This window comes from Bradyrhizobium sp. 139 (assembly GCF_023074175.1).
In the GTDB taxonomy this organism is placed as follows: Bacteria; Pseudomonadota; Alphaproteobacteria; order Rhizobiales; family Xanthobacteraceae; genus Bradyrhizobium.
In genome coordinates this window covers 109,961-150,772 of record NZ_JADPKS010000104.1, presented here as the reverse complement: position 1 = coordinate 150,772, position 40,812 = coordinate 109,961, and the positions used below count along the sequence as shown (strand labels likewise).

Here is a 40,812-nt window from a genome sequence, read left to right as displayed (position 1 = left end):
TGGCGACGCTGCGCTAGCGCAGCGCCGCAGCCGACCAAACCATGAACCAATGTCACCCATCCATCCGGTCTGTTCTGTTACCCATCCATCCGCTGGACAGCGAAGCGCCGGATGAGGGGTCTCTGTCCGCGAACTCAAACTCGCGGAGAGAGACCCCTCACCCGGATCGCATCTCCGACGCGATCCGACCTCTCCCACAAGGGGAGAGGTGCACCGACTGCGTGGCCGCACGCTCACCCGTTCTCCACCAAAAATTCCACCCGCTCCGCCGCAAAGCGCGAGTGCTTGGTCACCAGCGGCTTGCCCGCGAGATCATGGTCGGTCGCGTCGACCACCAGGATCGGACGTCCCAGCGGCAGATCGAGTCGCGCGGCGTCGGTCGCGTCCACGATGCCGGCGGTGATCCGGGTGGCGCCGCGGCTGTAGTCGCGGACGCCGTAATGCTCGAGCAGTTTCGTCATCGAGCGCGTCGCGGCGAACACGTTGCCCGCGCCCGGAAACAACTCCGCCGACAGCCAGGTGGTGGAGACGCAGATCGGCGTGCGGTCGGCGAGGCGTATCGTCTCGATCCGCACCAGCGGTGCGCCGGCCTTCAATCCCAGTTCGCGCGCCAATTCGCGGGTCGCGACGTCGTCGGACGCCTCGATCAGCCGGCCATGCGGCTCGCGGCCGTCTGCGCCGACGATTTCGGAGAAGCGCGTGCGCGAGCGCAGCGGATAAGCGAGGCGCTGCGCTTCGACATAGGTTCCGCTGCCGCGCTCGGCGCGCACGAGGCCGCGCTCGGCAAGCGCGGCAAGCGCGCGCCGCACGGTGTGGCGATTGACGCGATAGGTTTCGGCGATCTCCATCTCGCCCGGCAGCTTGTCGCCGGCCGCAAAGCGGCCGTCAGCGATGCCGCGCTCGATGCCGTCAGCAACGAGGCGCCACAGCGCGACGCCCGAAGAGGCTGTGTCCTGCATGCTCATGTTGCCCAGAAGCCTACTTCAGAAATCACACGTTTGTCACGAAACAGACATGGCGCTTCGGTATCAAGTTGTCTAGTATCATAGACAACTTGGATTCGGCAAGTTTGGTGGATTCGTGACTGAGAACAACAATCAGCAAGCCCAGCGCAAGGCCGCGATGGCCGTGCTGGCGCACGCGGAGGCGGACGAGATCGCCGCTCGCCTCCGCACAATCGCCTTACCCGGCCATCAGGATCTGCGCGCGCCCGAAAACGGCCTCGTCATGCTGCGCGGCCGAGTCGGCGGCGATGGCGCGCCATTCAATCTCGGCGAAGCGACGGTGTCGCGCGCCGCGGTCCGGCTTGCGAGCGGCGAGGTCGGCTTCGGCTACACGCTGGGGCGAGACGGCGAGAAGGCGCGACTGATCGCGCTGTGCGATGCGCTGGTGCAGTCGCGGGATTTTGGCGCGGCCGTCGAGCGGGACGTTATCGCGCCGTTGCGCGAGCAGCTTATGGTGAGGCGCAAGCAGGCGGCGGCCGAGACCGCCGCGACGAAGGTTGATTTCTACACCATGGTGCGCGGTGAGGGGTGAGGCCATGACCACGATTGCGGAATTGCCGCCGGGTTTCGTCGACAAGGTGTTGTCGGCACAATCGACCTTTCGCTCGGTCATGGACGCGATGGCACGGCCGGGCGCGGTCCAGCGCATCGTGCCGATGGCGGGAGCGCCTGATACGATGATGCGCGGCACCGCCGCGATCGCGCTGACGCTGTTCGATCACGATACGCCGCTCTGGCTCGATGCGCGGATGACGGATAGCTCCGACATCGTGAAATGGCTGAAGTTCCACACCGGCGCGCCGGCCGTGCAGGACTGTTCGATTGCGAGTTTCGCGCTGATCGCCGATGGCACCGCGCTGCCGTCGCTCGATCGCTTCGCACTGGGCACGAGCGAATATCCGGATCGTTCGACCACATTGATCATTCAGGTCGAGAGCCTGGACTCGGGGCGCAGCTTCGAACTGCGTGGCCCCGGCATCGATGGCGTCGCGACGCTTCGGGCGTCGATCAAGCCTTTCGACCTGTTCGAACGGCTGCGTGTCAACGAGGCACTGTTTCCGCGCGGCACCGATGTGGTGCTGGTCGCCGATGACTCCGTGGTTGCGATCCCGCGCACCACGCGTGTCGTGAACAAGGGAAGCTAGTCGCATGTATGTCGCAGTCAAAGGGGGCGAGCGTGCCATCGAGAACGCCCACCGCTTGCTCGCACATGCGCGGCGCGGCGACCAGAACGTTCCGGAACTCACGCTCGACCAGATTTCGGAGCAGCTTGGCCTCGCCGTGGACCGCGTCATGAGCGAGGGTTCGCTCTATGATCGCGAGCTTGCGGCGCTTGCGATCAAGCAGGCGCGCGGTGATCTGATCGAGGCGATCTTCCTGGTCCGCGCCTTCCGCGCCACCCTGCCGCGCTTCGGCGCGAGCGAGCCGGTCGACACCGGCACGATGCGCGTGCAGCGGCGGGTGTCCTCGACCTTCAAGGACATTCCCGGCGGCCAGATCCTCGGGCCGACCTTCGACTATACGCATCGCCTGCTCGATCCCACGCTCGCCGAGGGCTCTGCGCCCGAGGCGCCGGCGATGGCCGAGGCCTCGACGGCGCCGACGCCGCGTGTGACGGACATTCTGGGCCGCGACGGCCTGATCGAATCCTCGCCGCAGGCCGAGGACGGCGCCAGCGTCGGCGATCTCACCCGCGAGCCGCTCAACTTCCCGGCGGATCGTGACCTGCGCCTGCAAAATCTCGCGCGCGGCGACGAAGGGTTTCTGTTGGCCATGGGCTATTCCACCCAGCGTGGCTATGGCCGCAATCATCCCTTCGCCGGCGAAATCCGCTTCGGCGAGGTTGAGGTCGAAGTTTTCGCTGAAGACGTCGGCTTCGCCGTGCCGCTCGGCTCCATCGCGCTCACCGAGTGCCAGATGGTCAACCAGTTCAAGGGTTCTGCCACGGAAGCACCGTGCTTCACCCGCGGCTACGGTCTCGCCTTCGGCCAGAGCGAGCGCAAGACCATGTCGATGGCACTGGTCGATCGCGCGCTCCGTGCCCGCGAACTCGGCGAAGAAGCCGCCGCCCCCGCGCAAGATGAAGAATTCGTGATGTCGCATTCGGACAACGTCCAGGCCACCGGCTTCGTCGAGCATCTTAAGCTGCCGCATTATGTCGACTTCCAGTCCGAGCTCGGCCTGTTGCGCAAGCTGCGTCAGGAATTCGCTGATGCCCATGCGCCTGATGCCATGAAGGAGGCCGCGGAATGAACGCGCCCGCCTACAATTTCGCCTATCTCGACGAGCAGACCAAGCGGATGATCCGCCGCGCGATCCTTAAGGCCATCGCGATTCCCGGCTATCAGGTGCCGTTCGCCAGCCGCGAAATGCCGATGCCCTATGGCTGGGGCACCGGCGGCGTGCAGGTGACCGCTGCGATCCTTGGGCCCGATGACGTACTGAAGGTGATCGACCAGGGCTCCGACGACACCACCAACGCGATCTCGATCCGCAAATTCTTCGCCAAGACTGCGGGCGTGGCGACGACGACGGCGACGGACGAGGCGACCGTGATCCAGACCCGCCACCGCATCCCGGAGACGTCGCTGCACGAGAATCAGGTGCTGGTCTATCAGGTGCCGATTCCGGAGCCCTTACGTTTCCTCGAGCCGCGCGAGACCGAGACGCGGCGCATGCACGCGCTGGCCGAATACGGCTTGATGCATGTGAAGCTCTACGAGGACATCGCTCGCTTCGGCCACATCGCGACGGCTTACGCCTATCCCGTGAAGGTCAACGCGCGCTACGTGATGGACCCGTCGCCGACGCCGAAATTCGACAATCCCAAGATGGACAATTGCCCGGCGCTGCAACTGTTCGGCGCCGGCCGCGAGAAGCGCATCTATGCGATCCCGCCCTATACGCAGGTCGTGTCGCTTGACTTCGAAGACCATCCCTTCGAGCCGTATCGCTTCAACGCGCCCTGTGCGCTATGCGCGGCGGAAAATTCCTATCTCGACGAGATCGTGACCGACGACAACGGCGGGCGCATGTTCGTCTGCTCCGACACCGACTATTGCGAGGGCCGACAGGCCGCGGGCCACCACGGCAGCCTGAGCGCCGCGCCGTACAAGGAGAAGGCGGGCTCACATGGCTGATCAAGACTCGGCTGATCTCGACATGCTCGAAAACGACCAGCCCCTGCTCCTCGCCGAGTCACTCAGCAAATCCTATGGCCGCATCGCCGCGTGCCGCGATGTGTCGTTCTCGCTCTATCCCGGCGAAGTGCTGGCGATCGTCGGCGAATCCGGCTCGGGCAAGTCGACGCTGCTCCAGCTCCTGTCGGGTCAGCTCGCGGCCAGTGGCGGCCAGGTGTCCTATCGGATGCGTGACGGGGTCACCCGCGATCTTGCCACGCTGGGCGAGGCCGAGCGGCGCCTCCTGTTCCGCACCGATTGGGGTTTTGTGCACCAGGATCCCGCGCAGGGGCTGCGCATGGCGGTCTCGGCCGGCGCCAATGTCGGCGAGCGGCTGATGGCAGTGGGGTGGAATCACTACAGCCGCATCCGTGATACCGCGTCGGACTGGCTGACCCGCGTCGAGATCGACATCGCGCGCATCGACGATGCGCCGCGCACCTATTCCGGCGGCATGCGCCAGCGCCTCCAGATCGCGCGCAACCTCGTCACCGAGCCGCGGCTGGTGTTCATGGACGAGCCGACCGGCGGTCTTGACGTCTCCGTGCAGGCCCGCCTGCTCGACCTCCTGCGCAGCCTCGTCGCCGAGCTGCACCTCGCGGTCATCATCGTCACCCACGATCTTGCGGTCGCACGGCTATTGTCGCATCGCGTGATGGTGATGAAGGGCGGCCGTGTCATCGAGACCGGTCTCACTGACCAGGTGCTCGACGACCCTCGAGAGCCTTATACCCAACTCCTCGTCTCCTCGATTCTGCCGCCATGAGCCTTCCAATATGAGTCCTCCGATGACCGCCATGATCGACATCGCCGCCGCGAAAAAGACCTTTACGATGCACCTGCAAGGCGGCATCGAATTGCCGGTCGTCAGCGGCGTGACCTTTCACGTCAACGCGAGCGAATGCGTCGTGCTGTCGGGGCCATCAGGCGCCGGCAAGTCGTCGATCCTGAAGATGATCTTCGGCAATTATCGCTGCGACTCCGGCCGCGTCGGCATCCGCCATCGCGGCACGCTGATCGATCTTGCCGCCGCCGAGCCGCGGCAAGTCCTCAACGTCCGCCGCGCGACAATCGGCTATGTCAGCCAGTTCCTCCGCGCGGTGCCGCGGGTTGCGACCGTCGACGTCGTTGCCGAGCCCTTGATCGTGAATGGCCTGGCACGCGCCGAGGCGCAGCAGCGCGCCGGCGAGTTGCTGCACCTTCTCAACATTCCGGAGCGGCTCTGGCAGCTGCCGCCGGCAACCTTCTCTGGCGGCGAGCAGCAGCGCGTCAACATCGCCCGCGGCTTCATCTCAGATATGCCGATCCTGCTGCTCGATGAACCGACCGCTTCGCTCGATGCGGCTAACCGCGCCGTCGTGGTCGAGCTCGTTGCCGAAAAGAAGCGCCAGGGCGTCGCCATGGTCGCCATTGTCCATGACGACGAAATCCGTCATCTAATCGCCGACCGCATCGTCGACGTCACCAGCTTCGCCGCCGCGGCCTGAAGGAAGTGGACATGAACGCCAAGCCGAAGGACACCGTGATCGCCCACGCCAGGATCGTGCTGGCCGATCGGGTGATAGAGCAGGGCTGGCTCGCTGTTGCGGACGGACGCATCGCCGAGATCGGCGAGGGCAGGGCCCCCACGGGTGCGGAGGATGCCGGCGGCGACCTCATCATGCCTGGCTTGATCGAGCTCCACACCGACCATCTCGAAGCGCATTACGTGCCGCGGCCAAAAGTGTTCTGGAATCCGGTCGCGGCCGTCGTCTCCTACGACGCCCAGCTCGCGACGTCAGGCATCACCACGGTGTTCGACTCGCTCCGGGTCTGGCGCGAGGACGGCGCCGAGGAAGTCGATGGCCGCGCCGGCGTGCTCGCCGCCGCGATCACCACCGCGCGCGACGCCGAGTTGCTGCGTGCCGACCACTTCCTGCATCTGCGCTGCGAAATCCCGATGCCGAGCGTGGTGGAGGAGGCCAAGGAGCTGATCGACCGTCCCGATGTCCGCTTGATGTCGCTGATGGACCATACCCCCGGCCAGCGCCAGTTCCGCGACAAGGTCAAGCTGCGCGACTATTACCGCGGCAAAGGCGGCGGCAAGACCGATGCCGAGCTCGACGAGCTGTTCGCGAAGCGCTTCGAATATCAGAAGGCCTATGCCGCGACCAATATGCGCGAGATCGTGGCGTTGGCGCACAAATACAACATTCCGCTCGCGAGCCATGACGACACCACCGAGGAGAACGTTCTGGACGCCGTGCGCGATCGCGTTTCGGTGGCGGAATTCCCGACCACGCTGGAGGCCGCGCGCGGCCTGCATCTGGCCGGCATCGACATCCTGATGGGCGCGCCGAACGTCGTGCGCGGCGGCTCGCACTCCGGCAACATCGCGGCGGTCGACCTCGCCCGCGAAGGCTTGCTCGATATCCTGTCGTCGGACTACATTCCCTCGAGCCTCCTGATGGCTGCGCTGCATTTGCCGCAGCACGTGCCCGCCATCAGTCTTCCGGCGGCGATCCGCACGGTGACGAAGGCGCCCGCCGAGGCGGTCGGCCTGTCCGATCGTGGCGAGGTCGCGATCGGCAAGCGCGCCGACCTGATCCGCGTGCACGTCGCCGGCAATGTTCCCGTCGTCCGCAGCGTCTGGCGCGAAGGAAGCCGCGTCGCATGAGCGAGACCGAGGCCATGGCGCAGGACGCGGCCGGCGGGTCCGGACCCGGACGGCTCGTGCTCGTGGTCGGTCCGAGCGGCGCCGGCAAGGACACGCTGCTGCGGCTCGCGCAGGCTGCCTGCATTGACGATCAGAACGTCGTCTTTGCGCGCCGTGTCGTCACGCGTGAATCCTCCGAAGCCGAAGACAATATGGCGATGAGCCAAGGCGAATTCCGCCGCGCGCGCGAGCACGGCGATTTCGCCGTGCACTGGGAGGCGCACGGGCATCTCTACGCTCTCCCGCTCGAAATCAACGATGACATCCGTGCTGGCCGGACCGTCGTCGCCAATGTTTCGCGCACGGTGATCGGCGCGCTGCACCAGGCGTACGCCAATGTCGTGGTGGTCGCGATCACGGCGCCGCCAGACGTTCTGGCGCAGCGGCTTGCCGCGCGGGCGCGTCACAGCGACGGCAATATCGCGGAACGGTTGTCGCGCAGCGTCGACGATGCGTCGGCGCATGCCGACGTCACCATCCTCAATGCCGGCAGCGCGGAATATCACAGCCGCCAGCTGGTGCGCGTGATCAGGAACGAATGCTGGCACGACTAGCGGTCGGCGGAACAAGGAGAGTGGAAGAATGTCGGTGATCGAAACGGTCGAACAGTTAGAGGCCATCTACGGCGTCACCAATGACGCCTCGACCGTGAAAGTCGCCGACCACGTCACCCCGCTCTATCGCATCTTCATCGAGAAGGCGCCGTTCGCCGCGCTCGCCACCATCGGGCCCGAGGGCATCGACTGCTCGCCGCGCGGCGACCTGCCCGGCTTCGTCCGCATTCACGATCCCCGAACGCTGATGCTGCCGGATCGCCGCGGCAACAACCGGGTTGATTCCTTGCGCAACATCGTGCGCGATCCGCGTGTGTCGCTGATGTTCCTGATCCCCGGCTCCGGCAACGCGGTGCGGGCCAACGGCCGCGCCCGTCTCTCCGTCGATCCCGAGCTGTTGGCGTCCTTCAAGGTCGAGGGCAAAGCGCCGCGCAGTGTCATGGTGATGAACGTGGAAGAAATCTATTTCCAGTGCGCCCGTGCCATCGTCCGCTCCGACCTCTGGAATCCCGACAAGCGGATCGATCCGAAGACGCTGCCGACGCCCGGCCAGATTCTCGCCGAAATGAACCAGAACAGGGTGGGTGGTGCGGAGTACGATCGCATCTGGCCGGAGCGCGCGGCCGCGACGATGTGGTGAGCTTTGTTTCCCTCTCCCCTTGTGGGCTAAGGCGTGCACACATCTTTCGGTCGTTGGTCAGCACCCATAGAAAGCGCGAGTCTTTTCAATGATAGCTGACCGACCGCTCTTTGGGCGGTTCCGAAATCCGGGGTCATCTAAGTCCCTGTATTAGATTCCATTTTTGAGATGTGTGCATGCCTTAGCCCACAAGGGGAGAAGGGAAGCGCAGTCATGATCATCTCGCACTAATTAAACGCCATCCCGCCGCTCAGCGCGACCGTCTGCCCCGTCATGTAGGCATTCCCGACCAGCAGCATCACGGCTTTCGCCACCTCCTCCGCCGTGCCGAAGCGGCCGAGCGGGATGCGGCTGACGAGCTGGGGCTGGCCGCTCATCATGTCGGTCTCGATCAGCGACGGAGCTACCGCGTTGACGGTGATGCCTTCCTTCACCAGCCGCGCCGCATAGCCGCGCGTCAGTCCCTCCATGCCGGCTTTGGATGCATTGTAGTGCGGGCCGATCGAGCCGGCGCCGCGCGCGGCACCGGAAGAGATGTTCACGATGCGGCCCCATTTGTTCGCGCGCATCGGCGGCAGCACTGCCTGTGTGCACAGGAAGACGGATTTCAGGTTGACCATGATGGTGCGGTCGAAATCGTCTTCCGTGAGATCGTCGACGCCGCGCGTGATCGCGATGCCGGCATTGTTGACGAGGATGTCGATGGGGCCGAGCTTTGCTGCGAGGCGCTCGACCATTCCGACGACCGCTTCGGCTTGGGAGACGTCAGCGGCGATTGCGACGGCCCGTCCACCGCTCTTGTTGATCTCGTCCGCCAGCTGCTCGGCCTGCCCGATCCGCTCGCGGCAGTTGATCGCCACCGCCGCGCCGGCCTCGGCCAGCAGGCGGCAGACCGCCGCGCCAATGCCGCGCGAGCCGCCAGTGACCAGCGCTATGTGCCCCTTGAGACTGTCTGGCATGGGAGGTTCCGTTCCATCCGGTGATGACCGGATCGTCAGTCAGCAACCGCGGGCGTTCAACTCACAAGATCGCTACAGGACCTCAACCGCGGCGGCGCGCCCTGGTGCGCGCCGCCTTCTTTGCGGCGGCGGAGCGGGTCTTGGCGCCCTTGGTCTGACTCGCCTTGCGCGCGGCGGCCGAACGTGATGCGGCAGTACGCCGGCTCGCGGCGGCCTTGCTCTGCTTCGACAGTGCACTTCGCGATGCGGTCGAGCGCGGCTCCTTCTTCAGGACACCCTCGACCGCCCGCGACACGCGCGGCCTGCGCTTCGGGGTGCGTTTGCCCTGTCCCGCCTCATAGGCATATTCGGCACTGCGGCGCGTCGCCTTCTTGGCGCGTCCTTTTCGCGGCGGGGGCAGATCGACACCGGCGCGACGCGCCTCGGACAGCCCGATGGCGATGGCCTGCTTCGTCGAGCGCGCGCCGTGCTTGCCTTTTCTGATCTTGTCGATCTCGTCCTTGACGAATTCTCCGGCCTGCGTGCTTGCCGATTTACCGGCACGCTTGTCTTGTCGGGCTTTGCGAACGACTTCTTTTCTTGGCATAAGTCAGTTCCCTCTGAAATTCACAGGGATGTCTGACTGCAACGCGCAAGATGGACAATTGATCCTGTCAGTTCCTTAGCGCCACCAGCAGTTCATCCGGGCGCTCGGCCATGATCATGTGGCCGGCGCCCGGCACGACGACGGTCCTCGCGTGGGGGATCGCCGCGGCAAGCGCCTTGCCCGCCTTGGCCGGGGTCATCATATCGCGCTCGCCGAGGATAAGCGTCGTCGGCACCTTCACGCTCGCGGCGGCGGCAAGCGCATTCGCGTAAGCATTGCAGGCCGACAAATCCCTGAACAGCACGCCCGGCTCGCAATGTTTCAGCACGGCTTGCGCGCCGCCATGCATCCACAGGCCCGGTGCAAGGCTGCCGCCGAGCTCGGCGTTGAAGCCGAGACCCCAGATCGAAACCATGTCGTTTGCATCCTGATCGTTGGCTTCGGCGGCCTTCAGGAGATCCGGACCGACCGTCATGGTCGCGGCCGTGCCGATCAGGCTCAGTGCAGAGACTTTGCCAGGATGCCGCGCCGCTGTTTCCAGCGAGATCAGCGATCCCATGGAATGGCCGATCAGATGCGCCTTCGTGGCTCCTGCCGCATCGAGCAGCGCCGCAATCCAGTCGGCCATCTTCGCGATGCTCGACAGTGACGGTCCGGCCGAGCGGCCGTGGCCGGGCATATCAGGCGCCAGCACGCCATAGCCGTGATGGGCGAACCAGCGCGTGTGCAGCGCCCAGGTCGAACGATCGAAGCCGGCGCCATGGATGAAGACGACCGCAGGCAGGGACTTGTCGAAGTCGCGGCCGCCGGTTGCGACAAACACCTCGGCGCCGTTGACGGAGAGCTTCATGGTATCAGACCTTTTGCGAGATGCGCAGCGCTTGGGTGAGATCGTCGATGATGTCCGAGGCGGTCTCGATGCCGACCGACAGCCGCACCAGCTCTTCGCCGATGCCGGCGGCCTTGAGCTGCCCGGCGTCCATCTGCTGATGCGTGGTCGAGGCGGGATGGATCACCAGCGTCTTGGCGTCGCCGACATTGGCGAGATGGCTGATCATGCGCAGCGATTCGATGAACTTGCGGCCCGCGGGCCGCCCGCCCGTGATGCCGAAGGAGACGATCGAGCCCGCGCCGCGCGGCAGCAGCTGTTTTCCCAGCTGATAGTCGGGATGGGTCTCCAGCGAGGGATGCAGCACCCAATCCACCGCCTTGTTGGCTTTCAATGCCTCCAGCACAGAGTACGTATTCTGCATGTGGCGATCCATGCGCACGCCGAGCGTCTCGACGCCCTGCAAGAGCTGGAACGCGTTGGTCGGCGACAGGCAGGCGCCGAAATCGCGAAGGCCTTCGGTGCGTGCGCGCATGATGAAGGCGGCGGTGCCGAACTGCTCGTCGAAGACGATGCCGTGATAGCCGCCATAGGGTTCGGTCAGCACGCCGAATTTACCGGAGCCGCGCCAGTCGAAGCGGCCGCCGTCGACGATGGCGCCGCCGATCGCGATGCCGTGGCCGCCGATCCATTTGGTCGCCGAATGCATGACGATATCGGCGCCAAGCTCGATCGGCCGGCTGAGATAGGGCGTGGCAAAGGTGTTGTCGATCAGGAGCGGAATCTTCGCGTCATGGGCGAGTGCTGCGACCTTCGGAATGTCCAGCACCTCGAGCCCGGGATTGCCGATGGTTTCGCCGATTACGAGCTTTGTGTTCGGCCTGATCGCCGCGCGGAACGCATCGAGATCGCGCGGCCTGACGAAGCTGGTGGTGATGCCGAAGCGCGGCAGCGTGTGCGCCAGGAGGTTGATGGTGCCGCCATAGAGCGAGCTCGATGCGACGATATGGTCGCCGGCGTTCAACAATGTGGCGATGGCGAGATGCAGCGCGGCCATGCCGCTCGCGGTGCAGATCGCGCCGACGCCGCCTTCGAGCGCGGCAAGCCGCTCCTCCAGCACGCCGGTGGTCGGATTGGAGATGCGCGTATAGATGTGGCCGGCGCGCTCCAGATTGAACAGGGCGGCGGCGTGATCGGAATCCTGGAACACGTAGGACGTGGTCTGGTAGATCGGCACCGCGCGGGCGCCGGTCGCGGGATCCGGATGCTGGCCCGCATGCAGGCTCAGGGTCTCGAAGGCAGGCGGTTTCGGCGCGGGCATGCGTGGCCTCGTTGGTCGATCGGCGGAGGCGGCCCTTGTGCCACAAAATGGTGCGCGAAGTCAGCCCATTGACAGCGCCGGTGTACTCCCTCTCCCCGCAAGCGTCTGTGCCTTAACCCCGGATCGCCTGCTCGATGATCCGCGCCTCCCGCAGCAAAATCTCCACGACCTCCTGCTCGCGGCGCGGGCCGAGCCTCGTTCGAACGGCGGAGACGGTGATCGCAGCAGCGGGGCGGCCGTCCGGCGTCTTGATCCAGGTCGAGATCGATTTCGTGCCCTGCACCAGGCCGATCTCCCGCATGTTGTATCCCCGCCGTCTCGCGGCGGTGACCTGGCCGAGCACCGTCATGACGTCGGTCTGGTAGGCCCCGAACCTCGTCTCGTTCGCTGCGACGATTTTTCGCGCATCCTGCGCCGGCATCGCGGCGAGGATGGCGACGCCGGCGCTAGAGACGCCGAGCGGCCGGCGCGCGCCAACCTCGATCGACAGCACCTGAATCGGATAGACGCCGATCCTGCGATCGACGCAGAGCGTGTCGTTGCCGGTCCGCACCGTCAGGAACAGCGTGTCGCCGATCTCGGTCGAGGCACGCCGCAGCGACGGATTTGCGGCGACCAGCAGCCGCGAAGGCCGCGCCCGTGCGAGCGCCAATTCGGGCACCTGATTGCCGATGGCGTAGCGGCCGCTTTTGCCGTGCCGTTCGACGATGCCCTCCTCGATCAGCGCGTGCACGATGCGATATACGGTCGGACGGGTCAGGCCGGTCGCCCGCACCACCTCGGCCAGCGGCACGCCGTCTTCGCGGCCAGCGGCAAGAATGCGCAGCACCGCGAGCGCGCGCCGGATCGCCTGCGCGCCCTGTCGCGGCTCTGCCGTTCCGTGGGCGGACCTTGAGGAATTTGTTCTGTCCATCATATGGACAAGAACGCCATAATTCACTCGACAGGTAAAGCGCTCATCGGGAGATTGCGCCGCGATCGAGCGCCATGCGACGTCAGGCATTCGATGTGGAATTGGAAGCGCCGCCGGGAGGTTAACATGAGATTAATCTGGATTGCCATAGCAGCCGCGATGCTGGCGGGACCTGCGTCGGGCCAGCAATGGCCGGCGCGCACCGTCAAGCTGATCGTGCCCTATCCGGCCGGCGGCAATGTCGACAGCGCCGCGCGCATCGTCGCGGACAAGCTGCAGGAACGCCTCGGCCAGCCCTTCATCATCGAGAACAAGGCGGGCGCCGGCGGCATGATCGCGGGCGAAGCCTTCGCGAAATCGGCGCCCGACGGCTACACGCTGTTCGTCGGCGCCAACGGCCCCGTGCTGTTCGCGACCGAAATCAACAAGCGCGACGCCTATAGCTGGAAGAAGGACTTCCTGCCGATCTCGACGATCTCGATGACACCGCTGGTGCTCGAGGTCCATCCGTCGGTGCAGGCGGCGAATTTCAAGGAATTCATCGATCTCGCCAAGCGCGAGCCCGGAAAGCTGACCATGGCCTCGCCCGGTCCCGGCACCACCAACCATCTGCTCAGCGAGCTGATGCAGTCGAGCCTCGACCTGCAATGGGTCACCGCGCACTACCGTGGCAACGCGCCGGCGATCAACGATCTGCTGGGCGGCCAGGTGCAATTCGCATTCGACCAGCTCACGGTCAGCCTCCAGCACATCAAGGCCGGCCTGTTCCGGGCGCTGGCTGTGACCAGCCCGCATCGCCTGAAGTCGCTGCCTGACGTGCCGACCTTCGCCGAGCTCGGCTACAAGGATTTCGACGGCCAGACCTTCACAGGCCTGTTCGCGCCCGCAGGTACGCCGGCGCCTGTTATCGACAAGCTGCACGAGACGCTGGCCGCGATCCTGAAAGACCCCGCCGTGGTCGACAAGTTCGAGAAGCTCGGCGGGGAGGCAGTTCCGATGACGCCGGACGAGTTCAGGGCCTATCTCGAGCGCGAGGATGCCAAATGGATTCCGGTCGTGCGCAAGGCCAACATCAAGGCTGACTGATCGATGCGGATCGACCCTACCGAGCTCGGCGCGGAGCGCATCTACCGGCTGATGACCGGCATCGTGGTGCCGCGTCCGATTGCCTGGGTGACGAGCCTGTCGCGCTCGGGCGTGCTCAACCTCGCCCCCTTCAGCGCCTTCACCTTCGTCTCGCAGAAGCCGCCGATGCTCGCCATCAGCGTCGGCCGCAAGGGCGCGGACTACAAGGACACCGCGCACAACATCCTCGATACCGAGGAATACGTCATCCACATCGCCGATACGCCGCTGATGCAGGCCGTGCACGACAGCTCGATCGAGCATCCGCCTGAGATCAGCGAGGTCGCCGAGCTTGGCCTCGAGACGCTTAGCTGCGAGCGCATCAAGGTGCCACGCCTTGCGGCCGCGCCGGTGGCGATGGAATGCCGCTTCCGGCAGTGCCTCGAATTCGGCGACGCGCGCAGCCGCCTCATCGTCGGCGAGGTCGTGATGTTCCACATTCGCGACGGCCTCGTGACCGACGGCAAGGTCGAGACCTCGGCGCTCGACCCGATCGCGCGCATCGGCGGGCCGCGCTACGCCGGTCTCGGCGAGATCGTGACGCTGCGCGGCGTGTTCCAGACCCCTAAATCGACCGAGTAAGCGCGCAGCCTTGGATCGCGCCTGAACGCCATTGGAGAACGACAATGCGACTGGTGAGCTATCTCTTGGACGGAGAGCCGCGCTATGGCGCAGCCGTTGAAGGCGGCGTGATCGATCTGACCAGGCGGATCGGCCGCGACTTTTCCGACGTCAAGGCGCTGATTGCGGCCAACGCGCTGGGTGACGCGCAGGAAGCGATCGCCGGACAAGAGCCGGACCACGCACTCGACGATCTCGTCCTGCTGCCGCCTGTGCTCGCGCCCGAAAAGCTCTGGTGCATCGGCGTCAATTACGCCGAGCGCAACGCCGAATACAAGGACAGTTCGGACCTGCCCAAATATCCCAGCCTGTTCGTGCGCAGCATGTCCTCAATGACCGGTTCCGGCCAGCCGCTCGAGAAACCCAGAGTTTCGGACCAGCTGGACTATGAAGGCGAGCTCGTCATCGTGATCGGGCAGGGCGGCCGTCACATTCCGCGCGAAAAGGCTTGGGCGCACATCTTCGGCATGACTCTGTGCAACGAAGGCACGATCCGCGACTGGCTGCGGCACGGCAAGTTCAACGTCACGCAGGGCAAGAACTTCGACCGCTCCGGCAGCATCGGCCCGTGGATCGTCACTGCGGACGAGCTCGACCCGCGCGGACCTCATGACATCATCACGCGCGTCAACGGCGAGGTGCGGCAGCAGGACACCACCGTGCGGCTGATGTTCCCGTTCGATGCCCTGATCTCCTATCTCTCGACCTTCGCGACCCTGAAGCCCGGCGACATGATCGTGACGGGGACGCCGACCGGAGCCGGCGCGCGCTTTGATCCGCCGCGCTGGCTCAAGGTCGGCGACGTCGTCGAGGTGGAGTCGAGTCGCATCGGCGTGCTGCGCAACACCGTAGCTGCGGAGCAATAGGTCATGCTGGACGCCGCCACGATCGAACGCCTCGCCGCCCGCCTCGATGAGGCCGAGCGCACCAAGGCGTTGATCCCGATGTTCTCGAAAGAATATCCCGGCTTCACCATCGAGGATGCCTATGCGGTCCAGCGCGCCTGGACCAAGCTCCAGCTCGGGCGCGGCCGCATCATCAAGGGCCACAAGATCGGCCTGACCTCGAAGGCGATGCAGAACGCGGTCGGCATCTCCGAGCCCGATTACGGCGTTCTGTTCGCCGATATGTTCTATGCCGACGCCACGCCCATCCCGTTCGACCGCTTTCACGCGCCAAAAATCGAGGTCGAGCTCGCCTTCATGCTGAAGGCGCCGCTGCGCGGGCCGGATTGCAGCATCTTCGACGTCCTCAACGCCACCGATTACGTGACGCCCGCGCTCGAGATCCTGGAGACGCGCATGCACCGCGTCGATCCCGAGACCGGCAAAACGCGAAAAGTCATGGACACGATCTCGGACAACGCGGCGAACGCCGCGCTGGTGCTCGGCGGCCGCCCGTTCCGCCCCCTGGATGCAGATCTGCGCTGGATCGGCGCGCTGCTGTTCCGCAACGGCGAGGTCGAGGAGACCGGCCTTGCCGCCGGCGTGCTGAATCATCCCGCCAATGGCATTGCCTGGCTCGCCAACCGTCTCGCGCCGCATGACGAACACCTCGCGGCCGGCGAAATCGTGCTGGCGGGATCGTTCACGCGTCCCGTGGACATCCGCCGCGGCGACACTTTTCATGCCGATTACGGCACCTTCGGCTCGGTGTCGTGCCAGTTCGTCTGACCCAACAACAAAGAGGAAGCGAGCCATGACGGGTGACACGCGACGCAAGAGCATCCATATCGGCGGCTTCAAGCACGCCAATCCGATTCCGAACGCCTGCCGCATCGGCAATCTCGTGATGTCCGGCGTCATCCTCGGCCGCGATCCCGCGACCGGCGTCATGCCCGAGAGCCTGGACGCCCAATGCGCCAACATGTTCGCGCATATGAAGGCGACGGTGGAGGCCGCCGGCGGCACCACCGACGACATCATCAAGATGACGGTGTGGCTGAAGGACCGCACGCAGCGCGGCCCGGTCAATGTCGAGTGGCTGAAAATGTTTCCGGACGAGCATTCGCGCCCGGCGCGCCATGCGCTGCCGATGGACAACATGGACGGCGGCGCGCTGGTGCAGTGCGACTTCACCGCAATGATCGACTGAAGGAGCATTTTGCATGCCGACCTATCTGCCGTTCGACCCGAGCCCGCGCCGCCCGGTCAAGGCACCGCCGCCGAAGACCGTCGACAGCCAGTTTCACGTGCTCGGTCCCGTGGACAAATATCCGGAGCGTCCCGGCGCGGCCTATCGGATGCCGACCGCGACCTGGGAAGCGGCGCTGCGCGTCCACAAGGCGCTCGGCATCGAGCGCGGCATCATCGTGCAGACCACCACTTACGGTGCCGACCATGCGGTCGTGCTCGACGGTCTCGCCGCGATGGGCCCAAACTATCGCGGCTGCGCCAATGCGCTGGTGTTCGCGGAAGCGAACGACGCTTATCTTGCCAAGCTGCACGACGCCGGCGTGCGCGGTGCGCGCTTCAGCTTCCGCCAGGAGCTCGGCGCCGTGCTGTCGGATGCCGATTTCGCCCGCGCCATCGCGCGGATTCGCGAGCTCGGCTGGTATGTCAAGATCCAGCCCGAGAAGGACGGCATCGTCTCCAGCGTCGCCAAATACGAGAATCTCGACGTACCCGTGCTGATCGACCACATGGCGCGGCCCGATCCGGAAGCCGGCAAGAACGATCCGAATTTGCGCAAGATGCTCGAGCTGCTCGCCAAGGGCAATTTCTGGGTGATGCTGTCGCTCGGCGAGAAGACCTCCAAGGCCGGCCCGCCCTACGACGACGTGATCCCGATCGCGCGCGCCTATATCGAGGCAGCACCCGACCGCTGCGTCTGGGCCAGCGACTGGCCGCACCCGGTGTCGGTGAAGCAGCCGCCCAACGACGCCGACCTGCTCGAATTGATGTACCGCTACGCGCCTGATCAGGCGGAGCTGGAACAGATTTTGGTGCACAATCCGGCGAAGCTGTTCGGCTATCCGGACTGAAGCGTCTCGAAGGATCGGCCGCAGGGAGACCCGCTTGACGCTCACCCCGCCAGCCGGTCCCGCACCTCGGCTGCGATCTCGAACGAGCGCAGCCGTGCGGCGTGGTCGTAGATCTGGCCCGTCGTCATCAGTTCGTCGGCGCCGGTCTCGGCGATCAGCGCCTTCAACTTCTGCTCGACGACGTCAGGCGAGCCGACCGCCGAGCAGGACAGCGACTGGCCAACCATCGCCTTTTCCGCCGGCGACCACAGCGCGTCCATGTCGCCAGTCGGCGGCGGCAGCGGGCCGGGCGTGCCGCGGCGCAGATTGATGAACTGCTGTTGCAGCGATGAGAACATCCGCTGCGCCTCCGCGTCGCTGTCCGCGGCGAACACGTTGACGCCGACCATCGCGTAGGGCTTGTCGAGCTGCGCCGAGGGCTCAAAGCGGGCGCGATATTCCCGTAGGGCCGGCATCATCATTTGCGGTGCGAAATGCGAGGCGAACGCAAACGGCAGGCCGAACATCGCGGCGAGTTGCGCGCCAAAGGTGCTCGATCCCAGGATCCACAGCGGCACTTTCGTTCCCATGCCGGGCACGGCGCGGATCGCCTGGTTCGGCTGCACATCGCCGAGCAGCGCCTGCAATTCCAAGACGTCATGCGGAAAGTTTTCGGAGCTCGTGGCGAGGTCGCGCCGTAGCGCCCTTGCCGTGAACTGGTCGGTGCCCGGCGCGCGGCCGAGTCCGAGATCGATCCGCCCGGGATAGAGCGATTCCAGCGTGCCGAACTGCTCGGCGATGACCAGCGGCGAATGGTTCGGCAGCATGACCCCGCCGGAGCCGACGCGGATCGTCCTGGTCCCGCCCGCGATATGCCCGATCACCACGGACGTCGCCGCGCTCGCGATCCCCGTCATGTTGTGGTGCTCGGCCAGCCAGAACCGCTTGTAGCCCCACGCCTCGGCATGCCGGGCAAGATCGAGCGAGTTGGCAAACGCCTGCGCCGCATCGCCGCCCTGACGGATGGGCGCGAGATCGAGCACGGAAAAGGGGATCATGGGAGGCTACCGGAGTGAAGGATCTTGCGCGAGCATGCGCATCTGGAACGTGACATGTAGTGTCAGCGCGCAGGATGGGTAGAGCACTTGCGAAACCCATCTTGTTTCGTCATCGCGCAAGGCTCGATGGGTTTCGCTTCCGCTCTACCCATCCTGCGAAGCTGTTCGAGCGGCCTGAAACCCCATTCACAACCCCGTTATTGCGACCTGGTGCGCCCTTCGTCTCAACTGGGCGTCTCGCGCCTGTTGTTGTACTCTCAGTGGAGCCACTGCAGCGTCGCCAGGAGGAACCGACATGACCACCGTCGTACTCAACCGCCGCAATTTCCTCGCCGCCGGCGGCTCCGTCCTGGCAACCGGAGTCTTGGCAACCGGGGTCTCCGGGCTGCTGTTGCCTGCCCGCGCGGAAGGCCTCGCGCCGACCGATTCGATGTCGGGCGGGGCGAACAACTACCGCAAGGGCGCCGCGATCGTGGAGCGGATCGGAAAGGGTGGCTTCTGGATGAGTGGCACCGTACGCCGCGCCGGCGATGGGGCTCCGCTCGCCGGGCAGCGCATCCAGATCTGGGCGCACACGACCGAAGGACAGGAGCACGAACCGCAGAGCCACGGCGCCACGCTCACCGACAAGGATGGGAAGTTCCGGCTCGAGATGCCGCAGATCATTCCCATCTTCGGCCAGCCGCATGGCCACCTCGCTTATGACAGCGGTGAATTCAAAACCGTTTTCCTGCGGCCAGTGATGCGGAGCGCAAAGGAAACCAGCCTCGAGGCGCATTTCGTCCTTCAGCCGGCCTGATAGCCTTGCCAATGAAGGGGTGGCAATCGACCCGGGCGACCCTGATCTGGGTCGCCCTTGCTTTGGCCATTTGCGTGCCGATCGCCATTGCTGCGGGAAGCGAGCTGATGGCATGGCGCGGTCCGGTCTACATCCTGGCCGGATTCGCCGGGATCATTGCGCTCGGTCTTGTGCTCATTCAGCCGTTGCTGATTGGCGGATACCTGCCGGGACTGTCGGCGTATCGTGGACGGCGCGCCCATCACTGGATCGGCGGCGCGCTTGCTCTGGCGGTGGTGATCCACGTCGTTGGCCTCTGGATCACCAGTCCGCCTGACATGATCGACGCGCTTCTCTTCGCATCGCCGACGCCGTTCTCCCCCTTTGGCGTGATCGCCATGTGGGCCATCTTCACTGTTGCGCTTCTGGCTGCCCTGCGCCGGCGATTGGGACTGCGACTGCGAAATTGGCGCATCATCCATATTCCCCTCGCGATCGTCATCGTTGTGGGGAGTGTGGCCCATTGCCTGCTGATTGAGGGGACGATGGAAACAGTCTCAAAGGCGGCGCTTTGCGCGCTCGTCCTCGCAGCGACCATCAAGGTCATCGCTGACCTCTGGAGAAAGCGGGCGTTGCGCAGCAGTAGCGCGTAGGATGGGTTTCGCTTCCGCTCTACCCATCCTACCGGCTGATTGCCGCTGACGGCGACGGGGCGTATGTTCGCGCGATGGTTGTCGGTGCCCCCGATCTGAAAGCGTTCCTGCTCGCGACGCCGTTCTTCGGTGGTCTCCCGGACCCAAGTCTCGATCTCCTGAGTTCGATGTTGGTCGAGTGCCGCTTCGATGCCGGCGCGACCGTCGTGGTGGAAGGCGAGCCGGGACGCTCGATGTTCATCGTCAAATCCGGTCGGCTGGCGGTGAGCAAACGGGCGAGTTCGGGGAGCGTCATCCCGATTTCGGTTCTGGAGCCCGGCGATTTCTTCGGTGAAATGACGCTGATTGAAATGCAAAATCGCTCCGCCACGGTCGCCGCGGAAAGTCCGGCGGTGCTGTACGAGTTGAACGCCCAAAATTTCTACGCCTGCTACAAGGCCGATATCCACGCCTATGTGATCGTCCTGCAAAACATCAATCGCGAGCTATGCAGACGGCTGCGTCGTTCCGACGATCGCTTCACCGGACATCAGGTGGGTGACGACAATTGATCGTGCGTAGCCCGTAGGATGGGTAGAGCACTTGCGAAACCCATCATGCTTCCTCACCGAGCAATGGCTCGATGGGTTTCGCTTCGCTCTACTCATCCTGCGAGCTCGCTGCTAGCCGGCAGGGGTGGGAACAAGACGGTCAACGATGCCGGAGCCCTCATCAACGAGCTGTTGACCGCTCATCCAAATATCGCGGTCTGAGATTTTCTTGCGCATGCCAGCAAGCCAGACTCCGTTGACGCCGCGGATGCCGATGTCGTTACGGAAGAACTCGTCGGTGGCTTGCGTCTCGATTGTCTTTACGGCTTGCGAGAAGAGGGCGTTCTCCAAGTCGCCGAACTCCCGCCGCTTCATGTTTTCCCTGGCGTTACTGTTCAAGCTGGCCTGGTGAAACATGAAGAAGGCGTCGGGATCGGCCATGCGCTTGCTGCCGGCAAGAAAAATCGAAACGCACATTGAGGCGCAGACGCCGGCTTTCTGGACGAGCGTATCGATAGCTCGATTGCGCGCTCGGATCGCTGCGACGACTTTTCGCCCATGTTCGATCGAGCCGCCCGGCGAGTTTAGGATGAGGACGAGCCGGCGTGGATCCGCCTTGTAACGATCGAAGGCGGCCGTGACACGCTCGCTCATCGGCTCCTGCACCGGCCCGCTCCAACCCAGCACGATGCGGTCCGGCTCTTCGTTGATCGACAAGGTCTGCCGGGATGCCACATCTCCGGAGCCGGAAGGCATTTGGAAAACGGACCAAACGAGCAGGATGCCGCAGGCGCCGCCGGGAATTGTGAGCCGTGACACGGTCTATCGCCTCAGATCAGCGAGGGTGACATTCTCGGCCAGGAGGTCGGTCATCAGGAATTGACCGCTCGCCAGAAAACAAGCAGCGCGCCGAACCCAAACAGGGCGATTATGCCGGCCGAGAAAATAAACGACAGCGTACGGTTCCAAAGCTTCGTTTCCGCTGTGTAGAAGATCGAGACCGCCGCGCGGTCGGTTGTTGAGCGCACCGGCACAAGAGCCTCTCCGCCACCGCCCGAAAAAAGCATGAAGAATTTATGAGTTGTCGGCGCTTGATCAGGCCTGGCGACCGATTTGATCTTGGCGCTGCAGAAGGTAATCACGAAGTTTGTTCGTTCGCACTTCCCATCCATCGCTTCCAAATCATATGCCGGCTGCCAGGTTCCGGCCAAGCGATGGTCGCGCAGAATTTCCGGACCGTAGCTCACAAACAGTCCGTAGAGCATCGCGCCACAAGCGACCATCACGATGAGCCAACGAATCGGGCTGCCTGTCGGCTGGGCAGTCTCGGTGACAGCCTGGCTTTGCGCCGCGGCGATGTCGACATTGAGAGCTTGTGCCGTGGCACCAACTCCGGATTGACGTTTGCCGAACGCCATCGTGGTCACTCCCGCACTGAAGAGCCCGCTACCTAAAGATGAATCCTATAAGACTTCGCTAAGAAGCATTGACGAATTGGCAGGATGCAGGACATTGGTAGCGCCGGACAGATCAAGTCCGCGAGGTCGCTTCCAGGCCGAAAGCTTGACATCGCCAGCGTCCATTTGACCTGTCGGGCAAAACACCCGCCCCGTCCCAAAACCGTCAATCCCCTGTCGCGAAAATATTCCACTTTACCGAAATTCGGAATTGCGGTACTCATCCGCCATCCCGGTCCGGGGAGAGGGGCGATCGTCCGTCGTAACGAACGTGGATCGGGGTGCGGTGGACGCGGCGGCGCCGGGCACGCGAATGCGGGATCAGGGCGAGATGAACCTCGTGAGGTCCTGCGGCGTGCGGACGAATGGCGCCGCTGCGTACGGCAAAATCGTGTGGTCCTGGCCGTCGTTGCTACGGTCAAGCCTTGCGGAGATGGATCGGGGCTCAACCGGGTTTCGGGCCATCGTCAATTCGCAAGGCGACGGTGACAAAAAGGAACTCGTCGCCGGGGAGAGCGCGGCATAAGCCGTCAGCCCACTGCGCAGGGAAGGCCGAGTGATTGGCTACACCTGTATGCTGCTGTGCGGTTTTTCTGCGTGTACTTTCGCGCAGCGGACCGCGGGTGCCAGCCGGCACCCGGTCTTCCCTGCGCTCTCTTCACGGAAAGGGGGCAAAAGGATAGAGCAAAACTCGGGCGTCCGGTGCCGCGAGAATGCGGCTTCATGTGTGATTTGATCCAGGGAATGGTGCTGCCAGACAGGATTGAACTGTCGACCTCTCCATTACCAATGGAGTGCTCTACCACTGAGCTACGGCAGCATGTGCTGGGACAAGAATCGGCCGCCACGAGGAGCCTACCAAGCGGGCCGATATCTGCCACAAGCCCCCCTCCTGTGCAAGCTTGCCGGGCCTGACAAAACCAGAAAATCGGGGCGATATCGGGCTCAAAATGGCGGTTTTGGCTGGAAACGACCGGCTTTCCGCCATTTGGGCGCCGATATCCCACCCAACTGGCCAGTTGGCCAAGGCGTCGGATTCGACTCATTTGGGTTTTCGCACGATCGGATCGCGCGGGCCTCTTGAGCTGCCGCATTCCTTGGGCATGTTATCGGCCGACCGCTGCGATGGACCCCTGATGGCTGACGAGAACGACAAGAGCACGAGGCAGAACCGGGCGTCCCGCGACGACCGGCTGAAATCAGCGCTGCGCGAAAATTTGAAGCGGCGGAAGGTGCAGGCGCGCGAACGCGCCGCCATCACCGAGCCCTCGCAGAACGAAAATGGTTCCCTAGATGAGGGGGCCGCCGGCAAGACCGGCGGTTAGAATTCGGCGGCCTGGATTTTTGGAGTGCATGAAGTGGCAATGGGGCAGGACGAATCGCGACGAGCCGACGGTGACGCGCAGATGTCGCGGTTCACGCGCCCCGAACAGACCTTTCCGGCGCTGACATCAGCCGAGATCGAGCGCATGCGGCGTTTCGGCGAGCTCCGCACCTATCCCGATGGCGAGTTGCTGTTCGAGACCGGCAAGCCGGGCCCGGGCATGTTCGTGGTGTTGAAAGGCCACGTCGCCATCACCCAGCGCGACGGGCTCGGTCATGTCACCCCGGTGATTGACCAGGGGCCGGGACAATTCCTGGCTGAGCTGAGCCAGCTCTCGGGCCGGCCGGCGCTGGTCGATGGCCGCGCCGAAGGTGATGTCGAAACGCTGCTGCTGCCGCCGGATCGCCTGCGCGCATTGCTGGTCGCCGAGGCCGAGCTCGGCGAGCGCATCATGCGCGCGCTGATCCTGCGCCGGGTCAGCCTGATCCAGGGCGGGGTCGGCGGCATCGTGCTGATCGGGCCGTCGCATTCGGCTGGCGTGGTCCGCTTGCAGGGCTTTCTCACCCGCAACGGCCAGCCGCATCATCTGCTGGATCCTGACGGCGACGGCGATGCTGCCGAGGTCATTGCGCGCTACTCGCCCGAGCCCGAGGACTGGCCGCTGGTCGTCACCGCCGACGGCACGGTGCTGCGCAATCCCGGCGAAACCGAGCTTGCGCGTAGCATCGGCATGATCGGCGGGCCGAAGAACGATCGCATCTATGACGTCGCGATCGTCGGCAGTGGGCCGGCGGGCCTTGCGACCGCGGTCTATGCCGCCTCCGAAGGTCTCTCGGTCGCAGTCCTCGACACCCGCGCCTTCGGCGGCCAGGCCGGCGCCAGCGCGCGCATTGAAAACTATCTCGGCTTTCCGACCGGAATTTCCGGCATGGCGCTGACGGCGCGCGCCTTCAACCAGGCGCAAAAATTCGGCGCCGACATCATGATCCCGATGACGGCAAGGTCGCTCGACTGCGCGCGTGGCGACGGCGCATTTTCCGTCGAGCTCGATTGCGGTGACGTGCTGCGCTCGCGCGCGGTCGTCGTTGCGAGCGGCGCGCGCTATCGCCGGCCCGACATCGAGAATCTCGACACATTCGAGGGCCGCGGCGTCTGGTATTGGGCTTCGCCGATCGAGGCGCGGCTCTGCGCCGGGGATGAAGTGGCGCTGGTCGGTGCCGGCAATTCGGCGGGGCAGGCGGCCGTGTTCCTGTCGGGGCACGCCAAGCGCGTGCTGATGATCATCCGCGGCGGCGGCCTCGGCGCCAGCATGTCGCGCTATCTCATCGAGCGCATCGAAGCGACGCCGAATATCGAGCTGCTGTTCAACACCGAGATCACGGCGCTTGAGGGCGACGAGGCCTCGCTGCTGCGGCGCATCCGCTGGAAGAGCCGGCTCTCGAGCGACGAGGATTCCGCCGACATCCGCAATCTCTTTCTGTTCGTCGGCGCCGATCCCGCCACCAGCTGGCTCGACGGCTGCGGGGTGACGCTCGATCGCGGCGGCTTCGTCGTCACCGGCGCGCAGTCCGAGCAGAATCTTGGCCGGCTCGTTGCCCCGCTCGAAACTTCAGTGCCCGGCGTCTACGCCGTCGGCGACGTCCGCTCCGGCTCGGTCAAGCGCGTTGGCGGCGCCATCGGCGAAGGCGCGCAGGTCGTGGCCTCTCTGCACGGCTATCTCGGCGACGCCGCAAAACCGGCGCTTTGAGCAATAATTAAGACAAGGGAATGGCAAGTCGAATGTCACTTGCCATCCTGCCGCGTGCCACAGACTATCCCCTCATCCCGAGGAACCGCGACAGCGGCGTCTCGAAGGATGAAGGCCCGGATGCAACAGCCGGGCCTGCATGGTTCGCGCGGCGATGCGAAAGCATCGTCCGCAGGGGCGCTGAGGCGCCTCCTCACCATGAGGATCTACACACAAAAGGCAAAATGGGAGGACTAAATGGCTGAAATCGTCGTGCTCTACAAAACGCCCAAGGATGCTGAGGCCTTCGACAAGTACTACGCCGAGACCCACATTCCACTCGCCAAGAAACTTCCCGGCCTGAAAAAATATGCCGTCAGCACGGGACCGGTCGGCTCGCCCGCCGGACCTTCCGGAATCCATCTCGTCGCCATTCTCACCTTCAACAGCGTGGCTGACATCCAGGCGGCATTCGGCAGCCCAGAAGGCAAGGCGACCGGCGCTGACGTGCCGAAATTCGCCAGCGGTGGCGCCGACCTGCTGATCTTCGATACCAAGGAAGTCTGAAACGCGAAGGACGGCCCGCACGTCGCGGGTCGTCCTTGTCGAATCTGGTTCAACTTTGGTGAAAGACCTGCAGGCTCGTAGCCCGGATGGAGCGAAGCGCAATCCGGGACAGCATCATCCACATGCGAGGCCCCCGGATTAGGCTTCGCTCCATCCGGGCTGCAAACTGCTGTTGTTTGTGACAGCGATGCAAAAAATTGAGCCATGCGCTTGTCGATTCGCACGATGATGCATGGCTGCGCGCGAATGTGTGATGCCGGCGCATGTGGCAATCCGATGAGGACCGTAATATTAATCTTTCCGATCTCAATGCAGAGAGTAGGAGAGATGTCATGGTTCTTGGGTTGAGCCTGTCCGCCTTCACGCTGGTCCATGTCATCATCAGCCTGATCGCCATCGTCGCCGGCCTCATCGTGATGTTCGGCCTGCTTGGCTCGAAGCCGATGGCGGGCCTCACCGCGATCTTCCTGCTGTTCACGATCCTCACCAGCGCCACCGGCTTCCTGTTCCCTTTCAAGGAGCTGCTGCCGTCGCACATCATCGGCATCATCTCGCTGGTGCTGCTCGGGATCGCCTGCATTGCGCTGTACGGCATGAAGCTCGCCGGCGTCTGGCGTCCCGTCTACATCGTGACCGCAATGGTCTCGCTGTATTTCAACGTCTTCGTGCTGGTGATCCAGTCATTCCTGAAGGTGCCGGCGCTCGCCGCGCTCGCACCTGCCGTGCCGCCGGCACCGCCCACGGGGCCTGTGTTCGCAGTGGTGCAGGGCATCGTGCTGGTGTTCTTCGTGCTGCTCACCATCGGCGCCTGGCGCCGTTACAAGCCGATGGCGTTTGCCTGATGATTGACACCTCGTCATTCCCGGGCATCGCGCAGCGGTGACCGCGGAATGACGTCTCGCTCAAGGAGCCCTGCAATGCCCACCATCACCACCAAAGACGGCGTCGAGATCTTCTACAAGGACTGGGGCTCGGGTCAGCCGATCGTGTTCAGCCATGGCTGGCCGCTGTCGGCCGACGACTGGGACGCGCAAATGTTGTTCTTCGCCGCGCACGGCTATCGCGTCATCGCCCACGACCGTCGCGGCCACGGCCGCTCGGCGCAGGTCGCCGACGGCCACGACATGGATCATTATGCCGACGATCTCGCGGCGGTGAGCGCGCATCTCGACCTCAAGAACGCCATCCACGTCGGCCACTCCACCGGCGGCGGCGAAGTCGTGCATTACATCGCGCGCCATGGCGAGAGCCGGGTGGCGAAGGCTGCGATCCTCTCCGCCGTGCCGCCGCTGATGGTGCAGACGGCGGCCAATCCCGGCGGCCTGCCGAAGAGCGTGTTCGACGGTCTCCAGGCGCAACTCGCCGCCAGCCGCACGCAATTCTATCGCGATCTCCCCGCCGGCCCGTTCTACGGTTACAATCGTCCCGGCGCAAAGCCGTCGGAAGCGGTGATCCAGAACTGGTGGCGCCAGGGCATGATGGGCGGCGCGAAGGCGCATTACGACGGCATCGTCGCGTTCTCGCAGACCGACTTCACCGAGGATTTGAAGAAGATCACCGTTCCCGTGCTGGTGATGCACGGCGACGACGACCAGATCGTGCCTTACGCCGATTCCGCGCCGCTGTCGGCCAAGCTCCTGAAGAACGGCACGCTGAAGACCTACAAGGGCTTTCCGCACGGCATGCCGACCACGCATGCCGAGACAATCAATGCGGACCTGCTGGCGTTCTTCAAGGGGTGAGGTACCTCACTTCAATATCCCCCTGATCGCATCGAATGTGCGCTTGACGAAGGCCTCCGGCTTCTCGCGCGTGCCTTCGCCGATCCAGCTTTCGCCACCGACGCGCATGGCGCCGGTGGCGATCATGGCAACGAGCCGCGCCTTCAGTCGGTCCGATTTGGTTCTGGCGCGCTGCGAAAGCCCTTCGGCCAGTGCGCGCTCGAGCTTCTCGTATTTGAGCTGGTCGCGCGCCTGGAGCGCGGGATTGTCGCGCTTGAGCCGCGACATCGCCGCCGCTTCCGCAGGATCGATCCGCCTCACCGCCGCCGCGATCGCATTCTCCGCCGCCGTCAGCATGGATTCGCCTGCCGGCCGCGCGACGACCTCTGCGACCAGCGCGCTTGCTGCGCCCTCCTGCCAGGCGGCGACCACGTCCTCTTTCGACGCGAAGTAGTGGAAGAAGCTGCGCCGCGACACGTCCGCCGCGGCCGCGATATCGTCGATGGTCGTGGCCTCGAAGCCGCGCTCCAGGAACAGCGCCATCGCCCCACGGGTCAGCCGCTCGCGGGTCTCTTGCAATTTACGCTGGCGCAGGCCGGGGCCATCAGGGGATTTTGCAACCGCCGGCAATGGCTTGGCGCTTTTCCGGACAACCTTCGACGCCTTCAAATCGTTCCACCTCTTGCAAACTTGCACCCAGTGCACATTTAGACCCGTCGCGGGCCTTTTCGAGCCCCGACGGAGCTATGGCATGATCGACTGGACCACAGCAGACATCCCCTCTCTCAGCGGCAAGACCGCCGTCGTGACCGGGGCGACAGGCGGCCTCGGTTACGAGACGGCGATGGCGCTGGCGGGCGCCGGTGCCATTGTCATACTCACCGGGCGCAACGACGCAAAGGGCCTGCGCGCAATCGAGGGCATTTGCGAGCGGTTTCCCAATGCGCTGATCGCCTACGAGCATCTCGATCTCGCCAGTCTTGCCTCCGTCGCCGATTTTACCAGGCGCTTTGCCGCCAGCAACGAGCAGCTCGATCTCCTCATCAACAATGCCGGCGTAATGGCGTTGCCGAAGCGGCAGCAGACGGAGGATGGTTTCGAGAAGCAGTTCGGCACCAATTATCTCGGCCATTACGCGCTGACAGCGCGGCTGTTGCCGCAGCTTCGCCGCGCGAAGGCACCTCGCATCGTCAATCTGTCGAGCCTCGCGCATCGCTCCGGCGCGATCAATTTCGACGATTTGCAAAGCAAGCGTTCCTATCGCCCCTGGCGCGCCTATTGCCAGTCCAAGCTGGCGATGCTGATGTTTTCGCTGGAGTTGCAGCGCCGCAGTCTCGCCGCCGGCTGGGGCTTGATGAGCCTTGCGGCCCACCCCGGCTACGCGCGGACTGATCTCATTCCGAACGGACCGGGCACCAACACCTTCCAGTCGCTGGTGAGCCGATGGTTGCAGCCTTTCATCAGCCAGTCTGCGGCCGAAGGCGCGCTGCCCACCCTGTTCGCGGCGACCTCTCCGGCCGCGGAGCCCGGCGGCTATTACGGTCCGAACTGGTTCTACGAATTGAAGGGGCTGCCCAGGCGGGCGAAGATCATGCCGCAAGCGAAGGATTTCGCTGTGGCCGCCATGCTGTGGGATGCCTCGGCGACGTTGACCGGTGTATCCTTCGACGAGATCACGGTCGCCGCATGAGCCGCGAGCCCGCCGGGGGCGTCCCGATGCAAGTCATCATCTTCGGTGCGACCGGCATGGTCGGGCAGGGCGTATTGCGCGAATGCCTGATCGACACCGGCATCGGCCGCGTGGTTGCGGTGGGGCGCAGTCCGACCGGCGTGCGCAACACCAAGCTCGTCGAGATCATCCACGACAACTTCCTGGATTATTCGGCGATCGAAGCGCAGCTCACCGGCTTCGATGCCTGCTTCTTCTGCCTCGGCGTCTCCTCGATCGGCATGAGCGAAGAGCGCTACCGCCATCTCACTTACGACCTCACGCTGGCGGCGGCGACGACGCTGGCGAAGCTCAATCCGCAGATGACATTCGTCTACGTCACCGGCGCCGGCACCGATTCCACCGAGCAGGGGTCGCGGATGTGGGCACGGATCAAGGGCAAGACCGAAAACGATCTGCTCAAGCTGCCGTTCAGGGGGGCCTACATGTTCCGGCCCGGCGCGATCCAGCCCCTGCACGGCGCCCGCTCCAAGACGGCCTGGGTGCAGGCCGTGTATGCCGCAACCTGGCCGCTCTGGTCGGCGCTGCGCCGGATCTCGCCGCGGCTCGTCACCTCGACCGAGCAGATGGGCCGCGCCATGATCCATGTCGCCCGGGAGGGGTATCCGCGGAAGGTGCTGGAGATGGAGGATATCAATAGCCTCTAGTCCGCCGGCCCGTTAGGTTTGCGGAAATTTCCACGTCCGCGCGCGTTGAGCCTTATCGGCCCCCGAGGAGGAATGCCGGCGATGTCTCCCCAGCTCAAATTGATCGCGCTCGACGCCGACGACCTCGCCGTGATCTCGACCCATGTGCAGGACGCCCGCGTCCAGGCCGCCGACATCACCTGGCGCCAAAGCGAAAAGCGGCTGGTGGTCGGGATGAGCCGCCTGGACTGGGAGCAGACGCTGGACGGCGAGGCTGCGCCCCGCCGGCTGGTCGCCGCACTCCGCTTTGACCGCGTGCTGGCCTGCAAATCGCGCAACATCGACCTCGGCGCGCCGGACGAGGTTCTGGACCTTGTCGGCATCGAGTTTCACCCCCAGGACGGCCGCGACGAGGAGCCCGGCGGCAGCGCCCTCCTGCTGTTCGCCCAAGGCGGCGCCATCCGCCTCGATGTCGAATGTCTGGAATGCGAGTTGACGGATCTGGGGGCGGACGAGCTGGGGACGGGACTGGGCCTCGAGGAGGAGGAGTGAGGTGGCCAATATACCAGCCAGATCCGCTGAGGTCCCCGCCGGAACGCCGGCTTCCAAGGGTCGAACTGCCAAGGGTTGACGCAGCTTGCCCGCCGCGCCATTGAGCAGGGGTCTGGTGAGCCAAACCGCGCCCCAAAAAACCAGCTAGAAGCCAAGCCAAAGATGCCCGTTCGCCTCGACCGCAGCAGCGCCGATTTTGACCAGCGATTCGCGGCCTTCATCGCCGCCAAGCGTGAGGTCTCGGCCGACGTCGAGGCCGCCGCGCGCGCCATCGTCGACGACGTGGCCAAGCGCGGCGATGCCGCCCTGCTCGAGGCCACGGCAAAGTTCGACCGGCTGTCGCTGGAGGCGTCTGGCCTTCGCATCACCGCCGCCGAGATCGAGACGGCCGTGAAGGCCTGCGATGCCGCGACGCTGGATGCGCTCAAGCTCGCGCGCGACCGCATCGAGACCTATCACCGCCGCCAGCTCCCGAAGGACGAACGCTTCACCGATCCGCTCGGCGTCGAGCTCGGCTGGCGCTATACCGCAATCGAATCCGCCGGCCTCTATGTGCCCGGCGGGACCGCGGCCTATCCCTCCTCGGTGCTGATGAACGCGGTACCCGCCAAAGTCGCCGGCGTCGCGCGCCTCGTCATGGTGGTGCCCTCGCCCGACGGCAAGCTCAATCCGCTGGTGCTGGCGGCCGCGAATCTCGGCGGCGTTACCGAGATCTACCGCGTCGGCGGCGCGCAGGCCGTGGCCGCGCTCGCGCACGGCACCGCGACGATCACGCCGGTCGCAAAAATCGTCGGACCCGGCAATGCTTACGTCGCCGCCGCAAAGCGGATGGTATTCGGCAAGGTCGGCATCGATATGATCGCCGGTCCCTCCGAGGTGCTCGTCATTGCCGACGACACCGGCAACGCCGACTGGATCGCCGCCGATCTTTTGGCGCAGGCCGAGCATGATGCGAGCGCGCAGTCGATCCTGATCACGGATTCCGCGCGCCTCGCCGCCGACGTCGAAAGTGCCGTCGAAGCGCAGTTGAAGACGCTGCCGCGCGCCGCGATCGCCGGCGCTTCCTGGGCCGATTTCGGCGCCATCATCATGGTGAAGGATCTCGCCGACGCCATTCCGCTTGCGGATGCGATTGCCGCCGAGCATCTCGAGATCATGACCACGGATCCGGACGCGCTTGCCGCAAAGATCCGCAACGCCGGCGCGGTCTTCCTCGGCGCGCATACGCCGGAGGCGATCGGTGACTATGTCGGCGGCTCCAACCACGTGCTGCCGACGGCGCGCTCGGCGCGGTTCTCCTCGGGACTCTCGGTGCACGACTTCATCAAGCGCACCTCGATTCTGAAATGCGGCCCGGATCAGCTGCGTGCGCTGGGCCCGGCCGCGATGACGCTCGGAAAGGCGGAGGGACTTGACGCCCATTCGCGCTCGATTGGATTGCGCCTCAATCTGTCATGACCCAGCCGCCCGAACAGGACGACTCGACCAATCGCATCGTCGCGGTCACCCTCGACGAGGACTCGATCGGCCGTTCCGGGCCCGACATCGAGCATGAGCGCGCGATCGCGATCTACGATCTGATCGAGCAGAACCTGTTCGCGCCTGATGGTGCCGACGGCAAGGGGCCCTTCACGCTGCATATCGGCATCACCGGCAGCCGGCTGATGTTCGACATTCGCCGCGAGGACGGCACGCCCGTGGTCGCGCATCTGTTGTCGCTGACGCCGTTCCGGCGGATCGTGAAGGACTATTTCATGATCTGCGACAGCTATTACCAGGCGATCCGCACCGCGACCCCGGACAAGATCGAAGCCATCGACATGGGCCGCCGCGGCATCCATGACGAGGGATCGCGCACGCTGCAGGAGCGGCTGAAGGGCAAGGTGCGGGTGGACTTCGAAACCTCGCGCCGGCTGTTCACGCTCATTACTGTTTTGCACTGGAAGGGTTAAGCGCGATGGCGGGTCCGCCACGCGCACGCGATCCGCAATCCGTGCTGTTCGCCTGCGCGATGAACAGCGTGCGCTCGCCGATGGCCGAGAGCCTGCTGCGGCACATGTTTCCGCAAGGCCTCTACGTGAAGTCGGCCGGCGCCAGGCGCGGCGAGCTCGATCCGTTCGCGGTTTCCGTGATGGCAGAGCTCGGCCAGGACATCTCCGTCCACAAGCCGCAGACTTTCGAGGAGCTCGAGGACTGGGAGGGGCTGAATTTCGACCTCATCATCACGCTCTCGCCCGAAGCGCACCACAAGGCGCTGGAGCTGACCCGCACGCTCGCCGCCGACGTCGAATACTGGCCGACGCAGGATCCCACCACCATCGAAGGCAGCCGCGACCAGAAGTTAGCTGCCTACCGCGACGTCTGCGACCAGCTCCTGATGCGCATCCGCCGGCGTTTTGCAAAGGTGGGCGCGGCGAGCGGGTAGCATGAGGCGCAAGTAAAGTCCGGGTTCCCGGGTTGTGAAATCAGCCCCCTTCCGATAGGTTCCGCGCGCAATTCACCCCCTGCTTCATCCCCCAAATCACCTGATGCTCGGCCGCCCCAAATTCGTTCTTGCCTCCGGTTCGCCGCGGCGCCTGTCGCTGCTCAACCAGGCCGGCATCGAGCCGGACGCGCTCCGGCCGGCCGACGTCGACGAGACGCCGAAGCGGGGCGAGCTGCCGCGTGCCTGCGCCAATCGCCTTGCCCGCGCCAAGGCGGATGCGGCGCTCAAATCGGTGCAGCTTGACGACGAGCTGCGCGGTGCCTTCATCCTCTCCGCCGACACGGTGGTGGCGGTCGGCCGCCGCATCCTGCCCAAAGCCAATCTTGTCGACGAGGCGGCGCAGTGCCTGCGGCTGCTGTCGGGCCGCAACCACCGCGTCTACACCGCGATTTGCCTGGTCACGCCGCGCGAGGCCTTCCGCCAGCGCCTGGTCGAGACCCGCGTCCGGTTCAAGCGCCTCTCCGAGGACGACATCCAGGCCTATATCGGCTCCGGCGAATGGCGCGGCAAAGCGGGCGGCTACGCCGTGCAGGGCATCGCCGGCTCTTTCGTGGTCAAGATGGTCGGCTCCTACACCAACGTGGTCGGCCTGCCGCTCTATGAGACCACGACGCTGCTTGGCGGCGAGGGTTTTCCGATCCGCTTCGGCTGGCTCAACGCCGTCACCTTGTGAGCGGCACCACGGCCGGGGCGGCCTGACAAAAATCTCGAAAACAACCCCATGCAAAGTAGAATCGACCCGCGCGCGCCGGCAGGGATGCATGCGCCTCCGCCTCAGGAACCCGTTTGCCGACAGCCTGTTGACCTCCGTCACCTCGTACAAGCCGCGCCCATCATGGATGATCAAACCAAAAAGCCCGGAAGCTCCCTCAAAACTTGCCCGATCTGCGGCAAGCCGCAGTCACAGGCCACCCGCCCGTTCTGCTCCTCGCGCTGCCGCGACGTCGACCTGAACCGCTGGCTGAAAGGCACCTATGTCATCCCCGGCCGCGACGACGAGGTGGATGACATCGAATGAATAAATAATATCAATACGTTATGCGAACATCCAATCGGCTGCGCGCCAGCAGCACCTTGTGCACAGCCGGGCCGCGCCCGGCGAAGCCTCTTGGCGAAGCCGGGTGGACAGGCAGCCTTCAGCCCACTATAAACCGCCCGCTCGATGGGCCTTGCCCTTCTCTTTGGCCCCTCTCTTCGAGCACGCCCAGGTAGCTCAGTTGGTAGAGCATGCGACTGAAAATCGCAGTGTCGGTGGTTCGATTCCGCCCCTGGGCACCACTCGGTACCATCTGCGAACACGCGGAACGAGCGGTCTTTGGGCCAGGACGGGCCCGTGCGAGCACATCCCTGCTGCCTTTGATGCGGATGCGTCGAGGGGCAGCGACGCGGGGAAGTGACGGCCGGTCTGGCTCGCTGTCCAGCAATGTGGCCCTAGGCCCCGGGTTCGCCGCCATCACCCGCAGCGCGAGCCACTGCGCTATCGCTGGAGGGGGCATGGGTCGCAATTGACGTCCTGTCCCAATTGCAGGCCATGACGGGATCGGTAGCCTGAGCGGCGGATCGCCGTCGACCCGCAGCTCCGTTCAGAAATTCCACAGCAGCTTGCCCTTGACCGCATGGTCTTCGACGCTGCTCGCGAACTGGCCGAGATAGCTGACGCCCAACGTGGCGTTGGCCGAGAGACGCAGATCGGCGCCGGCCTCGAGCACCGCGCCGTCCCGTGCCGGCGGCACGCCGGCGATGCTGACGTTGGGCCCGCCGCTGGCGAAGGTGAGCGCGGCGGCCGGCGTCACGTCGCCGAAGGCATGCTGCCAGGCGGTGGAAAAGCGCGGCGCCAGCGCTAGGCCATTCGCGAGCGTGAAGGTGGTGGCGAAGCGTGCGCCAAGCGTGGAGGTGTCGGTCTGTTCGGTGTTGCTCAGCCCCACGAGTGCCGCGGGCCCGCCGGTTTCGGTGAAGCGGTTGGTCTTCGCCTGCACCCAGGCAAGGCCGGCGAACGGTTCGATGGCGACGCTGCCGTGCGTGACGCCGTAGCCGATCTCGCCGAACACCTGCGCGGTGCTGCCGTCGTAATTCGCGGTGGTGCGGTCGGCGAAGCCAGGAAACATGATCGCGCGCGTGGTGTCGATGCGGTGGTGCGCATAGGCCGCGCCCGTGCGCAGGTTGAACGCCCCGAAACTCTTGTCGCCATAGATCGCAACATGGCCGCTTTCAATCGTGGCGGCGCTCTGCCGCGCGCTCACATTCACCTTCGCGTCCGAGAAACCGGCGGCGAAGCCGAACTGCCAGCCGTTGCCGAACCATTTGTCGACGCCGACAATGGCACCGTCGACCCTCCGGTCGACGGTGGCTGCATTGCCGTCGCCGCCGAACCTGCCCCACGCGCCAAAACCCTGCGCCCAGAAGATCAGCGTCGGAGCCGGCGTCGGCGCGAACGGTGCGGCCTTCGCCGTCTGCTCCGCCGCATAGGCCAGCGAAGCCATTGATCCATTGCTGCTGTCGAACGGCGTCTGCCCGCCGCGGCGGTCGCGCCCTGGTTCAGGGTCTGCGCGAGGCTCGCCAGCGCCACGGTCTGTTCGAGGGTCAGGAATACATTGTGGGCGTCATAGGAGAGCGAGGGCGCGAGAAAGGTAAAGTTCGCGCTCACGCCGGAAAAGCTGCCGTTCGGGCCGCTGGCGGCATTGAGGATGGTGTAGGTCCGGTACGGCACGTAGCTGCCCGGCACGGCGATGACCTGCACGGTGCCGGGTGCGAGCGTACCGCCATTGATGGTGGTGTGGCCGAGCGTGCCGCTGCCGCCGAGCGTGCCGCCGGGACCGACCGTCGTCGCCGAGACGAGCGAACCCTTCACCCGCAGCGTGCCGCCGGTCACGCTGGTCGCGCCCGTGTAGGTGCTGGCGCCGGTGAGGATTGTGGTCCCGGTGCCGATCTGGTTGACCGTGCCCCCGTCCGAGATCGTGCCGCTGAAGCTCACTGAGTCCGAACGGTTGAAGGCCAGCGTGCCGTTGTTCGTCACATTGCCAGCAATGCTGCCTGACGTGCTGCCATTGCCGAGTTGCAATATTCCGCCTGAGATCGTGGCGCCGCCGGTATAGATGTTGGCGCCGGTGAGAATCGTCGTGCCGGCCTCGACGCGCACTGAACCGCTGCCACTCATGGATGGCGCGAATACGTAGTCGCCGGCGGTGTGGTTGAAGACGATCCTGCCAGCGCCCGTGTACCGGACGTAGTCGGTGAGAGCCGGCGCGGTAGTTCCGGTTCCCGGCAGTTTTTCGATTAAGTCAATTGTTTCCGCGTCGCGGGATCGACCAAGAGATCGAGGTCCTGGAACGATGTTTTGAGGGACACGTTCCGTTGTGACGGAGCTGGACCGGGCTGACGCAAAAAAGTCGAGGGCCACCGCAAGGACGCCGGCGATGCTCTGCGCGGAATCTCGTTCGGGCGGAGAGCCCACCTATGCCGGATGACGAGGTAAAGCCAATGCTTGATCTTGTGCGCGCCCGGGACCGGATGGTTGATATTCAGATTGCCCGACGCGGAGTACGGGATACTTACGTCTTGGAGGCACTGCGCCGTGTGCCCCGCGAGCTTTTCGTCGAACCCGGCTTCGAAGAATTCGCCTACGAAGATGGCCCACTGCCGATTGGCGAAGGTCAGACCATCTCGCAACCTTACATCGTCGCGCTGATGATCGAGGCGGCCGAGGTCAAGCCCGGCGACAGCGTTCTCGAAGTAGGCGCTGGCTCCGGCTACGCGGCAGCCGTCCTCAGTCAGATTGCCAACCGGGTCTGCGCCATTGAGCGCCACCCATCGTTAGGCAAAACCGCCCAGCAGAGGCTGAAGAAGCTCGGTTACGAGAATATCGAACTGCGCGTTGGTGATGGCACGCGGGGTTGGCTAGAAGCCGCGCCGTTCGATGCAATCCTCGTCGCGGCCGGCGGACCTGAGGTGCCTTCGGCGCTGAAGGAGCAGCTCGCAATCGGCGGCCGCCTGGTGATTCCGGTGGGCGAGGAAGAGCGCTATCAGACTCTGATAAAGCTCACCCGGAAGAGCGGGTCTGAATTCGAAGAGGAGAATCTTGGCGCCGTCGCGTTCGTGCCATTGATCGGTGAGCAAGGTTGGGCGGAGGATGGCCGAAGCGCGGCCACGAGCGGCGCGCAAGGCCGATCACGTGCACAAACCTTGTCTGAAATGATCGCCGGCCTGGCGGAGCCGCTGCCCGGGCTCGACGACCCCGCTTTCGGACAATTGTTCGATCGCTTCGCCGATCGCCGCGTCGTTTTGCTGGGTGAGGCGAGCCACGGAACATCCGAGTTCTACCGCGCGCGGGCGGCCATCACCATGCGTTTGATCGAGGAGCATGGCTTCACGATCATTGCCGTCGAGGCGGACTGGCCTGATGCGGCCGCGGCCGACCGCTATGTCCGCCATCGGCCAGCACGTCTTGGAGAGGAACCGCCATTTCAGCGCTTTCCGACCTGGATGTGGCGCAACACCGATGTGGATGCGTTCCTCGGTTGGATGAGGGAGCGCAATGAAAATCTCAAGCCGGAGCAGCGCGCCGGCTTTTTTGGTCTCGACCTCTACAACATGAACGGCTCCATTGCCGCCATCCTCGAATATCTCGACAAGGTCGACCCTAAAGCTGCGGCCGTGGCGCGTGAGCGCTATGCCTGCCTCACGCCTTGGCAGAAAGAACCCTCCACTTACGGACGAGCGGTGCTCACGGCAGGGTACCGCAAGTGCGAAAAGGCGGTGGTCGATCAATGTCGGGAGCTGCTGCAACGGCGGATCGAATACATTGGCGAGAACCGTGAAGACTTTCTCGATGCCGCACAGAACGCACGTCTGATTGCTTCCGCCGAGCGCTATTATCGGATCATGTACTATGGTGGCGCGGAATCCTGGAACTTGCGCGATACGCATATGTTCGAGACGCTGGGACATCTGCTTGACGCACACGGGCCACAATCCAAGGCCGTGGTCTGGGCACATAACTCTCACATCGGCGATGCCCGTCACACCGAAATGGGCGCCGTCCGCGATGAGCTGAACATCGGCCAGCTCTGCCGAGATCGATTTGGCGGGGAGGCTGCACTGATCGGCTTCGGCACGCACACGGGCACTGTGGCAGCGGCGTCCGACTGGGGCGGCGATATGGAAATCAAGCGCGTGCGACCGTCGCATCGCGACAGCTACGAGCGCGCCTGCCACGATGCCAATGTTCCACGCTTCCTGCTCGATCTTGGCCGCGATCAGCCTGTCCGGCGCCGTCTTCTGGAGCCGCGGCTGGAGCGGTTCATCGGCGTCATCTACAGGCCCGATACCGAACTAATGAGCCACTACGCCAATGCCTCACTACCGCAGCAATTCGACGCCTTCGTCTGGTTCGATGAGACCTCGGCTGTTACGCCGCTAGGGCCGGAGCACGCCAAGCCCGGCGTGCCCGATACCTATCCATTCGGCGTGTAGCCCGATGCTGCGGGACATCGGCTATGTGTTGGAAAAACTCGATTGGATGCGAGCCGAGCGGATCTGGCCGAACGGCCCGCGTTATCTCTGGACCGATGCCTTTGGGGTGGTGCTGTACGTCTCGCTTTACCGCGAACTGGGCGAGCGCCGCTGGCTCGACGAAGCCGAACGGCTGGTGAGCGATGTGGAACGCGTACTCGGCCGTCCGCGCGGGCTGCGCATCGGCGAGGCGGCCGGCCGCGACGGACAGTACTTTCACTACCTCGCGATGTGGCTTTTTGCGCTGGCACGGCTAGGCGAGGTGAAGCCAGAATACCGCGAACGCGGCATTGCGCTGGCGCGCGACATCCATCGGGCATTCGTCATCCCGGGCCGCGGTGTGGTCTGGAAAATGGAAGAAGACTTGAGCGGTCCCTATCCTGGCTATGGCCTGGGCGCCATGGATGCATATGACGGTTATATCAGCTATCGGCTGCTTGACAGCGATGTGCTCAGGCCCGAGACCGCGGAAATGAGCATCATCATCGAGCAGAGCTATCGCGGGCTCGAAATCGACCAGGACCTGGGGCTCGGTATGATGCTGTGGCTCGCTCACTTCTTTCCACAAGAGCCATGGGCCACCTTGCAAGCGCAACGCGCACTGCGGTCGCTCGACACGATGTGGATTGATCCTCCGGGCTATTTCAGTCGGGCGCCCCGGCTGCGCGACACAAAGTTCGCATTCACCAATTTCGGCGTTTCCTTGGGTCTGCAAGCGACGCATGTTTGGCCCGAGCGCGTCGAGCGCCTGAACACATTTTTTGAAAACTGGCGATCAGGTGATGAATATGATCGTGAGGCAATCACCTGGGTCATGGCATGCACGTCACATTATCCAGGGGCGTTCATCTAAACGACCCGCGCAGTCCCGCGCAGCATCAAGAGGAACATCTGCCGGTTCGCGACATTTGAGGCGGCCGGCCAGGAACGTTTCGCCCTGCTTTGATTTGGCCCCACAGAGCGCGAGCGCGGCGTGCCCGTATCGAGAACCAACCGGATGCATGGAAACCGAGCCGATCCAGCGATGACAGAAAGGAACGAACGCCAGACAGCGCCTTATCCGGCCGAGAAGGCCAGAGGCGGCGAGATCATTCTCCGCACTCCCCTGCGCCGCGCGATCTTTATCGCAGGGCTGGCGGGAGCCGCAGTGTTGGCCCTGCTTCTCGCCTTCGCCCGATTTGCTCATTGAACCAGGCCCTGCGCCGCCAGCGGGAGATTTGCATGGGCAACAGTCAACTCATAATGCAAAGCGGGCATTCAGCCATGACGGCCGCGCCGATCGGGACCGTCCATCGCCAGGCCGGCCCGCAAGTTGGCGCGGACGATCATTTCTTTCGTGAAGTGAACCACGAACTGTCGGACCGGGGTTTTCTGGTCACATCCGCAGACAACCTGATTACCTGGGCACGTAGTGGCTCGCTGATGTGGATGACCTTCGGCCTCGCCTGCTGCGCGATCGAAATGATGCAGATGGCGATGCCACGCTACGACGCCGAACGCTTCGGCTTTGCCCCGCGCGCCTCGCCGCGCCAATCCGACGTGATGATTGTTGCCGGCACATTGTGCAACAAAATGGCGCCAGCATTGCGCAAGGTGTACGATCAGATGCCGGAGCCGCGCTATGTGATCTCGATGGGATCGTGCGCGAATGGTGGCGGCTATTACCACTATTCGTATTCGGTGGTGCGCGGTTGCGATCGGATCGTCCCGGTCGACATCTATGTCCCGGGCTGTCCACCCACCGCCGAGGCACTGTTGTACGGAGTTATGCTCCTGCAAAAGAAGATACGGCGAACGGGCACGATTGAGCGGTGACAAGCTTCGGGACGCTCGCCGGGTGGGTGGAGGCGCCTCATGACCGAAAGCGTACCATCGGTGAAAATGCGCCGGGCTATTCCCGCAGCTTCCATCTGTTTTGCGATCGGAATGACCGTTATCGCCACAGCTGCCTGGCTGGCCGGATCGCGCGCCTGAACGTGGTGCCCACCGCCATAAAATTCCCGGGCGTTGCGGGACATACGACCTCGTCGCACCCGGCACGAAGCATCTCGACCGTTTCCGCAGGTCAACGGTCGTTTAACCAAAGGCGCGACGATGTCGTGTCGCGTTCCATCAGGAGCTTCTCCTCGCCAGGGCAGGTCTCTCATGAACAAGCCGCTGATCTTTTCCCCGGAAGCCACTCGCGCCCATGCAGGCACTATCGCAGCCTGCCTGGGTGCCGGCCTGGCAGAACATGAAGAAACGCGCTTCGATGATGGTGAGTGCAAGCTCAGGCCGCTGGCCGACGCGCGCGGGCGGGAGGCGTTCGTGATCCAGTCGTTGTATGACGGACCGTCCCGCAGCGTACATGACAAGCTATGCGATGTGCTGCTTTTCGCGGGTGCCTTGAAGGATGCGGGCGCCGCGCGCGTGGTCCTGATCGCGCCCTATCTTTGCTATGCGCGGCAGGACCGGCGCACCAAATCGGGCGAGCCGCTTTCGCTGCGGTATGTTGCGCAACTTCTCGAAGCCGCCGGCGTGAATGCGGTTGTGGCGCTGGATGTGCACGATACGGCTGCCTTCGAAAATGCGTTTCGGATTCCGGCGGTGAACGTCGAGTGCGCTCAACTCTTCGCCACGCATTTTGGCAAAGCTCTCGCTGATCAGGATATCGAGGTCATTTCGCCCGATATCGGGGGCGTAAAACGCGCCGAAAGCTTCCGCGATGCGC

General features: G+C 64.5%; 48 protein-coding genes and 2 tRNA genes (1 of these 50 running past the window's edge). 36 read left to right on the top strand and 14 right to left on the bottom strand.

Translation table 11 applies throughout. The features are described from left to right. Positions 1 to 233 precede the first annotated feature (233 nt). Positions 234 to 965 (bottom strand): phosphonate metabolism transcriptional regulator PhnF, encoded by a 732-nt coding sequence (phnF, locus tag IVA80_RS23755; protein ID WP_247436038.1) that lies wholly within the window; start codon positions 963 to 965, stop codon positions 234 to 236. A gap of 157 nt (positions 966 to 1,122) precedes the next feature. Here phnF and phnG point away from each other — a divergent pair, with 157 nt between their 5' ends. Genes phnG through IVA80_RS23710 form a run of 9 tightly spaced genes read left to right on the top strand, consistent with a single transcriptional unit; the run spans position 1,123 to position 8,072 of the window. Further along, positions 1,123 to 1,536 carry a phosphonate C-P lyase system protein PhnG gene (gene phnG / locus IVA80_RS23750; RefSeq protein ID WP_247436059.1) on the top strand — a complete coding sequence of 138 codons (414 nt, stop codon included), beginning with the start codon at positions 1,123 to 1,125 and terminating at the stop codon, positions 1,534 to 1,536. Between the two features lie 4 nt (positions 1,537 to 1,540). Further along, positions 1,541 to 2,149 carry a phosphonate C-P lyase system protein PhnH gene (phnH, locus tag IVA80_RS23745; protein ID WP_247436036.1) on the top strand — a complete coding sequence of 203 codons (609 nt, stop codon included), beginning with the start codon at positions 1,541 to 1,543 and terminating at the stop codon, positions 2,147 to 2,149. A 4-nt stretch (positions 2,150 to 2,153) separates the two neighbouring features. Beyond that, positions 2,154 to 3,257, top strand: coding sequence for a carbon-phosphorus lyase complex subunit PhnI (locus IVA80_RS23740; protein WP_247436034.1), 1,104 nt, complete (start codon positions 2,154 to 2,156; stop codon positions 3,255 to 3,257). Then, complete coding sequence (locus IVA80_RS23735; RefSeq protein WP_247436032.1) at positions 3,254 to 4,144, top strand: alpha-D-ribose 1-methylphosphonate 5-phosphate C-P-lyase PhnJ; 891 nt, start codon at positions 3,254 to 3,256, stop codon at positions 4,142 to 4,144. Before IVA80_RS23740 ends, IVA80_RS23735 begins: the two co-directional genes overlap by 4 nt. A gap of 22 nt (positions 4,145 to 4,166) precedes the next feature. After that, positions 4,167 to 4,949: a phosphonate C-P lyase system protein PhnK gene (gene phnK, locus IVA80_RS23730; protein ID WP_247436056.1), complete on the top strand. Its 783-nt coding sequence runs from the start codon at positions 4,167 to 4,169 to the stop codon at positions 4,947 to 4,949. 22 nt (positions 4,950 to 4,971) lie between these two features. After that, the gene (phnL, locus tag IVA80_RS23725) at positions 4,972 to 5,670 is read left to right on the top strand and encodes a phosphonate C-P lyase system protein PhnL (RefSeq protein ID WP_247436030.1); all 699 of its coding nucleotides are present in this window, start codon (positions 4,972 to 4,974) and stop codon (positions 5,668 to 5,670) included. A gap of 11 nt (positions 5,671 to 5,681) precedes the next feature. After that, on the top strand, positions 5,682 to 6,839 hold the full coding sequence (locus IVA80_RS23720) for an alpha-D-ribose 1-methylphosphonate 5-triphosphate diphosphatase (RefSeq protein WP_247436028.1): 1,158 nt from the start codon (positions 5,682 to 5,684) through the stop codon (positions 6,837 to 6,839). Beyond that, positions 6,836 to 7,432, top strand: a complete 597-nt coding sequence (gene phnN / locus IVA80_RS23715; protein ID WP_247436026.1) for a phosphonate metabolism protein/1,5-bisphosphokinase (PRPP-forming) PhnN — start codon at positions 6,836 to 6,838, stop codon at positions 7,430 to 7,432. Before IVA80_RS23720 ends, phnN begins: the two co-directional genes overlap by 4 nt. 28 nt (positions 7,433 to 7,460) lie before the next feature. Next, on the top strand, positions 7,461 to 8,072 hold the full coding sequence (locus IVA80_RS23710; RefSeq protein ID WP_247436024.1) for a pyridoxamine 5'-phosphate oxidase family protein: 612 nt from the start codon (positions 7,461 to 7,463) through the stop codon (positions 8,070 to 8,072). A 227-nt stretch (positions 8,073 to 8,299) separates the two neighbouring features. On the opposite strand, the gene IVA80_RS23705 is transcribed toward IVA80_RS23710, so the two are convergent. From IVA80_RS23705 to IVA80_RS23685, 5 genes are all read right to left on the bottom strand, one after another. After that, positions 8,300 to 9,031: a 3-oxoacyl-ACP reductase family protein gene (locus IVA80_RS23705; RefSeq protein WP_247436023.1), complete on the bottom strand. Its 732-nt coding sequence runs from the start codon at positions 9,029 to 9,031 to the stop codon at positions 8,300 to 8,302. Positions 9,032 to 9,113: 82 nt separating this feature from the next. After that, positions 9,114 to 9,617: a DUF6496 domain-containing protein gene (locus tag IVA80_RS23700; protein ID WP_247436020.1), complete on the bottom strand. Its 504-nt coding sequence runs from the start codon at positions 9,615 to 9,617 to the stop codon at positions 9,114 to 9,116. Between the two features lie 67 nt (positions 9,618 to 9,684). Beyond that, positions 9,685 to 10,467 carry an alpha/beta hydrolase gene (locus tag IVA80_RS23695; protein ID WP_247436017.1) on the bottom strand — a complete coding sequence of 261 codons (783 nt, stop codon included), beginning with the start codon at positions 10,465 to 10,467 and terminating at the stop codon, positions 9,685 to 9,687. Positions 10,468 to 10,471: 4 nt separating this feature from the next. Next, the gene (locus IVA80_RS23690) at positions 10,472 to 11,767 is read right to left on the bottom strand and encodes an O-acetylhomoserine aminocarboxypropyltransferase (protein ID WP_247436014.1); all 1,296 of its coding nucleotides are present in this window, start codon (positions 11,765 to 11,767) and stop codon (positions 10,472 to 10,474) included. A 112-nt stretch (positions 11,768 to 11,879) separates the two neighbouring features. Continuing rightward, positions 11,880 to 12,680 (bottom strand): IclR family transcriptional regulator, encoded by an 801-nt coding sequence (locus IVA80_RS23685; RefSeq protein ID WP_247436052.1) that lies wholly within the window; start codon positions 12,678 to 12,680, stop codon positions 11,880 to 11,882. Positions 12,681 to 12,806: 126 nt separating this feature from the next. Between IVA80_RS23685 and IVA80_RS23680 the strand changes: the two genes are divergently transcribed. From IVA80_RS23680 to IVA80_RS23655, 6 genes are read left to right on the top strand one after another with little or no spacing between them, the layout of a single operon-like run. Continuing rightward, the gene (locus IVA80_RS23680) at positions 12,807 to 13,766 is read left to right on the top strand and encodes a tripartite tricarboxylate transporter substrate binding protein (RefSeq protein ID WP_247436011.1); all 960 of its coding nucleotides are present in this window, start codon (positions 12,807 to 12,809) and stop codon (positions 13,764 to 13,766) included. A 3-nt stretch (positions 13,767 to 13,769) separates the two neighbouring features. Beyond that, entirely contained in the window at positions 13,770 to 14,387 is a 618-nt protein-coding gene (locus IVA80_RS23675) for a flavin reductase family protein (RefSeq protein ID WP_247436008.1), read from the top strand. Positions 14,388 to 14,431: 44 nt separating this feature from the next. Further along, complete coding sequence (locus tag IVA80_RS23670; RefSeq protein ID WP_247436005.1) at positions 14,432 to 15,292, top strand: fumarylacetoacetate hydrolase family protein; 861 nt, start codon at positions 14,432 to 14,434, stop codon at positions 15,290 to 15,292. A 3-nt stretch (positions 15,293 to 15,295) separates the two neighbouring features. After that, entirely contained in the window at positions 15,296 to 16,099 is an 804-nt protein-coding gene (gene hpaH, locus IVA80_RS23665) for a 2-oxo-hept-4-ene-1,7-dioate hydratase (protein ID WP_247436002.1), read from the top strand. A 25-nt stretch (positions 16,100 to 16,124) separates the two neighbouring features. Beyond that, positions 16,125 to 16,520, top strand: coding sequence for a RidA family protein (locus tag IVA80_RS23660; RefSeq protein WP_247435998.1), 396 nt, complete (start codon positions 16,125 to 16,127; stop codon positions 16,518 to 16,520). A gap of 13 nt (positions 16,521 to 16,533) precedes the next feature. After that, entirely contained in the window at positions 16,534 to 17,409 is an 876-nt protein-coding gene (locus IVA80_RS23655; RefSeq protein ID WP_247435995.1) for an amidohydrolase family protein, read from the top strand. Between the two features lie 41 nt (positions 17,410 to 17,450). On the opposite strand, the gene IVA80_RS23650 is transcribed toward IVA80_RS23655, so the two are convergent. Then, on the bottom strand, positions 17,451 to 18,446 hold the full coding sequence (locus IVA80_RS23650) for an LLM class flavin-dependent oxidoreductase (protein WP_247435992.1): 996 nt from the start codon (positions 18,444 to 18,446) through the stop codon (positions 17,451 to 17,453). Between the two features lie 295 nt (positions 18,447 to 18,741). Between IVA80_RS23650 and IVA80_RS23645 the strand changes: the two genes are divergently transcribed. The 3 genes from IVA80_RS23645 (at position 18,742) to IVA80_RS23635 (ending at position 20,428) form a co-directional block, all read left to right on the top strand. Next, complete coding sequence (locus tag IVA80_RS23645) at positions 18,742 to 19,245, top strand: Twin-arginine translocation pathway signal (RefSeq protein ID WP_247435989.1); 504 nt, start codon at positions 18,742 to 18,744, stop codon at positions 19,243 to 19,245. An 11-nt stretch (positions 19,246 to 19,256) separates the two neighbouring features. Then, on the top strand, positions 19,257 to 19,877 hold the full coding sequence (locus IVA80_RS23640; protein WP_247435985.1) for a ferric reductase-like transmembrane domain-containing protein: 621 nt from the start codon (positions 19,257 to 19,259) through the stop codon (positions 19,875 to 19,877). Between the two features lie 74 nt (positions 19,878 to 19,951). Beyond that, the gene (locus IVA80_RS23635; RefSeq protein ID WP_247435983.1) at positions 19,952 to 20,428 is read left to right on the top strand and encodes a cyclic nucleotide-binding domain-containing protein; all 477 of its coding nucleotides are present in this window, start codon (positions 19,952 to 19,954) and stop codon (positions 20,426 to 20,428) included. 111 nt (positions 20,429 to 20,539) lie between these two features. Here the strand turns inward: IVA80_RS23635 and IVA80_RS23630 are convergent, their stop codons facing one another. From IVA80_RS23630 to IVA80_RS23620, 3 genes are all read right to left on the bottom strand, one after another. Then, positions 20,540 to 21,226, bottom strand: a complete 687-nt coding sequence (locus IVA80_RS23630; protein WP_247435980.1) for an ATP-dependent Clp protease proteolytic subunit — start codon at positions 21,224 to 21,226, stop codon at positions 20,540 to 20,542. A gap of 53 nt (positions 21,227 to 21,279) precedes the next feature. Further along, complete coding sequence (locus tag IVA80_RS23625) at positions 21,280 to 21,825, bottom strand: hypothetical protein (RefSeq protein ID WP_247435977.1); 546 nt, start codon at positions 21,823 to 21,825, stop codon at positions 21,280 to 21,282. A gap of 784 nt (positions 21,826 to 22,609) precedes the next feature. Beyond that, positions 22,610 to 22,684, bottom strand: a tRNA-Thr gene (locus IVA80_RS23620). 316 nt (positions 22,685 to 23,000) lie between these two features. Between IVA80_RS23620 and IVA80_RS23615 the strand changes: the two genes are divergently transcribed. The 5 genes from IVA80_RS23615 to IVA80_RS23595 all read left to right on the top strand — a co-directional run bounded on the left by IVA80_RS23615 (position 23,001) and on the right by IVA80_RS23595 (position 27,223). Continuing rightward, entirely contained in the window at positions 23,001 to 23,189 is a 189-nt protein-coding gene (locus IVA80_RS23615; protein ID WP_247436049.1) for a hypothetical protein, read from the top strand. A gap of 39 nt (positions 23,190 to 23,228) precedes the next feature. Further along, positions 23,229 to 24,935: an FAD-dependent oxidoreductase gene (locus tag IVA80_RS23610; protein WP_247435973.1), complete on the top strand. Its 1,707-nt coding sequence runs from the start codon at positions 23,229 to 23,231 to the stop codon at positions 24,933 to 24,935. 237 nt (positions 24,936 to 25,172) lie between these two features. Beyond that, positions 25,173 to 25,481: an EthD family reductase gene (locus IVA80_RS23605; RefSeq protein ID WP_247435971.1), complete on the top strand. Its 309-nt coding sequence runs from the start codon at positions 25,173 to 25,175 to the stop codon at positions 25,479 to 25,481. A gap of 332 nt (positions 25,482 to 25,813) precedes the next feature. Beyond that, positions 25,814 to 26,323, top strand: coding sequence for a hypothetical protein (locus IVA80_RS23600; protein WP_247435968.1), 510 nt, complete (start codon positions 25,814 to 25,816; stop codon positions 26,321 to 26,323). A gap of 75 nt (positions 26,324 to 26,398) precedes the next feature. After that, positions 26,399 to 27,223, top strand: a complete 825-nt coding sequence (locus IVA80_RS23595; RefSeq protein WP_247435965.1) for an alpha/beta hydrolase — start codon at positions 26,399 to 26,401, stop codon at positions 27,221 to 27,223. 6 nt (positions 27,224 to 27,229) lie between these two features. Here IVA80_RS23595 and IVA80_RS23590 read toward each other — a convergent pair whose 3' ends face one another. Then, on the bottom strand, positions 27,230 to 27,871 hold the full coding sequence (locus tag IVA80_RS23590; protein WP_247435962.1) for a TetR/AcrR family transcriptional regulator: 642 nt from the start codon (positions 27,869 to 27,871) through the stop codon (positions 27,230 to 27,232). Between the two features lie 82 nt (positions 27,872 to 27,953). On the opposite strand from IVA80_RS23590, the gene IVA80_RS23585 reads away from it, so the two are divergent. The 9 genes from IVA80_RS23585 to IVA80_RS23545 all read left to right on the top strand — a co-directional run bounded on the left by IVA80_RS23585 (position 27,954) and on the right by IVA80_RS23545 (position 33,872). Next, positions 27,954 to 28,892 carry an SDR family oxidoreductase gene (locus tag IVA80_RS23585; RefSeq protein WP_247435959.1) on the top strand — a complete coding sequence of 313 codons (939 nt, stop codon included), beginning with the start codon at positions 27,954 to 27,956 and terminating at the stop codon, positions 28,890 to 28,892. A 26-nt stretch (positions 28,893 to 28,918) separates the two neighbouring features. Then, positions 28,919 to 29,578: an NAD(P)H-binding protein gene (locus IVA80_RS23580; RefSeq protein WP_247435956.1), complete on the top strand. Its 660-nt coding sequence runs from the start codon at positions 28,919 to 28,921 to the stop codon at positions 29,576 to 29,578. Positions 29,579 to 29,659: 81 nt separating this feature from the next. Beyond that, positions 29,660 to 30,109, top strand: a complete 450-nt coding sequence (locus IVA80_RS23575) for a DUF2948 family protein (RefSeq protein WP_247435953.1) — start codon at positions 29,660 to 29,662, stop codon at positions 30,107 to 30,109. A 162-nt stretch (positions 30,110 to 30,271) separates the two neighbouring features. Then, the gene (gene hisD, locus IVA80_RS23570; RefSeq protein WP_247435950.1) at positions 30,272 to 31,567 is read left to right on the top strand and encodes a histidinol dehydrogenase; all 1,296 of its coding nucleotides are present in this window, start codon (positions 30,272 to 30,274) and stop codon (positions 31,565 to 31,567) included. Further along, the gene (locus tag IVA80_RS23565; protein ID WP_247435946.1) at positions 31,564 to 32,061 is read left to right on the top strand and encodes a UPF0262 family protein; all 498 of its coding nucleotides are present in this window, start codon (positions 31,564 to 31,566) and stop codon (positions 32,059 to 32,061) included. The genes hisD and IVA80_RS23565 overlap by 4 nt, the downstream gene beginning before the upstream one ends. A gap of 5 nt (positions 32,062 to 32,066) precedes the next feature. Then, positions 32,067 to 32,534 carry a low molecular weight phosphatase family protein gene (locus tag IVA80_RS23560; RefSeq protein ID WP_247435943.1) on the top strand — a complete coding sequence of 156 codons (468 nt, stop codon included), beginning with the start codon at positions 32,067 to 32,069 and terminating at the stop codon, positions 32,532 to 32,534. A gap of 103 nt (positions 32,535 to 32,637) precedes the next feature. Next, positions 32,638 to 33,267 carry a Maf-like protein gene (locus IVA80_RS23555; RefSeq protein ID WP_247435940.1) on the top strand — a complete coding sequence of 210 codons (630 nt, stop codon included), beginning with the start codon at positions 32,638 to 32,640 and terminating at the stop codon, positions 33,265 to 33,267. A 162-nt stretch (positions 33,268 to 33,429) separates the two neighbouring features. Further along, positions 33,430 to 33,612, top strand: coding sequence for a DNA gyrase inhibitor YacG (yacG, locus tag IVA80_RS23550; RefSeq protein WP_247435935.1), 183 nt, complete (start codon positions 33,430 to 33,432; stop codon positions 33,610 to 33,612). Between the two features lie 184 nt (positions 33,613 to 33,796). After that, positions 33,797 to 33,872 (top strand) — tRNA-Phe (locus IVA80_RS23545). Between the two features lie 305 nt (positions 33,873 to 34,177). Here IVA80_RS23545 and IVA80_RS23540 read toward each other — a convergent pair. Both IVA80_RS23540 and IVA80_RS23535 read right to left on the bottom strand, forming a co-directional pair. After that, the gene (locus tag IVA80_RS23540) at positions 34,178 to 35,074 is read right to left on the bottom strand and encodes an autotransporter outer membrane beta-barrel domain-containing protein (RefSeq protein ID WP_247435932.1); all 897 of its coding nucleotides are present in this window, start codon (positions 35,072 to 35,074) and stop codon (positions 34,178 to 34,180) included. After that, positions 34,999 to 35,748: an autotransporter-associated beta strand repeat-containing protein gene (locus IVA80_RS23535; RefSeq protein WP_247435929.1), complete on the bottom strand. Its 750-nt coding sequence runs from the start codon at positions 35,746 to 35,748 to the stop codon at positions 34,999 to 35,001. Before IVA80_RS23535 ends, IVA80_RS23540 begins: the two co-directional genes overlap by 76 nt. A gap of 323 nt (positions 35,749 to 36,071) precedes the next feature. On the opposite strand from IVA80_RS23535, the gene IVA80_RS23530 reads away from it, so the two are divergent. Beyond that, positions 36,072 to 38,063, top strand: coding sequence for a protein-L-isoaspartate(D-aspartate) O-methyltransferase (locus tag IVA80_RS23530; protein ID WP_247436046.1), 1,992 nt, complete (start codon positions 36,072 to 36,074; stop codon positions 38,061 to 38,063). 4 nt (positions 38,064 to 38,067) lie between these two features. Continuing rightward, positions 38,068 to 38,955 carry a hypothetical protein gene (locus IVA80_RS23525; protein ID WP_247435926.1) on the top strand — a complete coding sequence of 296 codons (888 nt, stop codon included), beginning with the start codon at positions 38,068 to 38,070 and terminating at the stop codon, positions 38,953 to 38,955. Here IVA80_RS23525 and IVA80_RS23520 read toward each other — a convergent pair. Then, entirely contained in the window at positions 38,929 to 39,288 is a 360-nt protein-coding gene (locus IVA80_RS23520; protein ID WP_247435924.1) for a hypothetical protein, read from the bottom strand. The genes IVA80_RS23525 and IVA80_RS23520 overlap by 27 nt on opposite strands. A 77-nt stretch (positions 39,289 to 39,365) precedes the next feature. Between IVA80_RS23520 and IVA80_RS23515 the strand changes: the two genes are divergently transcribed. Both IVA80_RS23515 and IVA80_RS23510 read left to right on the top strand, forming a co-directional pair. Beyond that, positions 39,366 to 39,917, top strand: a complete 552-nt coding sequence (locus tag IVA80_RS23515; RefSeq protein WP_247436044.1) for an NADH-quinone oxidoreductase subunit B — start codon at positions 39,366 to 39,368, stop codon at positions 39,915 to 39,917. 330 nt (positions 39,918 to 40,247) lie between these two features. Further along, a protein-coding gene (locus IVA80_RS23510; protein ID WP_247435921.1) for a ribose-phosphate pyrophosphokinase crosses the window boundary here: on the top strand, positions 40,248 to 40,812 show its 5' portion. Its footprint extends 389 nt past the window's final position; the window shows 565 of its 954 coding nt (coding positions 1-565); its start codon is at positions 40,248 to 40,250; its stop codon lies off the right edge, out of view.

Coding starts and splice junctions, on each gene's coding strand:
- phnK (WP_247436056.1), top strand. CDS start 4,167: ATGCTCGAAAACGACCAGCCCCTGCTCCTCGCCGAGTCACTCAGCAAA.
- IVA80_RS23610 (WP_247435973.1), top strand. CDS start 23,229: ATGGGGCAGGACGAATCGCGACGAGCCGACGGTGACGCGCAGATGTCG.
- yacG (WP_247435935.1), top strand. CDS start 33,430: ATGGATGATCAAACCAAAAAGCCCGGAAGCTCCCTCAAAACTTGCCCG.
- IVA80_RS23530 (WP_247436046.1), top strand. CDS start 36,072: ATGCTTGATCTTGTGCGCGCCCGGGACCGGATGGTTGATATTCAGATT.
- IVA80_RS23740 (WP_247436034.1), top strand. CDS start 2,154: ATGTATGTCGCAGTCAAAGGGGGCGAGCGTGCCATCGAGAACGCCCAC.
- IVA80_RS23710 (WP_247436024.1), top strand. CDS start 7,461: ATGTCGGTGATCGAAACGGTCGAACAGTTAGAGGCCATCTACGGCGTC.
- IVA80_RS23700 (WP_247436020.1), bottom strand. CDS start 9,617: ATGCCAAGAAAAGAAGTCGTTCGCAAAGCCCGACAAGACAAGCGTGCC.
- hpaH (WP_247436002.1), top strand. CDS start 15,296: ATGCTGGACGCCGCCACGATCGAACGCCTCGCCGCCCGCCTCGATGAG.
- IVA80_RS23580 (WP_247435956.1), top strand. CDS start 28,919: ATGCAAGTCATCATCTTCGGTGCGACCGGCATGGTCGGGCAGGGCGTA.
- IVA80_RS23735 (WP_247436032.1), top strand. CDS start 3,254: ATGAACGCGCCCGCCTACAATTTCGCCTATCTCGACGAGCAGACCAAG.
- IVA80_RS23660 (WP_247435998.1), top strand. CDS start 16,125: ATGACGGGTGACACGCGACGCAAGAGCATCCATATCGGCGGCTTCAAG.
- IVA80_RS23690 (WP_247436014.1), bottom strand. CDS start 11,767: ATGCCCGCGCCGAAACCGCCTGCCTTCGAGACCCTGAGCCTGCATGCG.
- IVA80_RS23565 (WP_247435946.1), top strand. CDS start 31,564: ATGACCCAGCCGCCCGAACAGGACGACTCGACCAATCGCATCGTCGCG.
- IVA80_RS23655 (WP_247435995.1), top strand. CDS start 16,534: ATGCCGACCTATCTGCCGTTCGACCCGAGCCCGCGCCGCCCGGTCAAG.
- IVA80_RS23520 (WP_247435924.1), bottom strand. CDS start 39,288: ATGAGCAAATCGGGCGAAGGCGAGAAGCAGGGCCAACACTGCGGCTCC.
- phnL (WP_247436030.1), top strand. CDS start 4,972: ATGACCGCCATGATCGACATCGCCGCCGCGAAAAAGACCTTTACGATG.
- IVA80_RS23635 (WP_247435983.1), top strand. CDS start 19,952: ATGGTTGTCGGTGCCCCCGATCTGAAAGCGTTCCTGCTCGCGACGCCG.
- phnH (WP_247436036.1), top strand. CDS start 1,541: ATGACCACGATTGCGGAATTGCCGCCGGGTTTCGTCGACAAGGTGTTG.
- IVA80_RS23525 (WP_247435926.1), top strand. CDS start 38,068: ATGCTGCGGGACATCGGCTATGTGTTGGAAAAACTCGATTGGATGCGA.
- IVA80_RS23540 (WP_247435932.1), bottom strand. CDS start 35,074: ATGGCTTCGCTGGCCTATGCGGCGGAGCAGACGGCGAAGGCCGCACCG.
- IVA80_RS23720 (WP_247436028.1), top strand. CDS start 5,682: ATGAACGCCAAGCCGAAGGACACCGTGATCGCCCACGCCAGGATCGTG.
- IVA80_RS23515 (WP_247436044.1), top strand. CDS start 39,366: ATGACGGCCGCGCCGATCGGGACCGTCCATCGCCAGGCCGGCCCGCAA.
- IVA80_RS23625 (WP_247435977.1), bottom strand. CDS start 21,825: ATGGCGTTCGGCAAACGTCAATCCGGAGTTGGTGCCACGGCACAAGCT.
- IVA80_RS23585 (WP_247435959.1), top strand. CDS start 27,954: ATGATCGACTGGACCACAGCAGACATCCCCTCTCTCAGCGGCAAGACC.
- IVA80_RS23555 (WP_247435940.1), top strand. CDS start 32,638: ATGCTCGGCCGCCCCAAATTCGTTCTTGCCTCCGGTTCGCCGCGGCGC.
- phnN (WP_247436026.1), top strand. CDS start 6,836: ATGAGCGAGACCGAGGCCATGGCGCAGGACGCGGCCGGCGGGTCCGGA.
- hisD (WP_247435950.1), top strand. CDS start 30,272: ATGCCCGTTCGCCTCGACCGCAGCAGCGCCGATTTTGACCAGCGATTC.
- IVA80_RS23705 (WP_247436023.1), bottom strand. CDS start 9,031: ATGCCAGACAGTCTCAAGGGGCACATAGCGCTGGTCACTGGCGGCTCG.
- IVA80_RS23595 (WP_247435965.1), top strand. CDS start 26,399: ATGCCCACCATCACCACCAAAGACGGCGTCGAGATCTTCTACAAGGAC.
- phnF (WP_247436038.1), bottom strand. CDS start 965: ATGAGCATGCAGGACACAGCCTCTTCGGGCGTCGCGCTGTGGCGCCTC.
- IVA80_RS23645 (WP_247435989.1), top strand. CDS start 18,742: ATGACCACCGTCGTACTCAACCGCCGCAATTTCCTCGCCGCCGGCGGC.
- IVA80_RS23680 (WP_247436011.1), top strand. CDS start 12,807: ATGAGATTAATCTGGATTGCCATAGCAGCCGCGATGCTGGCGGGACCT.
- IVA80_RS23535 (WP_247435929.1), bottom strand. CDS start 35,748: ATGAGTGGCAGCGGTTCAGTGCGCGTCGAGGCCGGCACGACGATTCTC.
- IVA80_RS23650 (WP_247435992.1), bottom strand. CDS start 18,446: ATGATCCCCTTTTCCGTGCTCGATCTCGCGCCCATCCGTCAGGGCGGC.
- IVA80_RS23600 (WP_247435968.1), top strand. CDS start 25,814: ATGGTTCTTGGGTTGAGCCTGTCCGCCTTCACGCTGGTCCATGTCATC.
- IVA80_RS23575 (WP_247435953.1), top strand. CDS start 29,660: ATGTCTCCCCAGCTCAAATTGATCGCGCTCGACGCCGACGACCTCGCC.
- IVA80_RS23675 (WP_247436008.1), top strand. CDS start 13,770: ATGCGGATCGACCCTACCGAGCTCGGCGCGGAGCGCATCTACCGGCTG.
- IVA80_RS23685 (WP_247436052.1), bottom strand. CDS start 12,680: ATGGACAGAACAAATTCCTCAAGGTCCGCCCACGGAACGGCAGAGCCG.
- IVA80_RS23605 (WP_247435971.1), top strand. CDS start 25,173: ATGGCTGAAATCGTCGTGCTCTACAAAACGCCCAAGGATGCTGAGGCC.
- IVA80_RS23640 (WP_247435985.1), top strand. CDS start 19,257: ATGAAGGGGTGGCAATCGACCCGGGCGACCCTGATCTGGGTCGCCCTT.
- IVA80_RS23615 (WP_247436049.1), top strand. CDS start 23,001: ATGGCTGACGAGAACGACAAGAGCACGAGGCAGAACCGGGCGTCCCGC.
- phnG (WP_247436059.1), top strand. CDS start 1,123: ATGGCCGTGCTGGCGCACGCGGAGGCGGACGAGATCGCCGCTCGCCTC.
- IVA80_RS23560 (WP_247435943.1), top strand. CDS start 32,067: ATGGCGGGTCCGCCACGCGCACGCGATCCGCAATCCGTGCTGTTCGCC.
- IVA80_RS23695 (WP_247436017.1), bottom strand. CDS start 10,467: ATGAAGCTCTCCGTCAACGGCGCCGAGGTGTTTGTCGCAACCGGCGGC.
- IVA80_RS23670 (WP_247436005.1), top strand. CDS start 14,432: ATGCGACTGGTGAGCTATCTCTTGGACGGAGAGCCGCGCTATGGCGCA.